This is a genomic window from Variovorax sp. PDC80 (genome assembly GCF_900115375.1).
Lineage (GTDB): Bacteria > Pseudomonadota > Gammaproteobacteria > Burkholderiales > Burkholderiaceae_C > Variovorax.
Window position 1 is genome coordinate 166,919 of record NZ_FOWG01000015.1, and the last position, 53,974, is coordinate 220,892.

Sequence of the window (53,974 nt, forward strand, 5' to 3'; positions counted from 1 at the left end):
GGCCGCGGCCCGGCTCGACGCCGAGCCCGCCGCGGGCCAGCCGCTCGAACTCGCGGCGCTGCTGGCGCCGCTGCCGCGCGCCTACCAGTGGGTCGATGCCAGCGGCTACCTGTCGCACATGGAGCGCGTGCGCCGCGCGCGCGGCGCCGAGATGCCGCCGTCGGCGCGCACCGAGCCCGTCATCTACCAGGGGCTGTCGGACCGCAACCTCGCCTGGTGCGAGGACATCCCCGCCGACCCGGCCTGGGGCACCGACCTCGAGGGCGAACTCGCCGTGATCGTCGGCGACCTGGGCCCCGCGCCCACGCCCGAGCAGGCGCTGGCCCAGGTGCGGCTGCTGGTGCTGGTCAACGACGTCTCGCTGCGCGCGCTGATCCCGGGCGAACTGGCCAAGGGCTTCGGCTTCTTCCACGGCAAGCCCGCGAGCGCCTTCGGCCCCTTCGCCGTCACGCCCGACGAACTGGGCGCCGACTGGCGCGAGGGCCGCGCCTTCGGCCGCCTGCGCGTCGAGGTCAACGGCCAGGTGCGCGGCGAGTTGCGCACCGGCGACGACCAGGACTTCAGCTTCGTCGACATCCTGCGCTATGCCACGCGTACGCGCGGACTCGGCGCGGGCAGCATCGTCGGCGCCGGCACGGTCTCCAACCGCGACGCATCGCGCGGCGTGGCCTGCATCGTCGAGCAGCGCACGCTGCAGCAGCTCGCGGGGCAGGGACCCGATGCGCTGGCGCCGTACCTGATGCCGGGCGACACCGTGGGCCTGTCGTTCCACACCGACGACGGGCGCGAGCTGTTCGGCCGCATCCGGCAGAAGGCGGTGGCCGCATGAACGATGCGACCCTGGCCTGCATCGACGACCTGCGTGGCTGGCTCGGCGAGCGGTTGTCCACGGCGCCGGCCGTGCGCGACCAGCATGGCCGCGACACCACCTTCCATCCGGTGATGCCGCCCGATGCGGTCGCGTTTCCGCAGAACGTGGCCGAGGTGCAGCGCATCGTCGCCACCTGCGCCGCGCGGCGCGTGCCGCTCGTGGCCTTCGGCACCGGCACCTCCTGCGAGGGCCACATCGCGGCGCTGCGTGGCGGCATCAGCCTGGACACGCGCGGACTCGACCGCATCCGCGACGTTCGCACGGCCGACATGGACGCGACCGTCGAGGCCGGCGTGACCCGCAAGAGCCTCAACGCGCACTTGCACGGCACCGGCCTGCAGTTCCCGGTCGATCCGGGCGCGGACGCATCGATCGGCGGCATGGTGTCGACGCGCGCCTCGGGCACCAACGCCATGCGCTACGGCACCATGCGCGAGAACGTGATGGCGCTCGAGGTGGTGCTGCCCGACGGCGAACTGATCCGCACCGGCACGCGCGCGCGCAAGTCCGCGGCCGGCTACGACCTCACGCGCCTGTTCGTCGGCGCCGAGGGCACGCTCGGCATCGTGACGGCGGCGACCGTGCGCCTGCATGCGCTGCCCGAGCACGTGGCGGCCGCCACCTGCGCCTTCGGCACCTTGCGCGCCGCGGTCGACACCGTGATCGAGACGCTGCAGGCCGGCGTGCAGCTCGGCCGCGTCGAACTGCTCGACGCGCTGCAGGTGGAGGCCGTGAACCGCTACTCGCGGCTCGGCATGGCGGTCGCGCCCACGCTGTTCTTCGAATTCCACGGCAGCGAGCCCGAGGTCGCGCACCAGGTGAAGGTGGTGCGCGAGATCGCGGCCTCGCACGGCGGCCAGGACTTCGCGTGGGCGCACCGGCCCGAGGACCGCAGCCGGCTGTGGCAGGCGCGGCACGACATCTGGTGGGCCAACAAGGGCCTGCGTCCCGGCGCCGAAGGCCTGCCCACCGACGTCTGCGTGCCGATCTCCGAGCTGGCCGACCAGATCGAGGCCGCGCAGCAGGACGTGCGGGCCGAAGGGCTGATCGCGCCGATCTGCGGCCATGTCGGCGACGGCAACTTCCACCTGTGCTTCATGGTGGATCCGTCGGACGCCGCCGAGATCGCGCGCGTGAAGGCCGCCTATGCGCGGATGATCCGGCGCGCGCTCGCGGTCGGCGGCACCTGCACCGGCGAGCACGGCATCGGCCACGGCAAGGTCGAGTTCCTGCGCGAGGAGGCCGGCGGTGGCTTTCGCGTCATGCAGGCGCTGCGCGCCGCGCTCGATCCGCTCGGCATCCTGAACCCCGGCAAGGTCACCGGGTTCCCTTGAGTTCGTCGACCCCTCAACTACCGGAGATCTCCCCATGATGAAACGCCCCTTCCGGGTGGCACTGCTCGCGCTCGTCCTCGCTCCTTTCGCCGCGCTGCCGGCGCACGCCGCCGATGCGCGCGTCAGCGTCACGGCCATCGTCGACCACCCCGCGCTCGATGCGGCGCGCCAGGGGATCGTCGAGGAACTCGCCGCGGCCGGCTACGTGGTCGGAAAGAACCTGAGGCTGGACTACCAGAGCGCGCAAGGCAACACCGCGACCGCGGCCCAGATCGCGCGCAAGTTCGTCGGCGACCGGCCCGACGTGATCGTCGCGATGTCCACGCCCTCGGCGCAGACCGTGGTCGCGGCGACGCGCGAGATCCCGATCGTGTTCAGCGCCGTGACCGATCCGGTCGCCGCGAAGCTGGTCAAGTCGTGGGAAGCCACGGGCGGCAACGTCACGGGCGTGTCGGACCTGCCGCTGCTCGACAAGCACCTGGCCCTCCTGCGCCAGGCGCTGCCGGCCGCCAAACGCATCGGCGTGGTCTACAACCCCGGCGAGGCCAACTCCGTCGCCGCGATCGCGCAGCTGAAGAAGCTCGCGCAGCCGGCCGGCCTGAGCGTGATCGAGGGCGCCGCGCCGCGCACCGTGGACGTGGCGAGCGCGGCCCAGAGCCTGGTCGGCAAGGTCGATGCGATCTACGCGCCGACCGACAACAACGTGACCTCGGCCTTCGAGGCCCTGGCCAAGGTGGCGGACCAGGGCCGGGTGCCGCTGATCGCGGCCGACCCCTCGCTCGCGGCGCGTGGCGCGGCGCTGGGCATCGGCACCAACTACCACGACCTCGGCCGCCAGTCGGGCAAGCTGGTGGTGCGCGTGCTCAAGGGCGAGGCACCCGGCAGCATCGCCTCGCAGGTGAGCCCGACGCTGGAGCTGCTCGTGAACCAGGCCGCGGCGCGGCGCCAGGGGCTGGCGCTGTCCGAGGCGCTGCTCAAGTCCGCGACCCGCGTGATCGACTGAGCGCCGGCCGGAGCATCGATGTCCCTCATCGCTTTCCAGGGCTCGCTCGAGGTGGGCCTGATCTTCGCGCTGGTCGCGCTCGGCGTCTTCATCTCGTTCAGGGTCGTGAACTTTCCCGACCTGACCGTCGACGGCAGCTTCCCGCTCGGCGGCGCGGTGGCCGCGACCCTGCTGGTGGGCGGCTGGCATCCGCTGGCCGCGACGGCGGCCGCCTTCGCCGCGGGCGCGCTCGCGGGCCTCACGACCGGCTGGCTGCACGTCAAGCTCAAGATCATGCAGCTGCTCGCGGGCATCCTCGTGATGATTGCGCTCTATTCGATCAACCTGCGCGTGATGGGCAAGCCCAACGAGCCCTTGCTGGGTGCGTCGACGGTGTTCAACACGCCGCCGCTCGAGGCGCTGCCCGGGCCGTGGACCACCGCGCTGGTGCTGCTGGCCATCACGCTGGCGGTCAAGTTCGCACTCGACCGCTACTTCGGATCGGAGGCCGGCCTGGCCATGCGCGCCACCGGCGGCAACGCGCGGATGGCGCGCGCGCTGGGCGTGTCGACCGACCGGCTGTCGCTGTTCGCGCTCGCGCTGTCCAACGGCATCGTGGCGCTGGCGGGCGCGCTGTTCGCGCAATCGCAAGGCGGGGCCGACGTGTCGATGGGCATCGGCACCATCGTGATCGGGCTGGCGGCCGTGATCATCGGCGAGACCCTGCTGCCCATGCGCAGCATCGCCTGGGCCACGCTCGGCTGCGTCGTCGGCGCGGTGCTCTACCGCATGCTGGTGGCGCTGGCGCTCAACAGCGACTTCATCGGCCTGAAGGCGCAGGACCTCAACCTCGTCACGGCCGTGCTGGTGACGCTCGCGCTCGTGATGCCGGCCTCGAAGCGCTTCCTGGCGCGGCGGCGCGGCGCCCTGGGCGCATCGAAGAAGAAGGAGGCCGGCGCATGCTGAAGGCACTGGACCTGCGCGTGACCTTCCACGCGGGCACGCCGATGGAGAACCGCGCGTTGCGCGGGCTCGACCTGAGCATTCCGCGCGGCGAGTTCGTCACCGTCATCGGCTCGAACGGCGCCGGCAAGTCGACCCTGCTCAATGCGCTGAGCGGCGACCTGCTGGTCGACAGCGGCCGCATCTTCATCGACGAGGTGGAGGTCACGCGCCTGAGCGCCTGGCAGCGCAGCGCTCTCGTGGCGCGCGTGTTCCAGGACCCGATGGCCGGCACCTGCGAGGCGCTGACCATCGAGGAGAACCTCGCGCTGGCCTGGCGGCGCGGCGAACGGCGCGGGCTGCGCGCGGCATTGCGGGGCGAACTGCGTGAGCTGTTCCGCGACCGGCTGCGCAGCCTCGACCTGGGGCTCGAGCAGCGGCTGAACGACCGCATGGGCTTGCTGTCGGGCGGCCAGCGGCAGGCCGTGAGCCTGCTGATGGCCTCGCTCAAGCCCTCGCGCATCCTGCTGCTCGACGAACACACGGCCGCGCTCGATCCGAAGACCGCGGCCTTCGTGCTCGCGCTCACGCAGCGGATCGTGGAGGAACAGAAGCTGACCGCGATGATGGTCACGCACAGCATGCGGCAGGCCCTGAGCCATGGCTCGCGCACGCTGATGCTGCACGAGGGCCGCGTCGTGCTCGACGTGAGCGGGTCGCAGCGCGCCGGCATGGACGTGCCCGACCTGCTGCAACTGTTCGAGCGCACGCGCGGCGAGGCGGTGGCCGACGACGCGCTGCTGCTCGGATGAACCCTGCGCGCATCGGGCTTTCGCGCGCCGCCGGCACGGCGCATGAAACATGCCGCGGCCTCCTCGCCGACGGCCAAAGCGCCATTAAATATGCCGGCTGGACGGCTTAATATTTTCGTTCGACCATGACCCACTACCTGCAAGCGCACTGCATCGACGACTTCCGCGAACTGGCCCGGCGCGCGCTGCCGCGCATGGTGTTCGATTACATCGATGGCGGCGCGGGCTCCGAGTCGAGCGTGCGCGGCAACCGCAGCGCCTTCGACCGCATCCGGCTGCTCGGTTCCGCGCCGGTCGACGTCTCGCAGCGCAGCACCGCGATGCAGCTGTTCGGCCGCTCATGGAACCTGCCGCTGATCATCGGGCCCACCGGGCTGGCGGGCGCGGCCTGGCCCGGCGCCGACCGCTGCCTGGCGCGGGCCGCCCGCGCCTTCGGCATTCCTTTCGTGATGAGCACGGCCGCCACCGCGACCATGGAAGCCGTGGCCGAGGCGGCGCAGGGCAACGCCTGGTTCCAGCTCTACGTGTTCCGCGACCGCGCGATGAGTGCGCGCCTGATCGACCGGGCGCGCGACCTCGACTTCGCGGCGCTCGAGGTGACCGTGGACAACCCCGTCGCGGGCCGGCGGCTGCGCGACGAGCGCAACGGCTTCAGCCTGCCGCTGCGCTGGACCCCGCGCAAGCTCGCGAGCGTGCTCGCGCGGCCCGGCTGGGCCTGGCGCTCGCTGCGCGCCGGCGCGCCACGGCTCGAGCTGATGGCCGGCGAGCTCGGCCTGCAGGCCACCCACACCATCGCGCAGACCATGCAGGCCCAGCTCGATCCCTCGCTGGGCTGGGACGACATCGCCTGGGTGCGCGAGCGCTGGCCCGGCAAGCTGATCGTCAAGGGCCTGCTCGATCCCGCGCAGGGCCGCCGCGCGCAGCAGCTCGGCGTCGATGCCATCGTGATCAGCAACCATGGCGGGCGGCAGCTCGACGGCGCCGTCGCGCCGATCGAGATCCTGCCCGAGTTCGCGAGCGAGACCGGTGGCCGCCTGCCGCTGCTGCTCGACAGCGGCGTGCGCACCGGCAGCGACATCGCACGCGCGCTCGCGCTCGGCGCCACTGCTGTGCAGATCGGGCGGCCCACGCTCTATGCGGTCGCCTCGGGCGGCGAGCCGGCCGTTGCCAGGGCGCTGGCCCTGCTCAAGGAGGAATTCGAGGTCTGCCAGTGCCTGATGGGCGCCGGCAGCGTGGCGTCGATCAGCGCCCACATGGTGCGCGGGGCCGCTCCCGTGGCGCCGCGACAGGAGACAGCATGAACATCGAGCGACTGCACACCGACGAACGCATGAGCCAGGCCGTGGTGCATGGCGGCATCGTCTATCTCTCCGGCCAAGTGGACCTGTTGCAGCCCGCGGCGACCGTGGGCGAACAGATGGCGCGCATCCTGCGGCGCATCGACGCGCTCTTGGCGCAGGCGGGCTCGAACAAGTCGAGGCTGCTGAGCGCGACCATCTGGCTCGCCGGCATCGACGACTTCGCCGAGATGAACCGCGTGTGGACCGACTGGCTGCCGCCCGGATGCGCACCGGCGCGCGCCACCGTGGGTGCGCGGCTCGCGCTGCCCGCGCTGCTGGTCGAGGTGGCCGTGATCGCCGCCACCGGCACCGACTGACTTTCCTTCCCTCCCTCGACGCCCATGAGCACCACCCCCGCGCACACCGCCATCAGCCGGCGCCAGACCATCGTCGCCACCACCATCGGCAACGGCCTCGAGATCTTCGACTTCACCGTCTACGGTTTCCTCGCGCTGGTGATCGGCAAGCTGTTCTTTCCCACCTTCAGCGGCTACGGTCAGCTGCTGCTCACGGTCGCGACCTTCGGCGTGGGCTTCATCATGCGGCCGCTGGGCGGCATCGTGATCGGCGCCTATGCCGACCGCGCGGGCCGCAAGAAGGCCATGACCTTGACCATCTTCCTGATGGCGCTGGGCTGCGCGGTGATCGCCTTCACGCCCACCTACGCGAGCATCGGCGTCGCGGCGCCGGTGCTGATCGTGCTGGCGCGGCTGATCCAGGGCTTCTCGGCCGGCGGCGAGGTCGGCGCCTCGACCACGCTGCTGGTGGAGCACGCCACGCCGCGCAACCGCGGCTACATGGCGAGCTGGCAGTTCGCGAGCCAGGGCCTGGGCGTGATGCTCGGCGCGGTGGTGGTGGGCACGCTGACCTTCACGCTGTCGCCGCAATCCATGGAAAGCTGGGGCTGGCGCGTGCCCTTCTTCATCGGCATGCTGATCGCCCCGGTGGGCATGTACATCCGCCGCCACCTTCACGAGTCGCTCGAGATCGCGCCCGACGCGAGCGCGAAGCCGCGCGAGAGCAGCCTGCGGATCGTCTGCACGCAGCATGGCGGCACGGTGCTCGCGGCCATTCTCACCATGGTGGGCGGCACCACGGCCGCCTACGTGATCACCTTCTACATGCCGACCTATGCGGTGCGCGAGCTGGGGCTCGCGCCCTCGGTGGCGCTGTTCGGCGCGGCGATCACGGGCCTGATCCTGTTCGTGGTGTCGCCGCTGGTCGGTGCGCTGTCCGACCGCGTGGGCCGCAAGCCGCTGATCCTCTGGAGCCGTGTCCTCCTCGTGCTGCTGATCTACCCGGGCTTCCTCTGGCTCAATGCCTCGCCCACGCCGACGGTGCTGTTCACCGTGCTCGGCGTGCTGAGCCTGGGCCTGGTGGGCCAGACCGCGCCGAGCATCACGATGCTGCCCGAGATGTTCCCGAAGGCGGTGCGCGCCAGCGGCATGTCGCTGGTCTACAGCGTGGGCGTGGCGCTGTTCGGCGGCTTCGCGCCCTTCATCAGCACCTGGCTGCTCAACGCCACCGGCAGCAAGCTCGCGCCGGCCTGGTACCTGGTCGCGATGACCGCCGTCTCCTTGCTGGGGCTGATCTGGCTGCGCGACCAGACGGGCCGCGACATCGACGCGGCCGGTGCGCACGCCTGAACGATCGTTTCTTCTTCGAAGCTTGCCATGACCCTCTCTCATCACAGCAGCGCCGCCACGCGGCATTTCTCGGGCACCTATGTCGAGGCCCGCGCCAAGTTCCTCGAGGCCGCGCGCGCCCGCGGCGCGGCTATCGAATCCTTCCTCCACGAAGCCTACCGCGGCGCGCTCGGCGAGGAACTCGCGACCGACGTCGCGCTGCTCGGCGCCATCGATGCGAAGAAGCTGCTGCTCGTGAGTTCGGGCACGCATGGCCCCGAGGGCTTCTGCGGCTCGGGCACGCAGGTCGCGACCCTGCATGACGAGGACCTGCTCGCGCGCCTGCGCCAGGCCGATGTCGCGCTGCTGCTGGTGCACGCGGTCAACCCGCACGGCTTCTCGCACCTGCACCGCACCAACGAGGACAACATCGACCTCAACCGCAACCACATCGACTTCGGCGCGCCGCTGCCGGTGAATGCCGAATACACCGATGTCGAACCGCTGGTGCTGCCCGCGAGCTGGCCGCCGACGCCGGCCGACGAGGCGGCCGTGGCCGCCTACATCGAGAAGCACGGCATGCGCGCTTTCCGCGCCGCCGTCACCAAGGGCCAGTACGTCTCGCCCGACGGCCTGTTCTACGGCGGCACCGCGCCCTCGTGGAGCAACAGGACCATCCGTTCGATCCTGCGCAAGTACGCGGCCTCGGCCACCCACATCGGCTGGATCGACATGCACACGGGCCTCGGCCCCTACGGCCACGGCGAGAAGGTCTACCCGGGCCGCAACGCGCCCGAGGACCTCGCGCTCGCGCGCGCCTGGTGGGGCGCCGATGTCTTCGCGCTGTTCGGCGAGGACTCCGTGTCCGCGCATGTGTCGGGGCCGGTGGTTTCCGCCGCCTACGACGAATGCCCGCGGGCGCGCATCGCGCCCATGGGCCTCGAGTTCGGCACCATCCCCGCCGACGACATGCTGCTGCGCCTGAGCGCCGACACCTGGCTGCGCCGCCATCCGGAAGCGCCCGAATCGCAGCGGCGCGAGATCCGCCAGCAGCTGCGCGATGCCTTCTACTGCGACAACGACGAGTGGAAGGGCATGGTGCTGGGGCAGACGCGCGTGGTGCTGCTGCAGACCTTGCAGGGCTTGCGCGAGGCCTGATCGCTCAAGCAGTCTGGAGCCGCTCCAGGTCGGCGATCAGCGCCGGCCCCGTCGGCTGCCATCCCAGGGTCTCGCGCGTCCACGCGCTCGACGCGGGCAGGTCCATCCCCGCGAACATCGCGAGCCAGCCGAAGAAGCCCGGTGCCTCATCGGGCGCGAGCGAGCGAACCGGCAGTTGCAGCCGCCGCCCGAGCGCCTCGGCGATCTCGCGCATCGCCACGCCTTCCTCGGCCACCGCGTGGTACTTCGCGCTCGGCGCGGCCTTCTCGAGCGCGAGCCTGAAGAGCCGCGCCACGTCGAGCACATGCGCCGCGGGCCAGCGGTTGAGGCCGTCGCCGACATAGGCGCAGGCGCCCTTGGCGCGGTACATCTCGATCAGCGGGCTGATCAGGCCCTGGCGCACCGTGTCGTGCACCTGCGGCAGCCGCACGATCGACACGTTCACGCCATGCGCCTTGGCGGCGGCATTGGCTGCTTCTTCCGAGGCCGCGCGCGGATGCGTGTCGGCGCCCACGGTCGGATGGTCTTCCTTCGCCGGCTGGCCCGCCACCGTGTTGGCGATGCCGGTGCCGGAGGTCACGACCAGCGGCAGATCGGAACCCGCGAGCGCCGAGGCCAGCGCATCGATGACCCGGCGGTCGTCCTCGCAGTTCTGCACGAAGCGCGAGAAGTCGTGGTTGAAGGCCAGGTGGATCACGCCATCGGCGCGCTCCGCGCCGGCGCGCAGGCTGCCGGCGTCCTCCAGGGTGCCGTGCAGCACCTCGGCGCCGGCGGCCTTCAAGGCGGCCGCCTTCTCCTGTGAACGGCTCAGGCCGATCACCTGGTGGCCGGCCGCCACCAGTTCCTTGACGACGGGCAGGCCGATGAAACCGGTCGCGCCGGTGACGAACACTCGCATGGGAAAGATCTCCAGGTTGGGTTGGAGGCCAGTCTCGGACCGCGAGCCATCCCGGTAAAGTAGTGACGTTATCGTGGTATGGCGGTTAACAGCATGAGCGCAATGGCAAACGGCAATCCGGCAGACGGCAATGCCCTGGGCAACTACCTGAAGGATCGCCGTGCCCGGCTCGATCCAACGGTCTTCGGCTATTCGACGGACCGTCGTCGCACGCCCGGCCTGCGCCGCGAGGAGGTCGCGCAGCGCGCCCACATCAGCGCCACCTGGTACACCTGGCTCGAGCAGGGCCGTGGCGGCGCGCCCTCGGCCGAGGTGCTCGAGCGCATCGCCCAGGCGCTGGTGCTCACCGAGATCGAGCGCGAGCACCTCTACCTGCTGGGCCTGGGCCGCCCGCCCGAGGTGCGCTATCGCCAGCCCGAGGGCGTCACGCCGCGGCTGCAGCGCGTGCTCGATGCCCTGCATCCCTGTCCCGCGCTGATGCGCACCGCGACCTGGGACGTGGTGGCGTGGAACCGAGCCTCGAGCGTGATGCTGGTGGACTACGGCCTGCTGCCGCCCGGGCAGCGCAACATCCTGCGCTTCATCTTCCTCGACCCGCGCGCCCGCGCCGCGCAGTACGACTGGCAGAGCGTGGCGCGCTTCGCGCTCGGTGCCTTCCGCGCCGACGCCACCCGCGCCGGCGCCGCGGCGCTGGTGCAGCCGCTGGTCGACGAGCTCTGCCGGCTGAGCCCCGAGTTCGACGCGATGTGGCGCGACAACGACGTGGTCGGCGTGCACGGCGAAACGGTCAAGCACATCCGCCATCCGGTGCTCGGGCCGCTGGCCTTCGAGTACTCGTCGTTCGCGGTCGATGGGCGGCCGGACCTCAGCCTGGTGGTCTACAACCCGACGACGCCGGGGGATGCGCAGAGGATCGGGGCGTTGGTCTGAAGGGGCGGCTTCATCTCGCGGCTGCCGCGCGAGCCTTCCTGCGCGGCGGCTGCGTGTCCTGCAAGGCCTGCTCGACGGCCTCGCGCACGAAGGCCGTGAAGCTGCGCACCAGGGGCCGGATCATGCTGCGGTGGGGCAGCACCGCGTAGATCGTCTTGGCGCGCAGCGGGTTCCTGGGCAGCACCTCCACGAGCGTGCCGCGCGCCAGGTGCTCGGCCACATGGAAGCGGTAGAAGTTTCCGATGCCCGCGCCCGCCACGCAGGCGCTGCGCAGCGCGTCTCCGTTGTCGGACAGCAGCACGGCCTGCGGCCGGATCGATTGCCACTGGCCCTTGACCTCCAGGTGCCAAGTCTCGGCGACCTCCGAGAAGCGCGGGCAGAGGCAGCGATGCCGCGCGAGATCGTCGACCGAGCGCGGCGTGCCGTGCGACTTCAGGTAGTGGGGCGATGCGCACAGGACCTGCGGGCTCTGGGCCAGCACCAGCTGCGCCTGCTTGGTCGGCAGCTCCTCGCCGATGAACAGCGCGAGGTCGACCCGTTCGCGCACGAGATCGGGCACGTTGCTGTTGACCACGAGGTCCACCGTGGCACCGGGATGGCTCTCGAGGAATTTGGGCAGGGCCGGCGCGACGACCGCGGAGGCGAAGGAGGGCGGCGCCGTCACGCGCAGGTGGCCGCCGGCGGCCTGCTCGCCCGCGATGCCGGCCACGGCGCCCTCGAGCTGTTCGAGGATGTCGACGCAGCGCGCGTAGAAGGCTTCGCCCGCATCGGTGACGCTGATGCGCCGCGTGGTGCGGTGAACCAGCGCGGCGCCGGTCGCGCGCTCGAGCAGTTGCAGGTGCTTGGTGACCGAGGACGGCGCCATGCGCAGCTGGCGTGCGGCGGTCGTGAAGCTGTTGGCGTTCACCACCGCCACGAAGCAGCGCAGCGACAGCACGCTGGCCTGGTTCAGGAAGTCGGGCATGCCCGATCATTGCATCGAATCTGGAAAAAGTATCTTCTTTCGTTTCCATATTGTGCGTAGCGATCCCGATGCCGATCATTGCGTCAGCTTCCCCGCGATACCGAAGGAGACAAGAGATTGAACCCCCACCGCGCATGCGCGTCCGGCCGATGAGCCGCTCGATCACGCTCACGTTCGACAACGGCCCGGCCTCGGCCGTGACGCCGCACGTGCTGGACGTGCTGGCGCGCCATGGCATCCGTGCGACCTTCTTCGTGCTCGGCCAGAACCTGGCCTCGAAGGAAGGCCGTGCGCTCGCCTGCCGGGCGAGGGACGAAGGCCACTGGATCGGCAACCACACCTACACGCACGATGTCCCGCTCGGCGCATCGTCCGACCCGTTCGCGCCGCAGCAGGAGATCGGCCGCACGCAGGCCCTGATCGGCGAGCTCTCGCATCCCGACAGGCTGTTCCGTCCCTTCGGTGGCGGCGGCGTCCTCGGTCCCCATCTGCTGAGCCGCGCGGCGCTCGCGTTCCTGCGCGAGGGGCGATTCACCTGCGTGCTCTGGAACTCGATCCCGCGCGACTGGGACGACCCCGAAGGCTGGCCGCGGACGGCGCTCGCGCAGGCACGCGGGCAGGACTGGACCCTCAGCGTGCTGCACGACTACGAGACGGGCGCGATGACGCAGCTGGAGCCGTACATCGAGCAGGCCCTGGCCGAAGGCTTCCGCTTCCGGCAGGAGTTTCCGCCGGACTGCGTGCCGCTGGTGCGGGGCATGCCCGTGCATCCCATGGAGGCCTTCGTGTCGAACGGCCAGCCCTCTTCATTTCCCCAGGAGACATGACATGCAGAACGAACCCTCGAAGACCGGCGCGGTCATCGTCACGCCCGAGGAGGCCGAGGCGATCCGGCCCTTTGGCCTCGACATGCAGGTGCTGCTCGGCAGCGAACAGACGGGCGGCAGGCTCTCGGTGATCATGGCCTGCCACCGGCCCGGCGAGGGCCCGCCCGACCATCTGCACTTCACGCAGGAAGAGTGCTTCTTCATCGTCGAAGGCACCTACGAAGTGACCGCCGGCGACACCACGCGCACGGTGGGCGCCGGCGCCATCGTCTATCTGCCGCGCGGCGTCGTCCATCGCTTCCGGAACGTCGGAACCACCACGGCGCGCATGCTCGACTGGAGCGTGCCGGGCGGGCAGGACCGCTACTTCAGGGAGATCTCCGCGCTGGCGGGCCCCGGCTTCTCGGGCGAGAAGGTCGCGCTGATCAGCGAGAAGCACGACACCAACTTCCCCGCGCCGCACTGACGCGACCCGCGTCGTCCCTGCAGCGATGCCAGGCCTCGCGCCGGCACCGCGGGGACACGCACGCCTCGAGAAAAGGACCACCGATGATCGTCGAACAACGCACCTACCGCGTGCGCGCGGGCACCGTGCGCGACTACCTCCACACCTACGAGCACGAGGGTGGACTGGCGCTGCAGCGCCAGCACCTGGGCCGCATGGTCGGCTACTTCCACACCGAGTTCGGACCGCTCAACGAGATCGTCCACCTGTGGGCCTACGACGACCTCGCGGACCGCGACCGGCGCCGCGCCGCCCTGTCGGCCGATCCGCAGTGGCAGGCGTACGCGCCGAAGATCTTCCGCTTCATCGAGACGCAGGAGTCGAAGCTCCTGAAACCCGCGGCATTCAGCCCGAGCTATTGAGCGGCCACCAGAGCCCAGGAGACAGACATGAGCCATTCCTATTCCCATCCTCTTTCCATTCGCAGGCTGCTGGCCGCGAGCGTGCTCGCGCTGGCGAGCGTCGCGGCCACCGCCCAGGCGAACTGGCCGATGCGGCCCATCCGCATCGTCATCGGCTTGCCCGCCGGCCTGGCCGCGGACGTCATCGCGCGCATGTACGGCGAGAAGCTGTCGAAGGCGCTCGGGCAGCCGGTGGTCGTCGACAACAAGCCCGGCGCCACCGGCAACATCGCGCAGGACACGGTGGCCAAGGCGCCGGCCGACGGCTACACGCTGCTCTACGCGGTCTCGAATTCCTTCGTGAGCAACCCCCACGCCTTCGCCCGGCTGCCCTTCGATGTCGACAAGGACTTCGCGCCCGTCGCGCAGACGGTGCGCAACGGCCTGTACCTCGTGACCGCCAAGGACTTCCCGGCCAGGACGCTGCAGGAAGCGATGGCGCTGGCACGCGCGGCGCCCGGCAGGTACAGCTATGCCTCGTACGGGCTCGGTGGCTTTCCGCATCTGGTCATGGAGCTGGTGCTTGCGCAGGAGAAGGTCGAGATGCTCCACGTGCCCTACAAGGGCGGCGCGCTCACAGACGTGGCGGCCGGCACCGTTCCGCTGGTCTGGGAGCCCGCCGCGAATGCCATCCCCTTCATGAAGGAGGGCCGTGTGCGGGCCCTCGCGGTCTGGGGCTACGGCCAGCGAAACCCCGCGACGCCCGAGGTGCCGAACATTGCCGAGCTCGTGCCCGGTGCCGACGTCGCGAGCTTCCAGGGCTTCTGGGCGCCCGCGAAGACACCGCGCGAGATCGTCGTCCGCCTGAACGAGGAGATCACCCGGGCGAGCCGCGATCCCGCGCTGATCGAGAAGCTCCGGCTCGCCTATGCCGAGTCCGTGGTCTCGACGCCCGAGCAGATGGCGGCGGAGGTCCGGCGCGAGTCGGTGCGCTGGCGCCAGCTGATCCGCGACAAGAACATCCGCCTCGATTGAGCGAACGGCCCGGTCGCTAGGTCTGCACGTACCCCACGCCCTTCGCGCTCGGCGCCGGCAGTGTCTCGCCCATCATCTCGCGCACGCTCGCCTCGATGGTGTGCGACATCGCATCGAGCGCGAGGTCGTTGGGCTCCATGCCGAAGGGTTCCTCGATCTCCGCGCCGAGCGCCTCGAGCGCGAAGAAGGTGTAGGCGATGAAGGCCACCACCACCGGTGTCATCGCGCCGATCGCATCGACCAGCCCGAAGGGCAGCAGCACGCAATAGAGGTAGATGGTGCGGTGGATGATGACCGCATAGGTGAACGGGATCGGCGTACCCGCGATGCGCTCACAGCCGCCGAGCGCCTCGGTGAGCCGGCCCAGCGGCAGCTCGATGGCCTGCGCGAGCTCGGGCGCGAGCCGGCCCTGCAGGCGCTGCGCCTGCAGCCATTCGCCGACCATCAGCAGCAGCACGGCGGGCTTGAAGCGCACCGTTCGCAGGCGTGCGCGGTCTTCTTCCGGCAGCAGGCGCGCGAGGTCGGCCGAGGCATCGGTGCCGCGCAGCTGATGCCGCAGCGCATGCACGAAGGCGATGAGCCGCGCGACCGGCAGCGCGATGCCGTCGCGCGAAGGCAGCAGCGTGATCAGCTGGCGCACCAGCGTGCGCGTTTCGTTGAGCAGCGTGCCCCAGAGCGTGCGTGCCTCCCAGTAGCGCGCATAGCTCGTGCCGTTGCGAAAGCCCAGGAAGATCGCGAGCGTGAGGCCGATCAGCGAGAAGGGCACGAAGTTCAGCGGCACCTTCCACTGGAACAGCCGGCCATGCAGCACGGTCACGAGGATCGCGAAGCCGGTGGTCCACAGCAGCTGCGGCACGATCGACGACAGCACCGAGCCGTGCCAGACGAACAGCATGCGCAGCCAGTGGGGACGGGGGCGGACGATCATGGGCGGCCATTATCGCCAGCGCTGCGGCCCGTGCGGCCCGTGCGTCGTCGGCCTACAGGCGGCCCGCGCGGTGTTTGCAAGAATGCACCCGGCGATCTGTTCGTCGACCGATGAATGAACCAGGAGGAAGATACGCATGCCACACCGTCTCTCATGGCCGGTTTCCGGCCTCGCCCTGCTCGGCGCTCTCGTGGCCTTCCAGGCCCGCGCGCAAAGCGATGCCCAGGTCTATGACAACGCGATCGAGCGGGCAGCGCTCGTGTGTCCGGGCCACTCCGCCGAGCGCACCCGGACCGGCATCCGCGCCGTGGGCGTCGGTGCCCTGCGCGTGCTCGCGCAACGCCGCATCACGATGTGCCCCGACCGCCGCCTCGATGCCGCCACGCCGGTGGTCTGGTATGGCCGCGCGGGCGTCTTCGCGTGGAATCCCGAGGTCAAGGAAGCCGTGGCGCTGGTCGCGTCCAGGGTCGATGCGATGACGCGCAAGGACGAGTTCCCGGCCGACACGCTGGTGTGGAAGGCCGACGGCAGCGAGGCCAAGGGCGTGACGGTGCCGATGTTCGAGCGCAGGGCGCGGCCGGCGGGGGGCTGAGGAACCGGTCGCTCTCGACTCGCTTCACTTCGTGCGGCGGCGGTCGAAGAAGGCCTGCCGCCAGGGCATGACGCGCACCGAGGCGAACAGGCCCCCCTGCGCGAAGGGGTCGTCGCCGATGAAGCGTTCCGCGTCCGCGCGGTCGTCGGCGTCCACGATGATCAGCGCGCCGATCGCGCGGCCGTCCTCGTCGAGCACCGCACCGCCGGCCAGCATGCGCTGCTGCCGCTCGCTCAGGTAGTCGAGGTGCGCCGGCTTGAGCGATTCGCGCAGCGCCTGCGCGTCGGGCTGGTCGAGTGCGAGGATGACGTAGGGCATGCGGCGCTCCGGTTCAGCTCGGCGTGATGCCGGCCTTGGCGATGATCTCGCCCCAGGTCTTCATCTCGCGCGCGATGAAGGCCTGGAACTCCGCGGGCGTGCTGCCCACCGGCTCGGCGCCGTTGACCGTCAGCGCCTCGCGCGTGGCACGGGTCTGCAGGGCCTTGCGCACCTCGGCGCTCAGGCGTTCCACGATGGCCGCGTCGGTGCCCGCGGGCGCGAGCACGCCGGTCCAGGCGCTGACGTCGAAGGGCTTGCCCGTGGCCTCGGCGACGGTACGCACCTCGGGCAGCGAGGGCGAGCGCCGCGCGGTCGACGCGGCCAGCGCGCGCAGCTTTCCCGACTTCACGAGCGGCGCCGCCGCGACCACGTTCGCGAACATCAGGTCGACGTGGCCGCCCATCAGGTCGGCCAGCGCCGGGCCGGTGCCCTTGTAGGGCACGTGCGTCATCGTCACGCCCGACTGCAGCGCCAGCAGCTCCATCGACAGGTGGTCGGCCGTGCCGCTGCCGGTGGATGCGAAGGACAGCCGCTTCGAGCGCGCCGCCGCGAGCGCGTCGTCGAAGGACTGGATCGACGAGGTGGACGAGGCCACCATGATGAACGGCGACTGCACCGCGAGGCCGATCGGCGCGAAGGCCTTCGCGGTGTCGAAGGGCATGCTCTTCATCATCCACGGGTTGGTGGCATGCGGCACGCTCGCGACCAGCAGCGTGTAGCCGTCGGGCGCTGCCTTGGCCACCAGCTCCGAGCCGATCAAGGTGCTGGCACCGGGCTTGTTGTCGACGAAGAAGGACTGGCCCATCGACTCCGACAGCCCCATCGCGATCGCGCGCGCCACCACGTCGGTGCCGCCACCCGCGGTGAATGGGACGACCACGCGCACCTGCCGGCTCGGATAGGGCGCCGCGGCGCGTGCCGGCGGCAGGGCGGCGGCGGCGCAGGCGCCGGCCAGGGTGGCGATGAATTCGCGGCGGATCATGGGAGTCTCCAGGGGTGTTCTAGTGCGCGTGCTCGGGGCTACGCGTTGAAATGCAGCCGCAGGCCCGGCTCGGGCCAGGGCAGCGAGGCGAGCTGCCCGGTGCCCGACAGCGTGACGTAGGCGGTCTGCATGGCCGGCCCGCCGAAGCAGAGGTTGGTGACGTAGCTGTCGGGAAAGACCAGCTGCCGCAGCAGCGCGCCGTCGGGCGCGATGACCGAGACCGCGCCGGTGATCAGCGTGGCGACGCAGATGTTGCCGCCGGCCTCGAGCGCGAGGCTGTCGAAGCGCTGGAAGCCCGGCAGTCCGCAGACGATGCGCCCGCCATGCGGCGAGGGAAAGGGATGCTTTCGCACCGTGCCGGGCTCGACGATGTCGAAGGCCCACAGCCGTGCCGTCTCGGTCTCGGCCACGTAGAGCACGCGCGCGTCGGGCGAGAGGCCGATGCCGTTCGCCGACAGCAGCGGATAGGCCACCTCGACGATGCGCGAGCCGTCGGGCAGCGCGTAGTAGACGCCGCCGTAGTCGCGCAGCCGCGCATGCTTCTTGCCGAAGTCGGTGAAGTAGAAGCCGCCGTGCGCATCGAACACGAGGTCGTTGGGCGACGACAGCCGATGGCCGTCGCAATGCGTGTAGAGCAGCGTGTGCTCGCCCGTGCGCAGGTCGAAGCGGCGGATGCTGCCGCCCTCGTAGTCGGCCGCGGGCCCGGTCGAGGTGAAGCGGCCCGGCACATAGGCGCTGCCGCCGTTGTCGCAGACGTAGAGCGCGCCGTCGGGCCCGATCGCCGCGCCGTTCGGACCGCCGCCGCAGTCGGCGACCACGTGGCGCTCGCCATCGGGCGAGATCCGCACGACGAGGCCCGCGCGCATCTCGACCAGCAGCACCGAGCCATCGGCCAGCGCCACCGGCCCTTCAGGAAATTGCAGACCCTCGGCCAGAATCCTCATGCGTTCCTTCATGCCGCTTTCGATGCCATGCGGCTCGAAAGGGGCTTGTCTCTCAATGATTCGAGCGCTGAAGATACGTGAGCGGCCGTGGCGGCTCAATCACAATTAACTCATGCGAGAAATGATCAAAAGTCATTGCTCGCGGGCGCGAGTCGGGGCGCTCGGACGGCGCGTTCAGGCGGCGCGGATCCAGCGGCCGGACGCGGGGTCCGGCGTCGCCGCTTCGCCATTCACCAGCACCTGCTCTTCCGTCAGCCGCGATGCGGTCGAGGGATCGACGTCGAAGCGGATCTGCATCGCGCGGACCAGCGCCTCGTCCTCGATCGGCAGCTCCCAGGTCAGGAACACCTGCAGGGTGTCGCGCTCCGCGCCGAAGTCCGCCGCATCGAAGCCCTTGCCATCGCGCCGGATCACGGCATGCGGCTGGCAGGTGTCGAACAGCATGACCGTGCCGCGTGCGAGCGGAAGGCGCACGCCGGCCGAGGGAAAGTGCACGTCGAGGCCGAGGTCCTCGCCGAGGAAGAGATTGCAGAAGGCCGCGCCGCCGTACTGCGCGCCGTCGTGGTGGTAGCGCGCGCCACGGCAAGCCATCAGTGCCACGTCGGCATTGCCCGGCAGGCCGGGCAGACCCTGCGTGCGCGCCCAGTCGGCCACCGCCTGCACGCACTGGCCGTACGCGGGCCAGCGCGTTCTCGCGCGTGCCAGCGACAGGGGCTCGACGTCGCCGGGCTCGAGCATCAGCTGCGTGCTCGCGTCGCGCCGCCAGTCGGCCACCAGCCGCGCCGGTGGCTCGGGAATCTCCAGCCTCGACGCGAGCACGACCGGGCTCACGCTGCGGCTGCGCAAGGCATCGCCGCGCCAGAAGTACGAGGTCAGGCGCTCAGGCATGGCGAGATGGGAAGGGACGGGAGCCATCGGCCGGCAGTGTAGGGCTCGATGGATTGAGGGGCCGCCGCCTTCAAGGTCGTTCGGCGCGCCACCAGGCCAGCACGGCGCCGAGCAACACCAACACGGCCAGCACCGCGGGCACGGCGGCGATCGCATCGCGGAACGCCTCGACCGCTGCCGCGCCGCCCGAGGCCAGCGCGCCGAACTGCCCGGCCGCCACGGCATTGAGCACCTCGCGCGGCACCGGCTCGCCGATGGCCGCCGCGAGCCGCGGCGCCAGGGCCTGCACCAGCACCGCGCCCGGCACGATGGCGCCGAGCGCGTCGCCGAGCAGCCGCAGCACGTTGAAGGCGGCGGATCCGGTGCCGGCCAGCGCGTTCGGCAGGCTGGCCATCGCGAGGTAGTCGAGCAGGCCGTAGAGACAGCCGGCGCCGCTGCCGCAGATGGCGAGCGCCAGCCACTCGAGCGCCGCGGGACGCGAGAGATCGGTCCACGCCAGATACAACAGGCCCAGGCCGGCCGCCATCGCGAGGCAGCCGCCGACCAGCACGGCCCGCGTGCCGATGCGCACGGCCAGGCGCGAGGCGAGGGCCGGCATCACCATCGCGGGCATCAGCAGCGCGAGCAGGGTGCGTCCCGCGCGGTCCGCGTCGTGGCCGCGCGCGGCCTGCTGGTGCAGCGGCACGTAGATGAACATCGCGACCCACACCGTGGTGAACAGCAAGGTCAGCAGGCAGGCGAACACGAAGCCGCGGTTGCGCAGCAGCGCGGGCGGCAGCAGCGGTGCCGGATGCCGGCGCTGCGAGCGCGCGAACAGCGATCCCGCGACCAGCGCGAGCGCCAGGCAGGCGAGCACGGCGCTCGCGCCCCAGCCGTGCTCGGCACCGAGGATGCCGAAGGCCATCGCGGCCGCGATGGCCGTGAAGCCCAGCACGGCGCCCACGAGATCGAAGCGCGCGCCCGCCGGCCGGGCCGCATGGCCGCGGAAATTCCACAGCGCCAACGCGAGCGCGGCCAGCACCAGCGGCAGATGGATCGCGAGCGCCGCGCGCCAGCCGCCCCGCGCGGCCGCAGCGCCCGACAGCAGCGCACCCAGCGTGAGTCCGACACCGCCGCAGCTGCCGAGCCAGCCGAAGGCGCGCTTGCGTTCGGCCTCGCCATGGAACACGGCCGTGAGCGCGGCCGGGCCGCTGGCCGCGAGCAGTGCGCCGCCGGCGCCCTGCAGGAAGCGCGCGACCAGCAGCCATTCGGTGCGCGCGGCCAGCACGGCCATCAGCGTGAAGGTGCTGAAGATCGCGCCGCCCGCGATGAAGCTGCGGCGCTGGCCGATGCGGTCGGCGAGCGCACCGGCCGGCAGCAGGAAGGCGGCGAAGCTCAGCACGAACAGGTTGAGCACCCATTGCAGCGCGCCGAAGCCGATGCCGAAGGCCGCGCCGATCGGCACCAGCGCCACGCCCGCGGCCGTGATCGACATCGCGATCGCGGCCATCGAGAGGCAGGCCGCAGCCAGGGTGGCGCCGCGCGTGGCGGCATCGGCCGGCGTCGGGGTGGTGAGAATGGAGGTCGGCATCGGCACGCGCATCGTCAAACCGCCCAGGCTACGCAATCGCGGCCGCGGCCGCGATACCGGCGCTGGCACGCCGCGTTGCAGCCGTGGAACGCGGCGGTGCGCCACGCTCGAGGGAAACGCAAGAAAGGCATCGACAGCATGGTGGAAGACCTCAACGACCTGCTCCTGTTCGCCCGCGTGGTCGAGGCGGGCGGCTTCTCGGCGGCCGAGCGCGAGACCGGCACGCCCAAGTCGCGCCTGAGCCGGCGCGTGGGCGCGCTCGAGAAGCAGCTCGGCGTGCGGCTGATCCAGCGCTCGGCGCACCGCTTCCAGGTCACCGACGTGGGCGAGCGCGTCTACCGCCACGCGCGCAGCATGGCCGACGAAGCGCAGGCGGTGCGCGCCACCGTCGACGAGACGCTCGGCGAACCCGCGGGGCCGGTGCGCATCAGCGCCTCGCCGGTGTCGGGCGAGCTGTTGCTCGGCGGCTGGCTCGGCGAGTTCAGCCTGCGGCATCCGAAGGTGCGCATCACGCTCGACCTGTCGAACCGCTTCGTCGACCTGCTGGGCGAGCGCATCGACCTCGCGATCCGTTATGCGAGCCAGCCGCTGGCCTCGGCCGACATCGTCGCGCGGCCGATCGGCGTGGGGCGCATGGAATTGGTGGGCGCGCCCTCGCTGCTGGCGGCGCACGGCGAGCCCACCGAGCCGGCCGACCTGCATCGCTTTCCCGCGCTGGGCCAGGGCGGCGGGCCCGACAGCGTGCGGCCCTGGGCGCTGGTCGATGGCGATGGCCGGACGCTGCTGCACCATCCGCAGCCGCTCTTGATCAGCGACAACTACCAGGCTCTGCGCGAGGCCGCGCTGCGCGGCGCGGGCCTGGTGCAGCTGCCGATCGAGGCCTGCCGCGATGCGCTGGCCGACGGCCGGCTGCGCCGCGTGCTGCCGGCCTGGCCTTCGCTGGCCACGCAGGCCTACGTGCTGTACCCGAGCCGCAAGGGCATGAGCTCCGCGGTGCGCGCCGTGCTGGCCCTGCTCGAGACCAAGTACCGCGAACTCGAGCCACCCGGCGCGGCTTGAGAGGGCGCGCGCCGCCGCTGGCGTTGCAGCGGCGGCAACGCCCCGTTGCGCCCGCACGGCTCGTGCAACGCGCCGCGCGGCCCTACCTTCGAAGCTTCCTTGTCATCCCTGTTCGCAGAGAAAGAAGCTTCCCATGAACACACCGAACCAGAAGATCGCCGTCGTTTCCGGCGGCTCGCGCGGCATCGGCGCCGCCGTGGCGCGCCGCCTCGCGCGCGACGGCATCACCGTCGCGCTGCTGCACCGGAGCAATGCCGCCGCGGCCGAGGCCGTGGTGCGCGGCATCGTCGCTGAGGGCGGGCGCGCGTCCGCGTTCCAGGCCGACGTCACCGACGAGGCCGCGGCGAACGCCGCCGTGGCCGCCATCGCCGAGGCCTACGGCCACATCGACATCCTCGTGCATGCGGCCGGCACCTTCGTCGCGGCGCCGGTGGGCGAGCTCACGCGCGCGATGTTCGTCGAGCAGATGGACACCCATGCCTGGAGCACCATCGTGCTGACGCAGGCCGTGCTGCCGCATATCCCGAAGGCGGGCGGCGCCATCGTCAACGTGTCGACCGACCTGGTCCACATCCCCGGCGGCGGCACCGCGCTGTACTCCGCGGCCAAGGGCGCGGTCGAGGTGCTGACCAAGGGCTTCGCGATGGAGCTCGGCGCGCGCAACATCCGCGTCAACGCGGTGGCGCCCGCGATCACGCGCACCGACATGACCTCGGGCATCCCGGCCGATCACCTGCGCGAGGAGACCGCGCTCACGCCGCTGGGCCGGCTGGCCGAGCCCGAGGACATCGCCGACGTGGTGGCGTTCCTCGCATCGAACGATGCGCGCTGGGTGACGGGGCGCACGGTGCTGACGGACGGCGGGCGGATCTAGGCTTCAGCGCTCCAGCAGCAATTGGTCGAGCCTCGGCGACTGCGTGCTGTCCAGCGAGGCCGACCAGGCCTCGAGCTGGTCGAGCACGCGCTTGAGGCGCTGTCCCGCCTCGCTGAGGCCGTACAGCGCATGCGCACCGCCCGCCTCGTCGTCATGCCGCTGCACCAGCCGCGCCGCCGCGAGTTCGGCGAGCCGCTCGCCGAGCACCTTGGCGGACACGCCCGGCAGCCGGCGCGCGAGCTCGCCATGCCGCAGCGGCGCCGCGGCGAGGTGCCAGAGGATCAGTGCGCTCCAGCGATGGCCCAGCAGCGCGAGCCAGTGCTCGACCGGGCATTCGGCGGGCAGGCGCGGCTGCGGTGGCGTCGGGGCGCGGGCGCCGTGGATCTCTTCGACGACGGGTGCGGTTTCCATTTGGTAAGTCTCGTCGGGCAATGCTCGAATGATGCCCGTCATCGAGGAGCATCGACATGCCTGCCGTCACCCATCCCGCCGAACTCAACCCGCGCTTCGCCGCGCTCTACAACGCACGCGACCTGGCGGGCCTGCTGTCGCTCTACGAGCAGGACGCCGCGCATCACAACGCGCAGACCGCCGCGACCGACCACGGCCTCGCGGCCATCGAGGCCTCGCTGCGGGCGCTGCTCGCGCTCGGCGGCACCATGACCTCGGTCAACAACTTCTGCGTGGTCAGCGGCGAGCTCGCGCTGCTGCGCGCGGACTGGACCCTTCGCGCGGCGGACGGCGGCGTGATCGCGCAGGGCAGCTCGGCCGAGATCGCGCGGCGGCAGGACGACGGGGGCTGGAAGAGCGTGATCGATCACGCGATCGGCGCGAGCCTGGCGCGCGTGGATTGAGCCGGCACCACCGCGCATCCTCGCATCGATGGCGCGGGCCGCGCATGCATGGCCCGTGCGCCGCAAGGATGTCATCCCCGCTTCATCCGAGCTTCACACGATCCCGTTTTTCACAAGAGGGGATCAGTCTTGAAACGCATTCTGAGCGCGTCCGCATTGGCGGCCGCGATGTTGCTCGCTGCCTGCGGCGGCGGTGGTGGTTCGTCGGTGGCCTTCATTCCGCCGCCCGCATCGGGTGGCGGTGGCGATACGCCCGGCACGCCCACGGCCCAGCCGATGGATCTGACGATCCTGCACATCAACGACCACCACTCGAACCTGGACAGCAAGACCAAGACCTTGCAGCTGCGCAGCGCCAGCGGCGGCGCGCCCGGCCCGGTGCAGGTCGATGCGGGCGGTTTCCCGCGCGTCACGGCCGCGATCGAGGCGCTGGCCGCGAAATCGACCAACGTGCTCAAGCTGCATGCGGGCGATGCGCAGACCGGCACGCTCTATTTCAACCGCGCGGGCGCCGACGGCGAGGCCGATGCCGCGCTGATGAACACCGTCTGCTTCGATGCCTTCACGCTCGGCAACCACGAGTTCGACAAGGGCGACAGCGGCCTGAAGAAGTTCATCGACTTCCTGCACAAGGGCGCGTGCAAGACGCCGGTGCTGAGCGCCAACGTCAACTTCGGCGCGAGCTCCGCGCTCCACCCCTCGCGCGCGCCGGGCTACGTCAACAAGTCCATCGTCGTGCAGCGCGGCGGCCAGTCGATCGGCCTCGTGGGCCTGACGATCGCGGCCAAGACCAAGGCCTCGTCGAGCCCCGACCCCGACACCACCTTCGAGGACGAGGCCGTTGCGGCCCAGCGCGAGATCGATGCGCTGAAGGCGCGCGGCGTGAACAAGATCATCGTGATGAGCCACATCGGCTACGAGTACGACAAGACCGTGATCGCCAAGCTCAGCGGCGTGGACGTGGTGGTCGGCGGCGACTCGCACACGCTGGTCGGCCCGGCCGGGCTGACGGCCTATGGCGTGGGCTCGCCCGCGGGTGCCTATCCCACGCGCGCGACTGACAAAGATGGCAAGCCCGTCTGCCTGGTGCAGGCCTGGGAATACAGCCAGGTGGTGGGTGAGCTCAAGGTGGCCTTCGATGCGCAGGGCAACGTGACGAACTGCGCCGGCACGCCGCACGTGCTGATCGGCGACGAGTTCAAGGTCGGCAGCGCTTCCAACGCGCCGGCCGCCACGCCCGAGCAGAAGACGGCGATCCTGGCCGATGTCGCGGCCAGCGGCTTCTTGCGCGTGACCACGCCCAGCGTGCCGGCGGCGGCGGTGCTCAAGCCCTTCAAGGACAAGGTGGACGCGTTCACGAAGAGCGAGGTGGCCCTGGTGCCGACCGAGCTGTGCTCGCGCCGCGTGCCCGGCGGCGTGGGAACGGTCGACTACAGCCGTTCGAGCGTGACCTGCAATGCGCTGGGCGAGGTCAGCCTGCGCGGCGGCGACATCCAGCAGCTCGTGGCCCAGGCCTACGTCGACGTGGCCAATGCCGAGTACGGCGGTGCCGACATCTCGCTGCAGAGCGGCGGTGGCGTGCGGGTGCCGCTCAACGGCCGCGTGACCGCGGCGAACGTCATCGAGGTGCTGCCCTTCGGCAACATGCTGTTCCGTCTCGACATCACCGGCCAGGAGGTCAAGCGCATGCTCGAGGACGGCATGCAGGCGGTCTACGGTCCCGGCGGCTCGACCGGCCCGTACCCCTACACCGGCAACCTGCGCTTCGACGTGGACGCGACCAAGGCCGAGGGCAGCCGCGTCGCCAACATCGAGGTGCGCAATGCCGCGGCCAACACCTGGGGACCGCTGGACCTGGCCAAGACCTACAAGCTGTTCGTGCTGAGCTTCAACGCCACCGGCGGCGACGGCTACAAGACCCTGGCCGCCGTGCCCGCCGCGCGCCGCCTCGACATCGGCGTGCTCGACGCGGACGTGTTCCAGACCTACATCGACGGGCAGGCCAAGGACGTGGGGACGGGACTGCCGCTGCTGCGCAAGCTCGATGGAGCGCTGTACAGCACGAAGTCGTATGTGAAGCCCTGAGCGGGCCGAACCAGCGGGCCGCGGGGTGCGGCTCATCTCCCCAGCTTCGCCGCCAGCGGATGTCCATCCGCTGGCGGCGAATTCGTTTTCAATCCAAGTTGGTGCTAATTCGAACCTTATCCCTACGATTCTCATTACTTTGGTGCATAACCTTGAACTGTTTGTGCATGAGAATGCACGATTTTGGTTAGAACGCACCTTTTTGGAGACAGAGGAATGAAGCACGCCAGCGCCCAAGACTTCCTGGCCCACGTGGCCCAGCGCAATCCCGGGCAGCCCGAATACCTGCAGGCCGTGACGGAGGTCATCCAGAGCCTGTGGCCCTTCATCGCACAGCATCCGCGCTACCAGACGCAGGCGCTGCTGGAGCGGCTGGTGGAGCCCGAGCGCGTGATCACCTTCCGTGTCTGCTGGACCGACGACCACGGCGACGTGCAGGTCAACCGCGGCTACCGCATCCAGCACAGCCTGGCCATCGGCCCGTACAAGGGCGGCCTGCGTTTCCATCCGTCCGTGAACCTGTCGATCCTGAAGTTCCTGGCCTTCGAGCAGACCTTCAAGAATGCGCTGACCACGCTGCCGATGGGCGGCGGCAAGGGTGGCTCCGATTTCGATCCCAAGGGCCGCAGCCAGGGCGAGGTCATGCGCTTCTGCCAGGCCTTCGCCACCGAGCTGTTCCGCCACGTGGGCGCCTACACCGACGTGCCGGCCGGCGACATCGGCGTGGGCGGCCGCGAAGTGGGCTACCTCACCGGCATGGTCAAGAAGCTCACCAACCGCGCCGATTGCGTGTTCACCGGCAAGGGCCTCTCGTTCGGCGGCTCGCTGATCCGGCCCGAGGCCACGGGCTACGGCAACGTCTATTTCGCGCAGGAGATGCTGCAGACGCGCGGGCGCAGCTTCGAGGGCCTGCGCGTGTCGGTCTCGGGCGCGGGCAACGTCGCCCAGTACACCATCGAGAAAGCCATGGCGCTCGGGGCCAAGGTGATCACGGTGTCCGACTCCAGCGGCACCGTGGTCGACGAGTCGGGCTTCACCGCCGAGAAGCTCGCGGTGCTGATGGACGTGAAGAACCACCACTACGGCCGCGTGAGCGACTACGCCGAGCGCGTCGGCGCGAAGTTCGTCGCCGGTGCCACGCCGTGGCATGTGCCGGTGGACGTGGCGCTGCCCAGCGCGACCCAGAACGAGCTCGACGTCGAGGACGCGAAGACGCTGGTGAAGAACGGCGTGGTCTGCGTGGCCGAGGGCGCGAACATGCCCTCCACCATCGAGGCGGTCAAGGTGTTCGAGGCGGCCGACGTGCTGTATGCGCCGGGCAAGGCCAGCAATGCCGGCGGCGTCGCCACCTCGGGCCTGGAGATGAGCCAGAACGCCGCGCGCCTCTCATGGCCGCGCGAGGAGGTCGACGCGCGCCTGCTGCAGATCATGCGCAGCATCCACGAGGCCTGCCTGGCCCACGGGCGCCGCGAGGACGGCCGCGTGAGCTATGTCGACGGCGCGAACGTGGCGGGCTTCGTCAAGGTGGCGGATGCGATGTTGGCGCAGGGTGTGGTTTGAGCGCGTGATCGCGCCCTTTCGTCGTCAGGTCTTCAGGGGCCCGGCGAACCTGTAGCTGCCGAGCACCAACCCCGACGGCGTCGTCTTGCTGCCGACGAGTTCGAAGGCCCGCGCCGGCAACCCCTGCGCGAAAAGGCGCTTGCCGGTGCCCAGCAGCACCGGATAGACGATCAGCATCATCTCGTCGACCAGCCCGTGCTCGAGCAGCGTCGATGTCAGCGTGGAGCTGCCCCAGAGCACGAGGTCCGGGCCGGCGCTCGACTTGAGGCGGCCAACGCTCTCGGCGATGTCCGGCCCGAGGCCTTCGAACGGACCCCAGGCCAGGCTGTCGGGGCGATGCGTCACGACGTACTTGGTCGCCGCATTCAGGCCGTCCGCCATCGGCCCGCCCGGTGCCTTGGGCCAGTAGTCCGACCACAGGTCGTAAGTGCGGCGGCCCAGCAACAGGTCAAAGCGTTCGCCGTGCGCGGCGAGGACCTCGTCGCGGCCCTCGGGCGTGCGGTAGGGCGCGGTCCAATCGCCGTGCGGGAAGCCGTCCTCGCTGGAGGACTGGATCACGCCGTCTAGCGATACGTGTTCCATGATCTTGAGCTTTCTCATGCGGGTCTCCGTCCTGTGTGTTGGAGGTTCAGATCTGCCGTGTCGCCTTGGATTCGCGCGTGTGGTGCGTGTTGTGGATGGTAGGTCACTCCGGCGGGCTGGTACCGATGCCGCCCTTGGCGCCGCGAGCGCGCATCGTTGGGGGCGGTACCTGCGAGACGAGAACAGGGGAAGTCGTCCGCACCATGGCGAGTGCGATGGGGCTCGGCGGTCGAATCGATCCGGTATCGACGCCTTCGCGTCCGTCACTGCGAGGCAGTGACGCCGGTGTCCTTGACGATCTGCTCGTATTTCTTCATCTCGGTGTCGATGAATGAACGAAACGCGCCGCCCTGCATGGGTGTCGGGGTCAGTCCCTGGTCTTCGAGGCCTTTCACCATGGCCGGGTCCGCCAACTCCTGCATCACATCCGCCGCGATGGAGTTCGCGAGTGCGGAGGGCATCGCCTTTGGGCCGAACACGCCGAACCAGTTGGTGAGCTGAAGATTCGGCATGCCCAGTTCGGTGGTGGTCGGTACATCCGGCAGCAGCTTTTCTCTTGCCGGCCCCGCGACCGCCAAGGGCTTGAGCCTGCCTGCACGGATTTGCTGCAGCAACGGTGGCGTTGTCGCCCAGAACAGATCGATCTGCCCGCCGATCAGGTCGGCGACGGCAAGCCCCGTTCCTCGATAGGGCACGTGAGTGAGCTGCATGCCGGTCTGGCGTGCAAGCAGTTCACCGGCAATGTGCTGTTGGCCACCGGTCCCCGGCGATCCGTACGAGATCGACTGGCCGCTCCCCTTGCGCGCAATCAGTTCCTTCATGCTGCCGATCGGCGATTTGGGGCCGGCGGCGAGCACGAGGGGAGCCGAGGCGATCAGCGCGATGGGCGTAAGGTCCGTGATGGGGTCGTAGCGCATGTTCTTGAACACGAGCTTGTTCATCGAGACCTCGGGCGTGTAGCCCAGCAGCAAGGTGTAGCCATCGGGCTTCGCACGCGAGACGGCCTCCGCGCCGATCATGCCGCTCGCACCGGTCCTGTTTTCCACCACCACCTGCTGACCCCATCTGGCGCTCAGCCGGGCGCCCAGCAGCCGCGCGATGATGTCTGTCGAACCCCCTGGTGCGTAGGCCACAACCAACTTGACAGGGTTGTCGGGGAACGCAGCCGTGGAAGCCGCAGAAAGCGTTGCGACGAACACGCCGCAGACAAGAGACTTGATGGACATGGCAGCGCTCCAGGCAGGATGGAAGAACTAGGACAGGCGGATCAGGAGGACTTGCGTTTCCTTCGGCAGGTCGCGGTCCGATAAACGGGCGCGCAACGCGGCGACAGGTTCCTGGCCGATACAGGTGGTGCCTTCGACCAGGTCGTATGCCACCTTCGGCGCATGGGCTTCGAGGTACTCCGCCGCGGCCCCAGGGTCTTCGCACAGCAGGACGTAGCGGTCGGGGCCGGCGCTGAACTGCAGCGAGCCCGGGCGGGCTGTTGCCGCATCCGTCAGCGCGAAGGATTCGAAATCTGAGAACAATGCCGCGAGCATCGCGAAGGCCTGCGCGGCAGGGCGCGGATTGAAGCGCCTGTCGATGAACGCGTGGCGCGGAAAGTAGCCCCGGTCCACGTCCATGAAGGTGTCGAAGACATAGCGGATGGACGGCGAAAGCTTCGAGAGAATCATCGACTGCGCTACCTTTGCCACATTGCCACGGTCGTCGGTGCGCGCGATCGCCAGGCTCCTTCCAGACAGCTTGAGCGATACCAGCACCTGACATCGCGTGCGCTCGACGAACCGGTTCAAGGCACGGACGTTCGCGGCAAGATCCTGCTCGGCCTCGAGTCGCACGGTGATGCCGTCGAACTCTCCGGCCAGGCGACCCGCTGCCAGCCGCTCGGCATGCGCGTCGAGTTCGTCGAGCGAAAAGCCGGCGTGGACGAAATGACTGAAGTGCTTGCCGTCGTAGTGCGAGCCGTCGTAGGTCAGGATCTTGGACAGATAGAGCTTTCGTCCGGTGGCCTCGCGAAATGCGCGCCACTCGTCCTTGCGGCGCGAGAAGTTGTCGAGCGTGATGTTGACTTCGAAGGCGTCGACGCCGCAGCCTTCGACATCGGCTTCGGCCAGCGCATCGGTTTTCGGGAGCTTCAACGTGGAAACGATGTAGCGGTGGCCCAGCTTCGCCATGAGCCGCATGCGTTCCCGCGATTCCGGCTCCGCCAGGTCGAGATCCGGCACCTTTGCCAGGCGTGCGCCCATTTCCCAGAGCGCGAGCAGGGGATAGTCATTGCGCGCCCATTTGCGGCCGAACTCCTGCACCCCGCCGGTGGCCGTGATCTGCATCGATTCGGCCCATGGATGTCGCAGCTCGACGCCCACGCCATCGAAGGTCGAAGTCTTTGGATGTGCCAGGTAGCGCATGGGCATCCGTGCGGCGGGTGCGCCGAGGGCCGACTGCCGGCCCATGGTGCGGACCGAGTAAGCCACGTGGCCCGTCTCGAAGACATCGACGACAAAGTAGCCGAACTTTTCCACATCGCCCCGGCCGAACTCGTAACCCGGCGACACCTTGTAGAACTCGGTGAAATCGTGCCGCAGGAATGCGGTCGAGGGCAGCATGTAGAACTCGGCGTTACCGGTCCTGTCGTACCAGAAGTTGTGGACGTGCCCGGCGAACACGCCTTCGACATGCGGCCGCTTCATCTGCGCCAACAGCCAGCTCCGGGCCGGTTCGTCCACGTTGTCGTAGTTGCCGCGTTCGTCCTCCTTGTAGATGAACGGGGGGTAGTGCATGAACAGGAACACCCGCTTGTCGTCCGCACCATCCATCTGCGCCTCGAACCACTGCTTCTGCGCCTGCTCCTGAGGCAGGCCCGAATTGAGCAACAGCGAGTTCAAGAAGACGAAGCGAAGGTTCTCGCGGTCGAAGGCGTGGTAGTCGGCTCCGAAGGCGCCACGGTAGATGTCGAGATAGTCGCCGCACACCTGGTCGGCGGGCATCCAGTCGACGCGCTTGTCGCCAACGTCGTGATTGCCCGGTACCAGATGCAAGGGCACCTTGAGGGGGGAGGCGATGGCCTTGAATTGCGCGACCGCATCGCCGAACGTCGGCAGCGAGGGCACGGGATGGACGATGTCGCCCAAGTGGACGACGAAGGCTGGTGCCGGCGACATGGCCGCGATGTCCTGAAACACGTGGCGCGCGCGCTCGTTGGCCAGTTGGTTCGTGTGATACGGGGAACTGGAAGCGTCGTCGCGTTCGTTCACATGGGTATCCGCAACGACGGCGAAGGAGAACAGCAGCGAGCCGTGGTCCTTGAGCGCTGGCCGTGTGATCATTTTTCCTGCCTTTCGTGTGAATTCCACATAGTTGAACGATATGTGTTTTACGACCGTTTAATGGAACAAAATTATGAAAACGTGTCGATAAAATGTCAACATGGCTTCTCAACAACCCGCCAGGCGGGATCTCCCCGGTCCGGAATTCCTCGGCGACGAAGCGTTGGCCAACCATCCGCAGTTCGCTTCGACGCTGGCTTCGGGGTTGGCGGTGCTTGGCTGCTTTGCGGGGGGGGCGCTGACCCTCGGCAACAAGGACATCGCTGACAAGTTGGGACTGACGCGCCCCACCGTCTCGCGGCTCGCCTTCACGCTCATGGGGTTGGGGTACCTGCGAAAGGACTCGCAGACAGGCAAGTACTCGCTCGGGCCTGCGGTGCTGTCGCTGGGCTATCCGCTGCTGTCGCAGTTGATGATCCGGCGGGTGGCCGCGCCCGAGATGCTGGAGCTCGCGCGCTATGTGCGAGGTCCTGTGTCCGTGGGGACACGGGATCGACTACAGGTCGTCTACGTCGAAACGGTTCAAGGGTTGGACACCAACTCGACCCGTCCCGATATCGGCTCCACGCGTCCGATCTTGCGCACGGCGATGGGCAGGGCGCTGCTCTTCGCGCTCGATCCGCAAGAACGCGCCTTGGTACTGAAGCGGCTCGAGGAATCGCAGCCTGAAGACTGGACTGCGTTCTCGCAAGCGGCGGCGCAGGCCCAGGAGCAAATCGCCGCGCGAGACTTCTGCGTGGTGTCGGGCGACTGGCAACCCACGCTCGCTGCGGTGGGAGTCCCGATGCGCATGCCCGTCAATGGAATGGCACTGGCCTTCAACCTGACCGTGCCGTCCTACTCCACGGATATCGACCAGCTCGAAAGGAGCTTGGGCCCCCGCCTGGTGGATCTGGTCCGCAGCGTCGAGTCCAAGCTCGGATCGCTCGAGGCGCGGTAGCCCGCTTGTCCGGTTGCGAGCCGTCAGAAGCGCTACGAAATCCGAAGAGGAATTCCCGGAGGCCATGCTCTCATGGCGATGGGTCCGGTGAAATGTCAGGGTCGAGCGTGGCGATGCGCCGCCTTCCAGAACGCCTCGACCGCCGTGCCCATCGGCGCGCGCCCGCGGTACAGCCGCACCTGCAGCGGCACGACCCATTCCTCGCCACCGGCCTGCACCAGCGTTCCCGCCGCGATGTCCTCGTCGATCAATGTCCTCGGCAGCCACGCAATCCCCCGCCCATCGAGCGCCATGGTCCGCAGCACCGAGGCCAGGTGCGCGGTGAACACCACCTTCGGCGCCAGCGCATCGAGCCGGCGGCCCAGCACGGCCTGCGCGATCCGTCCCAGTCCCGATTCCTGGCTGTAGGCAAGCAGTGGCACGGGCGCGGCGGCGCTCTTGCCCAGCACGTGCCGCGCGCGACCCCTGGCACCGCGCGCGCTGATCGGCACCAGCGCGTCGGCGCCGATCTGCGTCGACAGCGCGTCCGAGCCATCGAGCGAGTTCGCGGCCTCGGGATGCGCATGGCTCAGCACGAACTGCACCTTGCCCTGCGACAGCAGCAGTTCGCAGCGTGGCAGCAGGTCGGACATGAGCTGCACCGGGCCCAGCGCCACGCGCGACTCGAGCGTGCGCAGCCAGCGCGGCAGGAAGGTGAACGAAAGCGCGTGCGTGGCGGCGAGTCGCAGGGTGGCGGCATCGGCTTCGTTGACGGCGCGCGCATCGGCGGGAATGCGGTCGACGCGCGCACGCAGCTCGTGCGCGACCGTGCCGAACCATTCGCCCGCGGGCGTGAGCGTGGCCGGCTGGCCGCTGCGGTCGAACAGCTCGGTGCCCAGCCACTCCTCGAGCGCGCGCACGCGGCGGCTGAAGGCCGGCTGGGTCAGGTGGCGCTCCTCGGCCGCGCGCGAGAAGTTGCCCGTTTCGGCCAGCACCAGGAAGTCGTCGAGCCAGAGGAAATTCATGGCGGTGCTTTCAAGGCATCGAAGTCTAGAAAAAGGGCATTGGCCGGATCGGCGCCGCGCGGCCACCATCGGGTCTTCCTCAGCTCCTGGAGACCTCCCGTGAAGATCGTCGAGATCCGCGAACAGACCATCCCGATCAGTTCGCCCATCCGCAATGCGTACATCGACTTTAGCAAGATGACCCTGAGCCTCGTGGCGGTGATCACCGACGTGGTCCGCGACGGCAAGCCGGTGGTCGGCTACGGCTTCAATTCGAACGGCCGCTACGGCCAGGGCACGCTGATGCGCGAGCGCTTCATTCCGCGCATTCTCGAAGCGCAGCCCGACACGCTGCTCGACGCGAGCGGCCGCAACCTCGATCCGCACAAGGTGTGGGACACGATGTTCAAGAACGAGAAGCCCGGCGGCCACGGCGAGCGCTCGGTGGCCATCGGCACCATCGACATGGCGGTGTGGGACGCGGTGGCGAAGATCGAGGGCAAGCCGCTGTTCCAGTTGCTGGCCGAGCGCTACGGCAACGGCACGCCGAACCCGAAGGTCTTCGTCTATGCGGCCGGCGGCTACTACTACCCGGGCCAGGACCACGGCAAGCTCAAGGACGAGATGCGCAGCTACATCGACCGCGGCTACACGGTGGTCAAGAAGAAGATCGGCGGCGACTCGCTCGACGAGGACCTGCGCCGCATCGACTCGATCCTCAGCGTGCTGCAGGACGGCCAGAAGCTGTGCGTGGATGCGAACGGCCGCTTCGACCTCGACACGGCGATCGCCTATGCCAAGGCGCTGTCGCAGTACGACCTGTTCTGGTACGAGGAAGCCGGCGATCCGCTCGACTTCGAACTGCAGGCCACGCTGCGCAACTACTACGCCAACCCGATGGCCACGGGCGAGAACCTGTTCTCGATGCAGGACGCGCGCAACCTGATCCGCCACGGCGGCATGCGGCCCGACCGCGACTGGCTGCAGTTCGATTGCGCGCTCAGCTACGGCCTCGTCGAGTACCTGCGCACGCTCGACATGCTCAAGCAGCACGGCTGGTCCGCGAGCCGCTGCATCCCGCATGGCGGCCACCAGATGTCGCTCAACATCGCGGCCGGGCTGGGGCTCGGCGGCAACGAGTCCTACCCCGACCTGTTCCAGCCCTTCGGCGGCTTCCCCGACGGCGTGAAGGTGGAGAACGGCCACGTCACGCTGCCGCCGCTGCCGGGCATCGGCTTCGAGGGCAAGGCCGACCTGTACGCGCGGATGCGGGCGCTGTCGGATTGAGTGTCGGACTGAGGGGGCGATCGAGCGCGCGGCCCGTGCGTCCGCTATATTCCGCCGGCCCCATCGCGGCTGGCGGGAGCGCAAGCCGTTGCGTCTCGCAACCCCTCAGGAGATCGAAGTGCATCCAAAGTTTTGCGGCCTCGTGGCCATCGTCGTGGCGCTGTCGGGCTGCAGCCTGTGGCCGAAGTCCGGCCCGTCCAAGGATGCGCCGAAGGCCGCGGCACCGAGCGAGACCTACCACTCGGACCGGCCCAAGTCCTTCACCAACACCGCGGGCGTGTCGGTGCCCGAGAACCTGATGCTGCTGTGCCAGTACCGCGTGGGCAAGACGCTGGCGGAACAGGACGAGAAGAACCGGCAGTCGACCACGCCGCAGCGGCTCGAGTACGGCACGGGCGCGAGCGCGCCGCTGAAGGCCTGCCTGTCGGCTTACGGCTACCTCGAGCGCTGAGCGCGGGACTCATCCCGCGCCGGGGCGCAGTTCGGCTGGTGCATCCGACAGCTCGCCGACCAGGAAGTCCCTGAAGCTTTCGGCCGCCGGCGACAGTGCGCGGGCCCGCGCGCAGAACAGCGACAGGTGGCGATCCACCGTCGGTGAGGTCAGCGGCCGCGACACCAGGCCGAAGGATTCGAGCATCGGCAGCACGCGGCTGGGCTGGGCCGTGATGCCGAAGCCGCCGCGCACCATGCCGAGCGCGGTGGTGATGAACGACACCTCGTGCGCCGGATGCAGCGCCAGCGCATCCGAGTGCTTGAACAGATCGGCCTGCAGCCGGTTCGTGAAGTCGGGCGTGAGGCTCACGAACGGATGCTGCAGCGCCTGCGCCCAGCTCACGCGGGCGCGCGCGGCCAGCGCATGGTCGCCCGGGCACACCAGCCGGATGCGATCGCGCATCAGGCTTTGCTGCAGCAATTCGGGCGGCGTCGGGCGCTGCGGCGCGATGCAGAGGTCGGCCTCGCCGCTCACGACCCGCGCGGTCGCCTGCTGGTTCAGCGAATCGAGCACGTAGACCGCGATCGCCGGATACCGACGGCGGTAGCGATGGATCATTTCGGGCAGCGTCGTCGCGGCATAGAGCGGCGTGCAGGCGATGCGCACCGTGCCGCGCTTCTTCTGCTCGAGGTCCTGCGTGCTCTCGAGCGCGCGCGAGAGATCGTCGAGCACCTGCCGCGCGAGCGGATAGAACTCGCTGCCCGCCAGCGCGAGGGCGGTCGACCGCGTCGTGCGGTCGAACAGTCGCACCCCCACGTTGCGTTCGAGATCGCGGATCAAGAGGCTCAGCGCCGAAGGCGTGAGATGGAGCCGGCGCGCCGCCGCGGCAAAGCTGCCGGCATCGGCGATGGCGACGAAGGCGCGCAACTGGCGCAGGGACACGTTTCCGATATTCATAAGACAAGCTCAACAGGGCCTAAAAAAGTCTAGCTTGTCTTAGCAATACCCGCTACCTACGATGCCCTTCATCCGAGACAAAAACGAAGCGATTCCACGATGCTGCGATTCGATCCCAACCTGCGGTGGCTGTTCACCGAATACCCGATGCTCGAGCGTTACGAGGCGGCCGCCAGGGCCGGCTTCCGCGGCGTCGAGGTGGCTTTTCCCTACGAGCATCCGGCGCGCGAGATCGCGGCCCGGCTCGAGGCCAACGGGCTTGCGCTGGTGCAGATCCTCTCGCCCTTCGACTGGGACGCCGGCGAGCGCGGCTACGCGGCGCTGCCGGGACTCGAGGCGCGCTTCCGGCAGAGCATCCACACCGCGATCGACTACGCGGCGCAGGTGGGCGGTCCGATGATCCACGTGATGCCCGGCAACATCGGGCCGGACATGGACCGCGCCCGCTGCATGGACCTGTTCCAGGAGAACATCGCCTGGGCCGCCGACCAGGCCCGCGCCAGTGGGCTCACGCTGATCCTCGAGCCCTGCTGCCGCGCGCGCTTTCCCGACTTCCTCTATCACCGCATCGAGGAGGGCGTGGCGGTGGTCGAGGCGCTGGGCCGCGGCAACGTGAAGCTGTGCTTCGACACCTTCCACATCCAGACCGAGCAAGGTGCCATCGCCGAACGCCTGAAGGCCGCATGGCCTCACATCGGGCACATCCAGGTCGGCAGCGTGCCGGGCCGCAACGAACCGGGCACCGGCGAGATCCGTTTCCCCTACCTGTTCGAACTGATCGAGCAGATGGGCTGGGAGGGATGGATCGGCTGCGAGTACGCGCCTTCGGGCCACACGCTAGACACCCTGCAATGGGCCGCCGATCACGGCATCCGCGATCCGCGCACGGCAGCGGCCGCGCACTGAACACAACCACGAGGAGACGACCGCGATGCTCAGCGCCGCCGACAACGACATGCTCACCCGCACCGGGGCCCAGACCCCGATGGGCCAGTTCTTCCGCCGCTTCTGGCAGCCCGTGGCGCTGTCGCGCGAACTGCCGGAGCGCGATGGCGCGCCGATGCGCGTGAACATCATGGGCGAGAGGCTGGTGGCCTTCCGCAACAGCGAGGGCGTGGTCGGACTGGTCGACGCGCGCTGCCCGCACCGCGGCGCGGACCTGTACTTCGGGCGCAACGAGAACTGCGCGATCCGCTGCGTGTTCCATGGCTGGCAGTTCGACCTGCAGGGGCGCCCGGTGGAGCTGCCCAACGTGCCGCCCGGCGCGAGCTACCACCAGACGCTGCGGCTCAAGGCCTACCCGACGCGCGAGCACGGCGGCGTGGTCTGGGCCTACATGGGACCCGATCCCTGGGAGCGCGAATTGCCCGAGCTGCCGCAGCTCGAGTTCGCGGCCTTGCCGGAGTCGCACCGCTACGTCACCAAGAAGCTGCAGGAATGCAATTGGGCGCAATCGATCGAGGGCGCGCTCGACACCTCGCACTTCTCGTTCCTGCACATGCCGGCACCGGGCGTGCCCTCGAACGCGAACCCCGATGCGCCGGCCGACGAGAAGCGCCTGCGCTGGATCCGCGAGGACCCGCTGCCGCTGTTCTCGATCCTCGAGCACGAGGTCGGCTTCGTCGTGGGCGGCGCGCGCCGTGCCGACGATGGCGTGCGCTACTGGCGCAGCGCGCAGTTCGCGCTGCCCTCGCACAGCACTACGCCCTCCACGCTGCCCGGCGAGACCCACTTCGGCTACACCTGGGTGCCGATCGACGACGAGAACTGCTGGATCTACACCTATGCGTGGAACCCGGATCGCCCGCTCGGCGAGGAGGAGCTCGCGAAGTTCAAGGAAGGCCACGGCGTGATCGCGGAGGTGGATGCGGACTTCATCCCGATCCGCAACCGCTCCAACGAATACCTGATCGACCGCGTCCACCAGAAGCACATCAGCTTCACCGGCGTGCGCGGCGTGGCCGAGCAGGACGCGATGATCCAGGACAGCCAGGGTCGCATCGCGGATCGCACGCAGGAGCACCTCTCGGCCTCCGATGCCGCCGTGGTGCGCTTTCGCCGCACCGTGCTCACGGGCGCGACGGCACTGGCGCGCGGCATTGAGCCCGAGGCGCCGCTGCGGCACGAGGCCTACCGTCTGCGCTCGGGAAGCTGGTTCGCTTCCGAGGGCGTGTCCTTCGAGCAGGTGATGCTCGAGCGCTTCGGCGACACCGTCGGCCGCATCGCGGCGGCGCCGGGCGCACCGAGCGCCGAGGAGGCCACCAGCGCGCGCTAGCTTTTTCCGCTTCCCCGTTCCCGACAAGAAATCCTGGAGACAAGACACGATGAACCCGATGAAGAAGTTCCGCTGGCCCGCCGCGCTGGCGCTCGCGGCCTGTGCGCTGCTCGGTGCCGCCACCGTCCATGCGAGCACCTACCCGTCCAGACCCATCAAGCTGATCATTCCCTACGCGGTCGGGGGCTCGACCGACCAGACGGGGCGGCTCATGGCCAAGTCGCTGTCCGAACGGCTCGGGCAGGCCGTGGTGGTCGAGAACCGCGCGGGCGCCGGCGGCACCCTGGGCCAGGACTTCGTGGCCAAGGCATCGGCCGATGGCTACACGCTGCTGTTCAGCGCCGCGGGTCCGCTCACGGTGACGCCGCACACCTATGCGAAGCTGAGCTACGACCCGGTCAAGTCCTTCGAGCCGATCGCGCTGGTGGCCACGCAACCGCTGCTGCTGGCCGTGAAGCCGGGCCTCAAGGCCGACAGCGTGGCCGAGTTGATCGCGCAGGCCAAGGCCAACCCCGGCAAGCTGTCGTATGGATCCTTCGGCAACGGCAGTGCCGCGCACCTGGCCGGGGAGTACTTCAAGACGCTGACCGGCGTGGACATGGTGCACGTGCCCTACAAGGGCAGCGGGCCCGCGCTGGTCGACCTGGTGGCGGGGCAGATCGACCTGATGTTCGACGTCTTCAGCACCTCGGCGCCGCTGGTCAAGGCCGGCAAGCTGCGCGCGCTCGCGATCACCTCCACCGAGCGCTCGCCGCAGTTCCCGCAGGTGCCGACCATGCAGCAGGCCGGCGTCGCGGGCTTCGAGGCCGGCACCTGGTTCGGGCTGCTGGCGCCGGCCGGAACGCCGCGGCCCGTCATCGACAAGCTCTCGGCCGCGGTCAACGCGGCGCTCGGCGAGAAGGAACTGCAGGAGACGCTGGCCTCGCAGGGCGCGAGCGTGCGCGGCGGCACGCCCGAGCAGTTCAGGAGCTACTTCCTGGCCGAGTACGACAAGTGGGGGCGCATCGTGAAGTCGGCCGGCGTCACGGCCGACTGAGCGCGGCCCTTCTTCCGTTTTTCTTCCACCCGCCCCTCGTCAGGGGGCCGCTTTCCGTCATGAAACTTCTGAGCTATTCCCACCAGGGACGGGCGCGCTGGGGCGCGCTCGTCGATGAACGCATCGTCGACCTGCAGGCCGCGTCGCAGGGGCGCTGCCCCACGCTGCGCAGCGCGCTCGCCCAACTGGACCTGCCCGCGATCGAGGCCTTGGCCGGGAGCGCCGTCCCCGACGTCGCGCTCGGCGAGGTGACGCTGCTGCCGGTCGTGCCCGACGCGCCGCGCATCTTCTGCATCGGCCTCAACTACGAGGAGCACCGCGTCGAGGCGCGGCGCGAGAAGACCGGCCAGCCGACCGTGTTCCTGCGCGTGGCGTCCTCCCAGGTCGGCCACGGCCAGCCGATCGTGCTGCCGCGCGAGTCCACCTGCCTCGACTACGAGGGCGAGATCGCGATCGTCATCGGCCGCGGCGGCCGGCGCATCCGCGAGCAGGATGCCTGGGCGCACGTGGCCGGCTATGCGCCCTACAACGATGCCTCGGTGCGCGACTGGCAGGCCCACACCACGCAGTGGACGCCGGGCAAGAACTTTCCCGCCACGGGCGGCTTCGGGCCCTGGATGGTCACGCGCGGCGAGATCGCCGATGGCCAGGAACTGGGTCTGGCCACGCGGCTCAACGGCGAGGTGGTGCAGCAGGCGACGACCGCTCAGCTGATCTTCCCGATGCCCACCCTGATTGCCTACATCTCGACCTTCACCGCGCTCGAGCCGGGCGACGTGATCGTGACCGGCACGCCCGGCGGCGTGGGCTTCAAGCGCCAGCCGCCGCTGTACCTGCGCGCGGGCGACGTGGTGGAGATCGAAGTGGACGGCGTGGGCATCCTGTCGAACGCCGTGCAAGCCGAATGACCGACACGCGGCCGATCGAGGCGCGCATCGCCGCGCGCGCGAGCGTGGCGCCGGACATCTGCGCCCTCGAGATCGAGGCGCGCGACGGCACGCTGCTGCCGGCCTTCGATGCCGGCGCGCACATCGACGTGCATGTCGATGGCTTCGTGCGGCAGTACTCGCTGCTCGGCGCACCGTGCGCGGCGCCCGCGCGCTATCGCATCGCGGTGCTGAAGACCGCCGCCTCGCGCGGCGGTTCCGAAGCAGTGCACGCCCGGCTGCACGCGGGCAGCGCGCTGCGGATCTCGGGACCGAGAAATCTGTTCCCGCTGCGGCCGCAAAGCCCATGGTCGCTGCTCGTCGCGGGCGGCATCGGCATCACGCCGCTGCTGAGCATGGCGGCGGCACTGCAGGCGGCCGGCGCGCCATTTGAACTGCATTACTGCGCGCGCTCGCGCGGCGCCATGGCCTTCGTCGACGAGCTGCTGCGCTCGCCGTTCGCGCACGCAGTGCACTTGCATCCGGACGACGAGGCGGCGTTCGATGCCGCGCGGGTGCTGGCCGGCAGGCCCGGCGACGCGCGGCTCTATGTCTGCGGCCCGCAGGGCTTCATGGACCATGTGCTGCGTACCGCGAAGGCCGCGGGTTGGGACGAGCGCAGGTTGCACCACGAGTCCTTCCAACCGGCGGCAGCGGCGCAAGGCGATCGCGGCTTCGAACTGGTCGCGGCGCGCAGCGGCAGGCGCATCGCCGTCGCGGCCAACGAGACGGCGCTGCAGGCGCTGCGGCGCGAAGGCATCGAGATCGCCTCGTCCTGCGAGCAAGGAGTCTGCGGAAGCTGCCTCACACCGGTGCTCGAGGGCCGGGTCGAGCACCGCGATGCCTTTCTCACGGCGCAGGAACAGGCGCTGCACGACCAGTTCCTGCCGTGCTGTTCACGCGCGCTCGGCGAGGTGTTGACGCTCGATCTCTGAGGCCGTTGCGGGGCCCGGCTTCGAGGGGCGGCGCGTCGGCACGCCATCCTAGAATCGCCGCATGGCATCTCCAGCGGCTTCTTCATGATCGGTTCCGGCGGCAAGCCCACCAGCAGGGACGTCGCGCGGCTCGCGGGGGTGTCGCAGGCGACGGTGTCGCGCGTGCTGCAGAACTCGCCGCTGGTGCAGCCGGCCACGCGCCAGGCGGTGCTCGATGCGATCGCGCAATCGGGCTACGCGCCCAACGCGGCCGCGCGCTGGATGCGCACCAAGCGCACCGGCATCATCGCGCTGGTGGTCGCCAACCTCGCGGTCAATCCGCTCTATCCGGCGATGCTGCAGTTGCTCTCGGCCGCGCTGCGCAAGCGCGGCCTCTCGGCCTCGGTCTACGAGGAAGAGGACTTCAGCGACGCGACCATGCGCGTGATGGTCGAGAGCGGCGTGGACGGCGTCATCACCACCACGGCCACCGAGGCCTCGCTGCCGCTGCTCGAGCGCATCGCCCAGAAGGTGCCGCTGGTGCTGCTGCACCGCACGGTGGGCTCCGATGCCTTCGACCAGTTCTCGAGCGACAACCGCGCGAGCGGTGCCTCGACCGCGGGCTTCTTCGTGGACCACGGGCGCACGCGGATCGGCCTGATCTCGGGCCACGACCTGCCGAGCACCTTGCGCGAGCGCGAGCAGGGCTTCGTCGAGGAGCTCGCGCGGCGCGGCGTCGCGCTGAGCCCGGGCGCGGTGGCGCGGGTGCCGAAGTTCTCCTATGCCGCGGGCCAGGACGCGGCGCGCGCGATCCTGCAGTCGGGCCGCGTCGATGCGATCTTCGGCGTCAACGACATCGTGGCGATCGGCGCGCTCGACGGCGTGCGCTCGCAGGGGCTCGCAGTGCCGCGCGATGTCTGGGTCGTGGGCCACGACGACGTGCCGATGGCCGCCTGGGACAGCATCGCGCTCACGACGGTCTCGCAGTCGCGCGAGGCGATGGTGGAGGCCGCCGTCGCGCGGCTGTGCGCGCGGCTCGACAACCAGCAGATGGAGCCGGCACGCGTGGTGCTCCCGCACGCGTTCATCGTGCGGGGCACGGCCGGCTGATCAACGCCTCGCGGCTCAGTCCAACGTGATGTTGTTCTCGTGGGCCACCTTGCCCCACTTCGCGACTTCGTTCTTCAGGTAGCTCGCGAACTCCTCGGGCGTCGAGCCGACGATGTCCGCGCCCATCGAGGTGAGCTTGGCGGCCGTCTCCGGCTGCTTGAGGATCTTCACGATCTCGGTGTTGAGCCGCGCGACGATCTCGGGCGGCAGGTTGGCCGGTCCCATCACGCCGCCCCAGGAGTTGGCCTCGAAGTTCGGGATGCCGCCTTCGGCCACCGTGGGCACGGAGGCCAGCGCCGAGGAGCGCTTGGCACCGGTCACCGCGATCGGCTTGAGCAGCCCGCTCTTGATCTGCGACATGCCACCGATCACGGTCGGGAAGATCACGCTCACGTTGCCCGCGATGGTGTCCTGGAGGCCGGGCGCATCGCCCTTGTAGGGCACGTGGACCATCTTGAAGCTCGCCATCGACTTCATCATCTCGCCCGCGAGATGGTTGGCCGATCCGTTGCCGGCCGAGGCATAGGTCAGCTTGTCGGGATGCGCCTTGGCATAGGCGATCAGCTCCTTCATCGAGTTCACCGGCATCGTCGGCTGCACCAGCACCACCAGCGGCACCACCGAGGTCAGCGTGATCGGCGTGAAGTCCTTGATCGCGTCGTAGGGCAGCTTGCGGTAGACGGCCGGATTGATCGCGTTGGGTCCGAGGTTCGCCATCAGCAGCGTGTAGCCGTCGGGCGCCGCCTTGGCCACGTATTCGAGCGCGATCAGGCCGTTGGCACCGGGCCGGTTCTCGACCACGAAGGCCTGGCCCAGCGCCTCGGTGAGCTTCACGCTAAGCAGGCGCGCGGTCACGTCGGAGGCGCCGCCGGGCGGGTAGGGCACGACGAAGCGCACGGGCTGCTTCGATGGCCAGGCCTGGGCCATTGCGGCGGCCGACACCACGAGCGAGGCCACGCACAGGCCCGCGGCGCGCAACAGGGAACGCGCCTTCATGCGGCCACCGTCGCGGTCGAGGCCGCGGGCAGCGGCAGGTCCAGCGTCGTGGTGCGCCGCAGCTCGCGCCGGTACTTCTTGTCGTCGAAGGGCCGCGCGCGGTGCATGGTGGTGCGGTTGTCCCAGATCACGAAGTCGTGCACCCGCCATTCGTGGCGGTAGATGAACTGCGGCTGCGTCGCGTGCTCGCTGAGGTCGCGCAGGATCAGCCGGCCCTCGGGCACGGCCATGTCGACGATGTGCGAGGCATGCGAGGCGAGGTAGAGCGAGCGCCGCCCGGTGCGCGGCAGGGTGCGCGCCAGCGGATGCACCGCGCCCTTGAGCCGCTGCTTCTCTTCCTCGGAGAACTCGAAGCCCATGATCTGGCGCGAGTAGGCGATCGAATGGAAGACCTGCAGCCCTTCGATGGCGGCCTTGGTCGCGTCGTCGAGCGCGTCGTAGGCGGCGCGCATGTCGGCGAACTCGGTGTCGGCCCGCACCGGCGGCACCACGCGCGCCGACAGCATCGAGTAGCGGCCGGGCGGGTTCTCGAACGAGGCGTCGGTGTGCCACAGCCGGTTGCTGATGGTGCTCATGCGCAGGCGGTGGTCGGCCGGCAGGATCTGGCCGTCGGCGCCGACGTTGGAGATGTCGGTCAGGGCCTCGTTGCCGAAGCGGTTCTTCGCGAGCACGGCGACCGAGGTCTTGCTGTGCAGCGTGCCGTCGAATCGCTCGGCGAAGGCGAGCTGCTCCTCGTTCTCGAGCGGCTGGTCGCGAAAGACCAGCACCGCGTGCTCGTCCATGCCGGCGCGCAGCTGCGCGAGCGTGTCGGGGTCGGTCAGGGTGCGCAGGCTGATGCCGGTCACCTCGGCGCCCAGCACCGAAGGGAGTTTCTGGATGTGCAGTGTCATGGTGGAGTCGTCTTTGGGTACGTATTCATGAATACGTAGTCATTTTTGGCCTCATGGCCGCGACGGCGCATCGGGGAAAGCCCGCGGCCCGGTCGAAACCCCGGGTTCAGCCTTCGGCGGCCGCCACTTCCTCGGCCATCCAGTGCTCGAAGTCGCGCACCCGCTGCGGCACCGGCCGGTCGGCGCGCCAGGCCATGAAGTAGCCGCCCTCGGTCGGCAGCCGCAGCGCGAGCGGCGCCACCAGCCGGCCGCTCGCGAGGTCGTCGCGCACGAAGGCCAGCAGGCCCATCATCACGCCCAGCCCTTCGGCCGCGGCCTGGTAGGCCATGGCGGCGTTCTCGAACTTGAGGCCGCGATGGATGTCGAGACCGCTCAGCCCCGCGGCCTCGAGCCAGGCCGGCCAGTCCTGCGGCCGGTTCAGCGAGCTCAGCAGCGCGTGCTGCGCGAGGTCGGCCGGCTGCGCGAGCGGCGGATCGCGTTGCAGCAGCGCCGGCGCGCACACCGGCAGCAGCGTCTCGCGGAACAGCAGCCGGTAGCCCGGGCCCTCGGGCGGGCTGGGCTCGGAATGGATGCTCACGTCCACGTCGTCGCGCTCGAAATCGGTCGGCTTGTGCGAGGTGGTGATCTGCACGTCGATGCGCGGATGCTTGGCATGGAAGCGCGCCAGCCGCGGAATCAGCCAGCGGATCGCGAAGGTGGGCGGCAGCTTGATGCGCAGCAGCCACTCGTCGGGGCTCTGCTGCAGCTGCCGCGTGCCGAGCTCGATCTGGTCGAAGGCCACCCGCATGCTCGCGTGGTAGCTCTGGCCCGCGGGCGTGAGCCGGATGCCATGGCGGCCGCGCTCGAACAGCTGCACCTCGAGCCAGGCCTCGAGCGTGGCGATGTGGCGGCTCACCGCGCCCTGGGTCACGCAGAGCTCGTGCGCGGCGCGCGTGAAGTTGCCGCAGCGCGCGGCGGCCTCGAAGGCGCGCAGGGCATTGAGCGGCGGCAGGCGGCGTGTCATGGGGTCTGACTTTAGCTCATGCCTGCATGCGTTAATTGTGATTGCGGCGCCTTCCTCTGCAGGCCTAGGATTCGGCCACTACAAGACAGGAGACGCGCAATGATGAAGAAACTGCATGCCTGCACGATGGCCGCGGTGCTGTTCGCGGGCTTCGGCCCCGCGCTGGCGCCGGCCCAGGACGCGGCCGCCAACTACCCCAGCCAGCCGATCAAGCTCATGGTGCCCTGGCCCGCGGGCGGCGGCGTCGACACCACGGCACGCATCGTGTCCGACATGCTCGGCCACCGGCTCGGCCATCCCTTCGTGATCGACAACCGCGCGGGCGCCGGCGGCAACATCGGCACCGAGCTCGCGGCGCGGCAGAAACCCGATGGCTACAACCTGCTGATGTCCTCGATCAGCCCGAACGCGGTCAACGCCAGCCTCTACAGCAAGCTCGGTTTCGATCCGGTCAAGGACTTCGAGCCGGTGATCTACGTGTCGGCGGTGCCGAACATCCTGGTGGTGCCCGGCGACTCGCCGTTCAAGACCGCGAAGGACGTGATCGACGCCGCGCGCGCCAATCCCGGCAAGCTCAACTACGCCTCGGGTGGCATCGGTTCCTCGCAGCACCTGGCTGCGGTGCAGTTCGCCAGCGCGGCCAAGATCGACATCGTGCACGTGCCCTACAAGGGCACGGCGCCGGCCGAGGCCGACCTCGCGGCGGGCCATGTCTCGCTGATGCTCGACACCACCACCTGCCTGCCCTTCGTCGCCAGCGGCAAGATGCGCGCGCTGGCGGTGGCCTCGAAGAAGCGCAACCCCGCGCTGCCCGACGTGCCCACCTTCGACGAGGTGGGGCTGTCGGGCGTCTATGCCTCCTCGTGGTACGGCCTGTCGGCGCCGGCCGGCACGCCCAAGGCCATCATCGCCAAGCTCAATGCAGAGGCCAACGCGGTGCTCAAGTCGCCCGAGTTCCAGAAGCGCATGCTGGCCTTCGGCGCCGAGGTCGGCGGCGGCACGCCGGAGGAGTACGGCCGCTTCATGGCCAGCGAGACCAGGCGCTATGCCGAGATCGTGCGCATCTCGGGCGTGAAGCTCGATTGAACGCCGGCCCTTTCCCTTCTTCCCACGCTCCCGACGATTCCATGTCCGCTTCCCCCGCTCCCCGCACCCTGTTCGACAAGATCTGGGAGCCGCATGTCGTGATGCAGCGCGACGACGGCCAGAGCCTGCTGTACGTCGACCGCCACCTGGTGCAGGACGGCTCCGCGCCGGCCTTCGAGATGCTGCGCCAGCGGCAACTGCCGGTGCGCCGGCCCGAGCGCGCCTTCGCCACGCCCGACCACTACGTGCCCACCGGCTCGCGCGTGCTGGCCGACATCGCCGATGCCGAGAAGCGCGCGATGGCGCAGGCGCTGCACGACGACAGCGCGGCCGCGGGCATCCGCTTCTTCGGCCTCGACGACATCCGCCAGGGCATCGTGCACGTGGTCGGTCCCGAGCAAGGCCTGAGCCTGCCGGGCAGCGTGATCGTCTGCGGCGACAGCCACACGGCCACGCACGGCGCGCTCGGCGCGCTGGCCTTCGGCATCGGCGCCTCGGAAGTGGCGCACGTGCTGGCCACGCAGACGCTGTGGCAGCGCAAGCCGCGCACGCTGCGCGTGACCATCGATGGCCGGCTCGGCGCAGGCGTGTCGGCCAAGGACATCATCCTGGCCGTGATCGCGCGCATCGGCGCCGCCGGCGGCACCGGCCACGTGATCGAGTACGCGGGCGAGGCGATCCGCGCGCTCTCGATGGCGGGCCGCATGACGGTGTGCAACATGTCGATCGAGGCCGGCGCGCGCGCGGGCATGGTGGCGCCCGACGACACCACCTTCGAATGGCTGGCCGGCCGGCCCGAGGCGCCGCGCGGCGCGGCCTGGGACGCGGCATTGGCCACCTGGCGCCGGCTGCCGAGCGACGAGGGCGCGGCCTTCGACAGCGAAGTACGGCTTTCGGCCGCCGACATCGCCCCCATGGTCACCTGGGGCAACAGCCCCGAGGACGCGCTGCCGATCACCGGCCGCGTGCCCGATCCCGCGCAGGCGACCAGCGCCGAACGCCGCGAGGCGATGCGGCGCACCTTGGACTACATGGGCCTGGCACCGGGCCAGGCGCTGACCGACCTCGCGGTCGACCGCGTCTTCATCGGCTCGTGCACCAACGGCCGCATCGAGGACATGCGCAGCGCCGCCGAGGTGGTGCGCGGCCGGCGCGTGGCCGCGGGCGTGGAAGCCTGGGTCGTGCCCGGCTCGGGGCTCGTGAAGCAGCAGGCCGAGGCCGAGGGTCTCGATGCGGTGTTCCGCGACGCCGGCCTGCAATGGCGCCATGCCGGTTGCTCGATGTGCCTGGGCACCAATGGCGACCAGGTGGCCGCGGGCCAGCGCTGCGCCTCGACCTCGAACCGCAACTTCGTCGGCCGCCAGGGGCCGGGCTCGCGCACCCACCTGATGAGCCCGGCGATGGCCGCGGCCGCCGCCATCACCGGCCGGCTGACCGACGTGCGCGCCATCCCGCCGGCGCGCTGAAGCGCCGCCGCCACGAAACCACGCCCCGAACCCATGGAAGCCTTCATCTCCCTCGACGCGGTCGCCGCGCCGCTCGCGCGCATCAATGTCGACACCGACCAGATCGTGCCCGCGCTCTACCTGCAGAAGCCGCGCTCGGACGACTTCGGCGACTACCTGTTCCACGACGTGCGCCACGATGCCGCGGGCGCGCGCCGCGGCGACTTCGTGCTCAACGACCCCGTGTATGCGCAGGCGCGCATCCTCGTGGCGGGCCGCAACTTCGGTTGCGGTTCCTCGCGCGAGCATGCGGTGTGGGCGCTGCACGACGGCGGCTTTCGCACCGTGATCGCCCCGAGCTTCGGCGATATCTTCTTCTCGAACGCGCTCAAGAACGGCCTCTTGCCCGTGCGCCTGCCCGAGGACACGGTGCAGTCGATGCTGGCCGAACTCGCCGCCGCGCCCGGCGCGCGCATGCGCGTGGACCTGCGCGCGCAGACCGTCACGCGGCCCGGCGGCGAGGTCGAGTCCTTCGCCATCGATCCCTTCGCGCGGCACTGCCTGCTCGAAGGCCTCGACGAGATCGATTACACGCTGACCCAGCGCGCGCGCATCGAGGACTTCGAGCGGCGCCGCGCCGCCGATGCCGCGCTGTCCCATTCCACCCTCTGAACAGCTAGAAAAGGTTCCCAGACATGAAGATCGCAGTGATGCCGGGCGACGGCATTGGCCCCGAGGTGACCGCCCAGGCATTGAAGGTGCTGAAGGCCGTGGTGGGCACGGCCCAGCCGCTGGAACTCGCGCATGCCGCGATCGGCCAGGCCGGCATCGACAGCGCGGGCGACCCGCTGCCCGCGGCCACCAGCGAGATCGCGCGCAAGGCCGACGCCATCCTGTTCGGCTCGGCCGGCATGCCTGGCGACGAAGCCATTCCGTTCATGATGCGGCCCGGCGCGAGCCTGCTGCGCCTGCGCAAGGAGCTGGGCCTGTTCGCGAACTTCAGGCCGGCCTTCCTGTTCCCCGAGCTGATCGGCGCCTCCACGCTCAAGCCCGAGGTGGTCGAGGGGCTCGACCTGCTGATCCTGCGCGAGCTCACGGGCGACGTCTATTTCGGCGAGCCGCGCGGCAGCGGCGTCAATGCCGCGGGCGAACGCGAGGCCTTCAACACCATGCGCTATTCCGAGCCCGAGGTCGAGCGCATCGCGCACGTGGCCTTCCGCGCGGCGCGCGCGCGCAAGGGCCGGCTGTGCTCGGTCGACAAGGCCAACGTGCTCGAGGTGATGCAGCTGTGGCGCGAGGTGGTCACGCGCGTGGGTGCCGAGTATCCCGACGTGGAGCTCACGCACTTGTTCGTCGATGCGGCGGCGATGCAGCTGATGCGCGCACCCAAGCAGTTCGACGTGATCGTCACCGGCAACATCTTCGGCGACATCCTGTCCGACGCGGCCGCGATGCTCACGGGCTCGATCGGCATGCTGCCCTCGGCCTCGATGGCGGCCGGCAGCTTCGGCCTCTATGAGCCGGTGCACGGCACCGCGCCCGACATCGCGGGGCGCAACCTCGCTAATCCGCTGGCCGCGATCCTGTCGATGGCGATGATGCTGCGTTTCTCTTTCGGGCAAGCGGCCAATGCCGATCGCGTGGAGCAGGCGGTGCGCCGCGTGCTGGCCGATGGTTTGCGCACCGGCGACATCTACCAGGCCGGCAGCACGCGCGTGGGCACCGAGGAAATGGGCGACGCGGTGGTCGCGGCCCTGGGAAAGAACTGAAGGAACCCGATGGAGGGCGGGGCGAAAGCCCTGCCTACCAGAGCTTCCACCAGCGCGGTGGCGGCTTGCGGAGTTCGAGCGGCCGGGTGTCGAGCTCCAGCCCCGCCACCGGCATCGAGGGCAGGCGCCGGCGCAGCGTGCGCTCCAGCTCATGCGCCATGCCGCGTGCCCGCGCGTCGCCGCGCAGGGCGCGACGGCGCCATTCCGCGGCCTCTGCGGCCAGTGCATCCATGTCCATGTTGCTGATCTCCACCATGGCGCGATTGTCCCGCGCCGGCGCGCCGCGCATGTAGGCGCAAGCAGTACGTCGGCGTACGAATGGATACGCAGCGCGGCCTACATCCCACATCCAGGCAACAAGAAATCCGCCGCTATGTCAAAAGACATTGCGCGCCGCCGCGAATCCGGGCCCAGTCGAAGTTCCGGTCCACCGATCCCGAGCGTGGGACACGGCCTACGCCAAGACGCGGCATCGCTTGACCGACGCCGCGTCTCTCGCGCGCTGGGCCGGGGGATACGATCCCGAATGCGAAACCAAATACTCAAAGAGGGACGGGAGTCACCGCGTGCATGATCGATGCACGCGGCGATCGGTGGTGGGACCGGGAACCGTACGAATACCGAGAGGAATCCATGAAGAACGACCATGAAGCGCTGCGCGCGACGCTGCGCGAGGAAGAGAACGACGTCATCGAGGGCTGGCTGAACGAAGCCGGGGTGAACGAGCCGGGCGCGCGCCGCGCGGCCAGGGCCGAGGGCGCCGAACTGCTGCGTCAGCTCGACGGCGTGCTGGCCGCGGGCGGCGATGCCGAGCGCTTCGAGGCCGCCGAATGGACGCCGCTGCGCGACACGCTGGCCAACCTTTCGCGCACGCGCGCGGCCAAGGGCGAATCGGCCGGCGACACCAGCCTGTTCGTGCTGGCGCTCAAGAAGCCGCTGTTCGCCGCGCTGCAGCGCCGGCTGGCGAAGGATTCCGCCGGCATGGCCTCGGCGCTGTGGGCGCTGTCGGCCGCGGTCGACAAGCTGGCGCAGCACACGGTCACCACCTTCCAGCAGGCGCGTGAGGACATCATCCGCCGCCAGCAGGAAGAGCTGCTCGAGCTCTCGACCCCGGTCGTGAAACTGTGGGAAGGCGTGCTGGCCGTGCCGATGATCGGCGTGCTCGACAGCAGCCGCACGCAGATGGTGATGGAGGCGCTGCTGCAGCGCATCGTCGAGACCGGCTCCGGCATCGCGATCATCGACATCACGGGCGTGCCCACGGTCGACACCCTGGTGGCCCAGCATCTGCTCAAGACCGTGACCGCGATCCGCCTGATGGGCGCCGACTGCATCATCAGCGGCATCCGGCCGCAGATCGCCCAGACCATCGTGCACCTGGGCATCGACCTGCAGGGCGTGCAGACCAAGGCCACGCTGGCCGATGCGCTCTCGCTGGCGCTGAAGCAGGCGGGCTGGCGCATCGAGCGCGCGGCCTGAGCGGAGTCGCCATGGACCGCATTCCCATCCTGCGCATGGGCGACATCCTGCTGGTGACCATCCAGGTCGACATGCAGGACCAGACCGCGCTGCAGCTGCAGGACGACCTGGCCGGCCAGATCGCCAAGACCGGTGCCTCGGGCGTGATGATCGACATCTCCGCGCTCGAGATCGTCGACTCCTTCGTCGGCCGCATGCTGACCAGCATCTCGGGCATCGCCCGCATCCTGTCGGCCACCACGGTGGTGGTCGGCATGCAGCCGGCGGTGGCGATCACGCTGGTGGAACTCGGGCTGTCGCTCGATGGCGTGAAGACGGCGCTCAACGTCGAGCGCGGCATGGAGATGCTGCGCCGCGCGCGCCTGGAGAACGCTCTTGGCCGCTGACCCCACGGGCACGCTGCCGCTGCTGTCCGAGCAGAACATCGTGGCCAGCCGCCAGATGGTGCGCGCGCTGTGCCAGGAGCTCAAGCTCTCGCTGGTCGATCAGACCAAGATGATCACGGCCGCCAGCGAGCTGTCGCGCAACGCGCTGATCCACGGCGGCGGTGGGCGCATGCGCTGGGAGTTCGTCGAGCGCAACGGCCGGCGCGGCCTGCTGCTGCACTTCGAGGACGAGGGCCGCGGCATCGAGGACATCGCGCTGGCGCTGACCGACGGCTGGACCAGCGGCACCGGCATGGGCCTGGGGCTGCCCGGCAGCAAGCGGCTGGTGAACGACTTCGAGATCGAATCGGCGCCCGGCGTCGGCACGCGCGTGAGCATCACCAAGTGGAAGTGATCGCGGGCTGGATCCACAAGGCGTTTCCGATCGACGATGCCAGCCGCATCGGCGAGGCGCGGCGGCATGCGGCGCAGGCCGTGGCCGAGATGGCCTGGAACGAGGTCGACGCGGGCCGGGTCGCGCTGGTGGTCACCGAGCTCGGCACCAACCTGCTGCGGCATGCGAACAAGGGCCGGCTGCTGATCGCCGCGCGGCCGCAGATGCATGAGCTCGAGATCGTTTCGATCGACGAGGGACCGGGCATCGAGAACCTCGCGCTGTCGATGCAGGACGGCCACTCCTCGGGCAACACGCCCGGCACCGGCCTCGGCGCGGTGCGGCGGCTGGCCGACGAGTTCGACATCCACTCCGCCGTGCCCGAGGGCACGGTCTGCGTGGCGCGCGTGCGCGAGGCGCGTGGCCGCGGCGCGGGCGAGACGCCGGGTGCGCAGCGGCTGCAGATCGGTGCGCTGTGCCTGCCGGCACCGTACGAATCCGTCAGCGGTGATGCCTGGGCCGCCACGGTCTCGGACCAGGACGACGCGTTCTGGGTGCTGCTCGCCGACGGCCTGGGCCATGGACCCGAGGCGGCCAAGGCGGGGCAGGCCGCGGCCGAGGTTTTCGCCGAGACGCCGCAGCGCGACCTGCGCGACACGCTGCAGCAGATCCACCAACGGCTGCAGACCACGCGCGGCGCGGCCGTGTGCGTGCTGAGCCTCGATACGGAGAGCGGGCGCATCGCCTGGTCCGGCGCCGGCAACGTCGTCGGGCGCGTGCTTTCGGGCACCTTCGACAAGTCCATCGTGACCCAGCACGGCACCGCCGGCATGCAGATCCGCAAGCCCGAGACCGCCACGCTGGAGCTGCCGCCGCATGCGCTGGTGGTGCTGCACAGCGACGGCATCGAGATGCGCTGGCAGGCCGAACGCATCCGGCCATTGCTGCAAAAGGACCCCACGCTGGTCGCGGCCGTGCTTTTGCGCGACCATACGCGTCACCGCGACGATGCGACGGTCGTGGTTCTGCGGCGAAAGGAATGGCAATGAGCAGCAGCGAACCCGGAACCGCGCACGACACCGATGCCTCGGCACTGACGCGTCAGCTGGCCGAGAGCCGCCAGGAGAGCGACGACCTGCGCGCCGAACTCGAGGAAACCAACCGCGGCGTGGTGGCGCTCTACGCCGAGCTCGATGCGCAGGCCGAGCAGCTCAAGAAGGCCACCGAGCTCAAGAGCCGCTTCCTGGCCTACATGAGCCATGAGTTCCGCACGCCGATCAATGCGATCCGCAGCATCACGCGCATCCTCAATGACCGCATGGACGGCCCGCTCACGGCCGAGCAGGAAAAGCAGGTCGGTTTCGTCGAGACCATGGCCTCGGAACTCGCCGAGATGGTCGACGACCTGCTCGACCTGGCCAAGATCGAGGCCGGCCGCGTGGAGATCTCGCCGGCCTGGTTCGAGATGGTCGACCTGTTCTCGGCGCTGCGCGGCATGTTCCGCCCGGTACTGGGCAACCCGGCCACCGCGCTGATCTTCGAGGAGCCCGAGGGGCTGCCCAAGCTCTATACCGACGACCGCAAGCTGTCGCAGATCCTTCGCAACTTCATCTCGAACGCGCTCAAGTTCACGCCCGAGGGCGAGGTGCGCGTGACCGCGATGCGCGTGGGCGACGACCGCGTGCGCTTCTCGGTGGCCGACACCGGCATCGGCATCGCGCCCGAGCACCATGCGGCCGTGTTCGACGACTACTCGCAGGTCGATTCGCCGGTGCAGAAGCGGCTGCGCGGCACCGGCCTCGGGCTGTCGCTGAGCAAGCAGCTCGCCACGCTGCTCGGCGGCCACGTCGAGCTCGAGAGCGCGCTCGGCGAGGGCTCGACCTTCTCGGTCACTCTGCCGGTGCAGCTGCGGCGCCGGCCCGGCACCGAGGCGCAGGGCGGCGAGGACGGTTGGGGCTGGAACGGACAGGGCGGCCCCGGTAACGAACAACACGCGGGGCAGGCATGAACATCGACCCCGTCATCAACATCACCATCGACCGTTCGCAGCACACGGTGCTGGTGGTCGACGACAACCCCACCACCCGCTACGCCACCGCGCGTGTGGTGCGCGCGGCCGGCTTCCATACCCAGGAGGCCGGCACCGGTGGCGAGGCCGTGCGGCTGGCGCCGAAGAACATCTCGGCCGTGGTGCTCGACGTGCACCTGCCCGACTTCAGCGGCTTCGAGGTCTGCCAGCAGCTGCGCCAGCGGCCCGAGACCTCGACCCTGCCAGTGGTGCACCTGTCGGCGACCTTCGTGCGCAACGAGCACAAGGTGGCCGGGCTCAATGCGGGCGCCGATGCCTACCTGGTGCACCCGGTCGAACCTCCGGTGCTGATCGCCACGCTGCAGGCGCTGATCCGCGCGCGGCTGGCCGAAGAGAAGCAGCGCGCGAGCGAGGCGCGCTTTCGCGCCATCTACGACCAGGCGCCGCTGGGCATCGCGCTGGTCGACGCCCAGGGGCGTTTCGCCGACGTCAATCCCGCGATGGTCGGCATGCTGGGCCGGCCGCGCG

General features: G+C 69.8%; 57 protein-coding genes (2 of these 57 cut by a window edge). 39 read left to right on the top strand and 18 right to left on the bottom strand.

What is annotated here, in order from left to right:
* The 9 genes from BM109_RS33995 to BM109_RS34035 form a co-directional block, all read left to right on the top strand.
* A protein-coding gene (locus BM109_RS33995; RefSeq protein WP_093353062.1) for a fumarylacetoacetate hydrolase family protein crosses the window boundary here: on the top strand, nt 1-829 show its 3' portion. The gene continues 152 nt to the left of window position 1, outside the view; the window shows 829 of its 981 coding nt (coding positions 153-981); its start codon lies off the left edge, out of view; the stop codon is at nt 827-829.
* On the top strand, nt 826-2,205 hold the full coding sequence (locus BM109_RS34000; protein ID WP_093353065.1) for an FAD-binding oxidoreductase: 1,380 nt from the start codon (nt 826-828) through the stop codon (nt 2,203-2,205). Before BM109_RS33995 ends, BM109_RS34000 begins: the two co-directional genes overlap by 4 nt.
* 37 nt (nt 2,206-2,242) lie before the next feature.
* Entirely contained in the window at nt 2,243-3,208 is a 966-nt protein-coding gene (locus BM109_RS34005) for an ABC transporter substrate-binding protein (RefSeq protein ID WP_093353254.1), read from the top strand.
* A gap of 18 nt (nt 3,209-3,226) precedes the next feature.
* Nucleotides 3,227-4,153: an ABC transporter permease gene (locus BM109_RS34010; protein WP_093353068.1), complete on the top strand. Its 927-nt coding sequence runs from the start codon at nt 3,227-3,229 to the stop codon at nt 4,151-4,153.
* Nucleotides 4,147-4,941, top strand: coding sequence for an ABC transporter ATP-binding protein (locus BM109_RS34015; protein ID WP_093353071.1), 795 nt, complete (start codon nt 4,147-4,149; stop codon nt 4,939-4,941). The genes BM109_RS34010 and BM109_RS34015 overlap by 7 nt, the downstream gene beginning before the upstream one ends.
* A 125-nt stretch (nt 4,942-5,066) precedes the next feature.
* Complete coding sequence (locus BM109_RS34020) at nt 5,067-6,242, top strand: alpha-hydroxy acid oxidase (protein ID WP_093353074.1); 1,176 nt, start codon at nt 5,067-5,069, stop codon at nt 6,240-6,242.
* Nucleotides 6,239-6,598 (top strand): RidA family protein, encoded by a 360-nt coding sequence (locus BM109_RS34025; RefSeq protein WP_093353077.1) that lies wholly within the window; start codon nt 6,239-6,241, stop codon nt 6,596-6,598. Before BM109_RS34020 ends, BM109_RS34025 begins: the two co-directional genes overlap by 4 nt.
* A 24-nt stretch (nt 6,599-6,622) precedes the next feature.
* Nucleotides 6,623-7,927, top strand: a complete 1,305-nt coding sequence (locus BM109_RS34030) for an MFS transporter (RefSeq protein ID WP_093353080.1) — start codon at nt 6,623-6,625, stop codon at nt 7,925-7,927.
* A gap of 27 nt (nt 7,928-7,954) precedes the next feature.
* Nucleotides 7,955-9,064 carry a M14 family metallopeptidase gene (locus BM109_RS34035; RefSeq protein WP_093353082.1) on the top strand — a complete coding sequence of 370 codons (1,110 nt, stop codon included), beginning with the start codon at nt 7,955-7,957 and terminating at the stop codon, nt 9,062-9,064.
* 4 nt (nt 9,065-9,068) lie between these two features.
* Here BM109_RS34035 and BM109_RS34040 read toward each other — a convergent pair whose 3' ends face one another.
* Complete coding sequence (locus tag BM109_RS34040; protein WP_093353085.1) at nt 9,069-9,962, bottom strand: SDR family oxidoreductase; 894 nt, start codon at nt 9,960-9,962, stop codon at nt 9,069-9,071.
* 93 nt (nt 9,963-10,055) lie between these two features.
* On the opposite strand from BM109_RS34040, the gene BM109_RS34045 reads away from it, so the two are divergent.
* Nucleotides 10,056-10,892 carry a helix-turn-helix transcriptional regulator gene (locus BM109_RS34045; protein WP_256222951.1) on the top strand — a complete coding sequence of 279 codons (837 nt, stop codon included), beginning with the start codon at nt 10,056-10,058 and terminating at the stop codon, nt 10,890-10,892.
* A 10-nt stretch (nt 10,893-10,902) separates the two neighbouring features.
* Here the strand turns inward: BM109_RS34045 and BM109_RS34050 are convergent, their stop codons facing one another.
* The gene (locus BM109_RS34050) at nt 10,903-11,856 is read right to left on the bottom strand and encodes a LysR family transcriptional regulator (RefSeq protein WP_093353091.1); all 954 of its coding nucleotides are present in this window, start codon (nt 11,854-11,856) and stop codon (nt 10,903-10,905) included.
* A gap of 134 nt (nt 11,857-11,990) precedes the next feature.
* Between BM109_RS34050 and BM109_RS34055 the strand changes: the two genes are divergently transcribed.
* From BM109_RS34055 to BM109_RS34070, 4 genes are all read left to right on the top strand, one after another.
* Nucleotides 11,991-12,683: a polysaccharide deacetylase family protein gene (locus tag BM109_RS34055; protein WP_218159437.1), complete on the top strand. Its 693-nt coding sequence runs from the start codon at nt 11,991-11,993 to the stop codon at nt 12,681-12,683.
* Nucleotide 12,684: 1 nt separating this feature from the next.
* Nucleotides 12,685-13,149, top strand: coding sequence for a cupin domain-containing protein (locus BM109_RS34060; protein WP_093353097.1), 465 nt, complete (start codon nt 12,685-12,687; stop codon nt 13,147-13,149).
* An 83-nt stretch (nt 13,150-13,232) separates the two neighbouring features.
* Nucleotides 13,233-13,550, top strand: a complete 318-nt coding sequence (locus BM109_RS34065; protein ID WP_093353100.1) for an NIPSNAP family protein — start codon at nt 13,233-13,235, stop codon at nt 13,548-13,550.
* 27 nt (nt 13,551-13,577) lie between these two features.
* Complete coding sequence (locus BM109_RS34070) at nt 13,578-14,564, top strand: Bug family tripartite tricarboxylate transporter substrate binding protein (protein WP_256222956.1); 987 nt, start codon at nt 13,578-13,580, stop codon at nt 14,562-14,564.
* A 16-nt stretch (nt 14,565-14,580) separates the two neighbouring features.
* Here BM109_RS34070 and BM109_RS34075 read toward each other — a convergent pair whose 3' ends face one another.
* Entirely contained in the window at nt 14,581-15,492 is a 912-nt protein-coding gene (locus tag BM109_RS34075) for a bestrophin family protein (protein WP_093353103.1), read from the bottom strand.
* Nucleotides 15,493-15,628: 136 nt separating this feature from the next.
* On the opposite strand from BM109_RS34075, the gene BM109_RS34080 reads away from it, so the two are divergent.
* Complete coding sequence (locus BM109_RS34080; RefSeq protein ID WP_218159438.1) at nt 15,629-16,084, top strand: hypothetical protein; 456 nt, start codon at nt 15,629-15,631, stop codon at nt 16,082-16,084.
* A gap of 24 nt (nt 16,085-16,108) precedes the next feature.
* Here BM109_RS34080 and BM109_RS34085 read toward each other — a convergent pair whose 3' ends face one another.
* From BM109_RS34085 to BM109_RS34105, 5 genes are all read right to left on the bottom strand, one after another.
* Nucleotides 16,109-16,402, bottom strand: coding sequence for a YciI family protein (locus BM109_RS34085; protein WP_093353106.1), 294 nt, complete (start codon nt 16,400-16,402; stop codon nt 16,109-16,111).
* Between the two features lie 13 nt (nt 16,403-16,415).
* Nucleotides 16,416-17,384 (bottom strand): tripartite tricarboxylate transporter substrate binding protein, encoded by a 969-nt coding sequence (locus BM109_RS34090; RefSeq protein ID WP_093353109.1) that lies wholly within the window; start codon nt 17,382-17,384, stop codon nt 16,416-16,418.
* A 38-nt stretch (nt 17,385-17,422) separates the two neighbouring features.
* On the bottom strand, nt 17,423-18,340 hold the full coding sequence (locus BM109_RS34095) for an SMP-30/gluconolactonase/LRE family protein (protein ID WP_093353112.1): 918 nt from the start codon (nt 18,338-18,340) through the stop codon (nt 17,423-17,425).
* Nucleotides 18,341-18,502: 162 nt separating this feature from the next.
* Complete coding sequence (locus BM109_RS34100; RefSeq protein WP_093353115.1) at nt 18,503-19,216, bottom strand: hypothetical protein; 714 nt, start codon at nt 19,214-19,216, stop codon at nt 18,503-18,505.
* A gap of 70 nt (nt 19,217-19,286) precedes the next feature.
* The gene (locus BM109_RS34105; RefSeq protein ID WP_177239540.1) at nt 19,287-20,786 is read right to left on the bottom strand and encodes an MFS transporter; all 1,500 of its coding nucleotides are present in this window, start codon (nt 20,784-20,786) and stop codon (nt 19,287-19,289) included.
* Nucleotides 20,787-20,924: 138 nt separating this feature from the next.
* On the opposite strand from BM109_RS34105, the gene BM109_RS34110 reads away from it, so the two are divergent.
* Both BM109_RS34110 and BM109_RS34115 read left to right on the top strand, forming a co-directional pair.
* The gene (locus BM109_RS34110; protein WP_371269158.1) at nt 20,925-21,845 is read left to right on the top strand and encodes a LysR substrate-binding domain-containing protein; all 921 of its coding nucleotides are present in this window, start codon (nt 20,925-20,927) and stop codon (nt 21,843-21,845) included.
* Between the two features lie 133 nt (nt 21,846-21,978).
* Nucleotides 21,979-22,719 (top strand): SDR family NAD(P)-dependent oxidoreductase, encoded by a 741-nt coding sequence (locus tag BM109_RS34115; protein WP_093353122.1) that lies wholly within the window; start codon nt 21,979-21,981, stop codon nt 22,717-22,719.
* 3 nt (nt 22,720-22,722) lie between these two features.
* On the opposite strand, the gene BM109_RS34120 is transcribed toward BM109_RS34115, so the two are convergent.
* Nucleotides 22,723-23,130: a winged helix-turn-helix transcriptional regulator gene (locus BM109_RS34120; protein ID WP_093353125.1), complete on the bottom strand. Its 408-nt coding sequence runs from the start codon at nt 23,128-23,130 to the stop codon at nt 22,723-22,725.
* A gap of 56 nt (nt 23,131-23,186) precedes the next feature.
* On the opposite strand from BM109_RS34120, the gene BM109_RS34125 reads away from it, so the two are divergent.
* From BM109_RS34125 to gdhA, 3 genes are all read left to right on the top strand, one after another.
* A complete protein-coding gene (locus tag BM109_RS34125) occupies nt 23,187-23,573 on the top strand; it encodes a YybH family protein (protein ID WP_093353127.1) in 387 nt (128 codons plus the stop codon).
* A gap of 168 nt (nt 23,574-23,741) precedes the next feature.
* Nucleotides 23,742-25,658 carry a bifunctional metallophosphatase/5'-nucleotidase gene (locus BM109_RS34130; protein WP_256222964.1) on the top strand — a complete coding sequence of 639 codons (1,917 nt, stop codon included), beginning with the start codon at nt 23,742-23,744 and terminating at the stop codon, nt 25,656-25,658.
* Between the two features lie 216 nt (nt 25,659-25,874).
* Complete coding sequence (gene gdhA, locus BM109_RS34135) at nt 25,875-27,218, top strand: NADP-specific glutamate dehydrogenase (protein WP_093353132.1); 1,344 nt, start codon at nt 25,875-25,877, stop codon at nt 27,216-27,218.
* A gap of 24 nt (nt 27,219-27,242) precedes the next feature.
* Here the strand turns inward: gdhA and BM109_RS34140 are convergent, their stop codons facing one another.
* The 3 genes from BM109_RS34140 to BM109_RS34150 form a co-directional block, all read right to left on the bottom strand.
* Nucleotides 27,243-27,818, bottom strand: a complete 576-nt coding sequence (locus BM109_RS34140; protein WP_093353135.1) for a dihydrofolate reductase family protein — start codon at nt 27,816-27,818, stop codon at nt 27,243-27,245.
* Between the two features lie 245 nt (nt 27,819-28,063).
* Complete coding sequence (locus tag BM109_RS34145; protein ID WP_093353138.1) at nt 28,064-29,026, bottom strand: Bug family tripartite tricarboxylate transporter substrate binding protein; 963 nt, start codon at nt 29,024-29,026, stop codon at nt 28,064-28,066.
* Between the two features lie 27 nt (nt 29,027-29,053).
* Nucleotides 29,054-31,129 carry a metallophosphoesterase gene (locus BM109_RS34150; protein ID WP_093353141.1) on the bottom strand — a complete coding sequence of 692 codons (2,076 nt, stop codon included), beginning with the start codon at nt 31,127-31,129 and terminating at the stop codon, nt 29,054-29,056.
* 100 nt (nt 31,130-31,229) lie between these two features.
* On the opposite strand from BM109_RS34150, the gene BM109_RS34155 reads away from it, so the two are divergent.
* Entirely contained in the window at nt 31,230-32,069 is an 840-nt protein-coding gene (locus BM109_RS34155) for an IclR family transcriptional regulator (protein WP_093353144.1), read from the top strand.
* 95 nt (nt 32,070-32,164) lie between these two features.
* Here BM109_RS34155 and BM109_RS34160 read toward each other — a convergent pair whose 3' ends face one another.
* Complete coding sequence (locus BM109_RS34160; protein ID WP_093353147.1) at nt 32,165-33,073, bottom strand: LysR family transcriptional regulator; 909 nt, start codon at nt 33,071-33,073, stop codon at nt 32,165-32,167.
* Between the two features lie 99 nt (nt 33,074-33,172).
* On the opposite strand from BM109_RS34160, the gene BM109_RS34165 reads away from it, so the two are divergent.
* Together BM109_RS34165 and BM109_RS34170 are read left to right on the top strand one after the other, a co-directional pair.
* The gene (locus BM109_RS34165; RefSeq protein WP_093353149.1) at nt 33,173-34,339 is read left to right on the top strand and encodes a mandelate racemase/muconate lactonizing enzyme family protein; all 1,167 of its coding nucleotides are present in this window, start codon (nt 33,173-33,175) and stop codon (nt 34,337-34,339) included.
* Between the two features lie 118 nt (nt 34,340-34,457).
* A complete protein-coding gene (locus BM109_RS34170) occupies nt 34,458-34,790 on the top strand; it encodes a hypothetical protein (RefSeq protein WP_143129319.1) in 333 nt (110 codons plus the stop codon).
* 9 nt (nt 34,791-34,799) lie between these two features.
* Here the strand turns inward: BM109_RS34170 and BM109_RS34175 are convergent, their stop codons facing one another.
* Nucleotides 34,800-35,729 carry a LysR family transcriptional regulator gene (locus tag BM109_RS34175; RefSeq protein WP_093353152.1) on the bottom strand — a complete coding sequence of 310 codons (930 nt, stop codon included), beginning with the start codon at nt 35,727-35,729 and terminating at the stop codon, nt 34,800-34,802.
* A gap of 99 nt (nt 35,730-35,828) precedes the next feature.
* Between BM109_RS34175 and BM109_RS34180 the strand changes: the two genes are divergently transcribed.
* The 6 genes from BM109_RS34180 to BM109_RS34205 all read left to right on the top strand — a co-directional run bounded on the left by BM109_RS34180 (nt 35,829) and on the right by BM109_RS34205 (nt 41,990).
* Nucleotides 35,829-36,635, top strand: a complete 807-nt coding sequence (locus BM109_RS34180) for a hydroxypyruvate isomerase family protein (protein ID WP_093353154.1) — start codon at nt 35,829-35,831, stop codon at nt 36,633-36,635.
* Between the two features lie 25 nt (nt 36,636-36,660).
* The gene (locus BM109_RS34185; protein ID WP_093353157.1) at nt 36,661-38,004 is read left to right on the top strand and encodes a Rieske 2Fe-2S domain-containing protein; all 1,344 of its coding nucleotides are present in this window, start codon (nt 36,661-36,663) and stop codon (nt 38,002-38,004) included.
* 49 nt (nt 38,005-38,053) lie between these two features.
* Nucleotides 38,054-39,040, top strand: a complete 987-nt coding sequence (locus tag BM109_RS34190; RefSeq protein WP_256222957.1) for a Bug family tripartite tricarboxylate transporter substrate binding protein — start codon at nt 38,054-38,056, stop codon at nt 39,038-39,040.
* Nucleotides 39,041-39,099: 59 nt separating this feature from the next.
* Nucleotides 39,100-39,948: a fumarylacetoacetate hydrolase family protein gene (locus tag BM109_RS34195; protein ID WP_093353159.1), complete on the top strand. Its 849-nt coding sequence runs from the start codon at nt 39,100-39,102 to the stop codon at nt 39,946-39,948.
* Complete coding sequence (locus tag BM109_RS34200) at nt 39,945-40,901, top strand: PDR/VanB family oxidoreductase (protein ID WP_093353162.1); 957 nt, start codon at nt 39,945-39,947, stop codon at nt 40,899-40,901. The genes BM109_RS34195 and BM109_RS34200 overlap by 4 nt, the downstream gene beginning before the upstream one ends.
* Nucleotides 40,902-40,985: 84 nt before the next feature.
* Entirely contained in the window at nt 40,986-41,990 is a 1,005-nt protein-coding gene (locus BM109_RS34205) for a LacI family DNA-binding transcriptional regulator (protein WP_093353164.1), read from the top strand.
* Between the two features lie 15 nt (nt 41,991-42,005).
* On the opposite strand, the gene BM109_RS34210 is transcribed toward BM109_RS34205, so the two are convergent.
* The 3 genes from BM109_RS34210 to gcvA all read right to left on the bottom strand — a co-directional run bounded on the left by BM109_RS34210 (nt 42,006) and on the right by gcvA (nt 44,879).
* Nucleotides 42,006-42,986 (bottom strand): Bug family tripartite tricarboxylate transporter substrate binding protein, encoded by a 981-nt coding sequence (locus tag BM109_RS34210; RefSeq protein WP_093353167.1) that lies wholly within the window; start codon nt 42,984-42,986, stop codon nt 42,006-42,008.
* Nucleotides 42,983-43,876 (bottom strand): TauD/TfdA dioxygenase family protein, encoded by an 894-nt coding sequence (locus BM109_RS34215; RefSeq protein WP_093353170.1) that lies wholly within the window; start codon nt 43,874-43,876, stop codon nt 42,983-42,985. The genes BM109_RS34210 and BM109_RS34215 overlap by 4 nt, the downstream gene beginning before the upstream one ends.
* A gap of 106 nt (nt 43,877-43,982) precedes the next feature.
* A complete protein-coding gene (gene gcvA, locus BM109_RS34220; RefSeq protein WP_093353172.1) occupies nt 43,983-44,879 on the bottom strand; it encodes a transcriptional regulator GcvA in 897 nt (298 codons plus the stop codon).
* A gap of 99 nt (nt 44,880-44,978) precedes the next feature.
* On the opposite strand from gcvA, the gene BM109_RS34225 reads away from it, so the two are divergent.
* Genes BM109_RS34225 through leuB form a run of 4 tightly spaced genes read left to right on the top strand, consistent with a single transcriptional unit; the run spans nt 44,979 to nt 49,179 of the window.
* Nucleotides 44,979-45,965 (top strand): Bug family tripartite tricarboxylate transporter substrate binding protein, encoded by a 987-nt coding sequence (locus BM109_RS34225; protein ID WP_093353175.1) that lies wholly within the window; start codon nt 44,979-44,981, stop codon nt 45,963-45,965.
* Nucleotides 45,966-46,006: 41 nt separating this feature from the next.
* Entirely contained in the window at nt 46,007-47,431 is a 1,425-nt protein-coding gene (leuC, locus tag BM109_RS34230; RefSeq protein WP_093353177.1) for a 3-isopropylmalate dehydratase large subunit, read from the top strand.
* Nucleotides 47,432-47,464: 33 nt separating this feature from the next.
* Entirely contained in the window at nt 47,465-48,082 is a 618-nt protein-coding gene (gene leuD / locus BM109_RS34235) for a 3-isopropylmalate dehydratase small subunit (protein WP_093353179.1), read from the top strand.
* A 23-nt stretch (nt 48,083-48,105) separates the two neighbouring features.
* Entirely contained in the window at nt 48,106-49,179 is a 1,074-nt protein-coding gene (gene leuB, locus BM109_RS34240) for a 3-isopropylmalate dehydrogenase (RefSeq protein WP_093353182.1), read from the top strand.
* Between the two features lie 34 nt (nt 49,180-49,213).
* Here leuB and BM109_RS34245 read toward each other — a convergent pair whose 3' ends face one another.
* The gene (locus BM109_RS34245) at nt 49,214-49,435 is read right to left on the bottom strand and encodes a hypothetical protein (protein ID WP_143129320.1); all 222 of its coding nucleotides are present in this window, start codon (nt 49,433-49,435) and stop codon (nt 49,214-49,216) included.
* Between the two features lie 377 nt (nt 49,436-49,812).
* Between BM109_RS34245 and BM109_RS34250 the strand changes: the two genes are divergently transcribed.
* The 6 genes in view from BM109_RS34250 to BM109_RS34275 are tightly spaced (at most 11 nt apart) and all read left to right on the top strand, a layout consistent with a single transcriptional unit that may run on beyond the window.
* Nucleotides 49,813-50,658, top strand: coding sequence for an STAS domain-containing protein (locus BM109_RS34250; RefSeq protein ID WP_093353186.1), 846 nt, complete (start codon nt 49,813-49,815; stop codon nt 50,656-50,658).
* A gap of 11 nt (nt 50,659-50,669) precedes the next feature.
* A complete protein-coding gene (locus tag BM109_RS34255) occupies nt 50,670-51,044 on the top strand; it encodes an STAS domain-containing protein (RefSeq protein ID WP_093353189.1) in 375 nt (124 codons plus the stop codon).
* A complete protein-coding gene (locus BM109_RS34260) occupies nt 51,034-51,438 on the top strand; it encodes an anti-sigma regulatory factor (RefSeq protein WP_093353192.1) in 405 nt (134 codons plus the stop codon). Before BM109_RS34255 ends, BM109_RS34260 begins: the two co-directional genes overlap by 11 nt.
* On the top strand, nt 51,429-52,466 hold the full coding sequence (locus tag BM109_RS34265) for an ATP-binding SpoIIE family protein phosphatase (RefSeq protein WP_093353194.1): 1,038 nt from the start codon (nt 51,429-51,431) through the stop codon (nt 52,464-52,466). The genes BM109_RS34260 and BM109_RS34265 overlap by 10 nt, the downstream gene beginning before the upstream one ends.
* A complete protein-coding gene (locus BM109_RS34270; protein ID WP_093353196.1) occupies nt 52,463-53,425 on the top strand; it encodes a sensor histidine kinase in 963 nt (320 codons plus the stop codon). The genes BM109_RS34265 and BM109_RS34270 overlap by 4 nt, the downstream gene beginning before the upstream one ends.
* Nucleotides 53,422-53,974 carry the start of a hybrid sensor histidine kinase/response regulator gene (locus BM109_RS34275; protein WP_093353199.1) on the top strand. Its footprint extends 1,430 nt past the window's final position, so 553 of the gene's 1,983 nt are visible here — the first part of the coding sequence; it begins with the start codon at nt 53,422-53,424; its stop codon lies beyond the right edge, outside the window. Before BM109_RS34270 ends, BM109_RS34275 begins: the two co-directional genes overlap by 4 nt.

What these genes read in the sequence shown, in the direction of transcription:
- BM109_RS34180 (WP_093353154.1), top strand. Translation starts at nt 35,829, where the DNA reads ATGCTGCGATTCGATCCCAACCTGCGGTGGCTGTTCACCGAATACCCG.
- BM109_RS34115 (WP_093353122.1), top strand. Translation starts at nt 21,979, where the DNA reads ATGAACACACCGAACCAGAAGATCGCCGTCGTTTCCGGCGGCTCGCGC.
- BM109_RS34110 (WP_371269158.1), top strand. Translation starts at nt 20,925, where the DNA reads ATGGTGGAAGACCTCAACGACCTGCTCCTGTTCGCCCGCGTGGTCGAG.
- BM109_RS34145 (WP_093353138.1), bottom strand. Translation starts at nt 29,026, where the DNA reads ATGTCCATCAAGTCTCTTGTCTGCGGCGTGTTCGTCGCAACGCTTTCT.
- BM109_RS34080 (WP_218159438.1), top strand. Translation starts at nt 15,629, where the DNA reads ATGCCACACCGTCTCTCATGGCCGGTTTCCGGCCTCGCCCTGCTCGGC.
- BM109_RS34195 (WP_093353159.1), top strand. Translation starts at nt 39,100, where the DNA reads ATGAAACTTCTGAGCTATTCCCACCAGGGACGGGCGCGCTGGGGCGCG.
- BM109_RS34010 (WP_093353068.1), top strand. Translation starts at nt 3,227, where the DNA reads ATGTCCCTCATCGCTTTCCAGGGCTCGCTCGAGGTGGGCCTGATCTTC.
- BM109_RS34065 (WP_093353100.1), top strand. Translation starts at nt 13,233, where the DNA reads ATGATCGTCGAACAACGCACCTACCGCGTGCGCGCGGGCACCGTGCGC.
- BM109_RS34050 (WP_093353091.1), bottom strand. Translation starts at nt 11,856, where the DNA reads ATGCCCGACTTCCTGAACCAGGCCAGCGTGCTGTCGCTGCGCTGCTTC.
- BM109_RS34270 (WP_093353196.1), top strand. Translation starts at nt 52,463, where the DNA reads ATGAGCAGCAGCGAACCCGGAACCGCGCACGACACCGATGCCTCGGCA.
- gdhA (WP_093353132.1), top strand. Translation starts at nt 25,875, where the DNA reads ATGAAGCACGCCAGCGCCCAAGACTTCCTGGCCCACGTGGCCCAGCGC.
- BM109_RS34250 (WP_093353186.1), top strand. Translation starts at nt 49,813, where the DNA reads ATGAAGAACGACCATGAAGCGCTGCGCGCGACGCTGCGCGAGGAAGAG.
- gcvA (WP_093353172.1), bottom strand. Translation starts at nt 44,879, where the DNA reads ATGACACGCCGCCTGCCGCCGCTCAATGCCCTGCGCGCCTTCGAGGCC.
- BM109_RS34255 (WP_093353189.1), top strand. Translation starts at nt 50,670, where the DNA reads ATGGACCGCATTCCCATCCTGCGCATGGGCGACATCCTGCTGGTGACC.
- BM109_RS34200 (WP_093353162.1), top strand. Translation starts at nt 39,945, where the DNA reads ATGACCGACACGCGGCCGATCGAGGCGCGCATCGCCGCGCGCGCGAGC.
- BM109_RS34025 (WP_093353077.1), top strand. Translation starts at nt 6,239, where the DNA reads ATGAACATCGAGCGACTGCACACCGACGAACGCATGAGCCAGGCCGTG.
- leuC (WP_093353177.1), top strand. Translation starts at nt 46,007, where the DNA reads ATGTCCGCTTCCCCCGCTCCCCGCACCCTGTTCGACAAGATCTGGGAG.
- BM109_RS34085 (WP_093353106.1), bottom strand. Translation starts at nt 16,402, where the DNA reads ATGCCCTACGTCATCCTCGCACTCGACCAGCCCGACGCGCAGGCGCTG.
- BM109_RS34030 (WP_093353080.1), top strand. Translation starts at nt 6,623, where the DNA reads ATGAGCACCACCCCCGCGCACACCGCCATCAGCCGGCGCCAGACCATC.
- leuD (WP_093353179.1), top strand. Translation starts at nt 47,465, where the DNA reads ATGGAAGCCTTCATCTCCCTCGACGCGGTCGCCGCGCCGCTCGCGCGC.
- BM109_RS34190 (WP_256222957.1), top strand. Translation starts at nt 38,054, where the DNA reads ATGAACCCGATGAAGAAGTTCCGCTGGCCCGCCGCGCTGGCGCTCGCG.
- BM109_RS34090 (WP_093353109.1), bottom strand. Translation starts at nt 17,384, where the DNA reads ATGATCCGCCGCGAATTCATCGCCACCCTGGCCGGCGCCTGCGCCGCC.
- BM109_RS34020 (WP_093353074.1), top strand. Translation starts at nt 5,067, where the DNA reads ATGACCCACTACCTGCAAGCGCACTGCATCGACGACTTCCGCGAACTG.
- BM109_RS34055 (WP_218159437.1), top strand. Translation starts at nt 11,991, where the DNA reads ATGCGCGTCCGGCCGATGAGCCGCTCGATCACGCTCACGTTCGACAAC.
- BM109_RS34125 (WP_093353127.1), top strand. Translation starts at nt 23,187, where the DNA reads ATGCCTGCCGTCACCCATCCCGCCGAACTCAACCCGCGCTTCGCCGCG.
- BM109_RS34095 (WP_093353112.1), bottom strand. Translation starts at nt 18,340, where the DNA reads ATGAAGGAACGCATGAGGATTCTGGCCGAGGGTCTGCAATTTCCTGAA.
- BM109_RS34060 (WP_093353097.1), top strand. Translation starts at nt 12,685, where the DNA reads ATGCAGAACGAACCCTCGAAGACCGGCGCGGTCATCGTCACGCCCGAG.
- BM109_RS34155 (WP_093353144.1), top strand. Translation starts at nt 31,230, where the DNA reads ATGGCTTCTCAACAACCCGCCAGGCGGGATCTCCCCGGTCCGGAATTC.
- BM109_RS34185 (WP_093353157.1), top strand. Translation starts at nt 36,661, where the DNA reads ATGCTCAGCGCCGCCGACAACGACATGCTCACCCGCACCGGGGCCCAG.
- BM109_RS34070 (WP_256222956.1), top strand. Translation starts at nt 13,578, where the DNA reads ATGAGCCATTCCTATTCCCATCCTCTTTCCATTCGCAGGCTGCTGGCC.
- BM109_RS34140 (WP_093353135.1), bottom strand. Translation starts at nt 27,818, where the DNA reads ATGAGAAAGCTCAAGATCATGGAACACGTATCGCTAGACGGCGTGATC.
- BM109_RS34160 (WP_093353147.1), bottom strand. Translation starts at nt 33,073, where the DNA reads ATGAATTTCCTCTGGCTCGACGACTTCCTGGTGCTGGCCGAAACGGGC.
- BM109_RS34225 (WP_093353175.1), top strand. Translation starts at nt 44,979, where the DNA reads ATGATGAAGAAACTGCATGCCTGCACGATGGCCGCGGTGCTGTTCGCG.
- BM109_RS34035 (WP_093353082.1), top strand. Translation starts at nt 7,955, where the DNA reads ATGACCCTCTCTCATCACAGCAGCGCCGCCACGCGGCATTTCTCGGGC.
- BM109_RS34150 (WP_093353141.1), bottom strand. Translation starts at nt 31,129, where the DNA reads ATGATCACACGGCCAGCGCTCAAGGACCACGGCTCGCTGCTGTTCTCC.
- BM109_RS34100 (WP_093353115.1), bottom strand. Translation starts at nt 19,216, where the DNA reads ATGCCTGAGCGCCTGACCTCGTACTTCTGGCGCGGCGATGCCTTGCGC.
- BM109_RS34040 (WP_093353085.1), bottom strand. Translation starts at nt 9,962, where the DNA reads ATGCGAGTGTTCGTCACCGGCGCGACCGGTTTCATCGGCCTGCCCGTC.
- BM109_RS34000 (WP_093353065.1), top strand. Translation starts at nt 826, where the DNA reads ATGAACGATGCGACCCTGGCCTGCATCGACGACCTGCGTGGCTGGCTC.
- BM109_RS34105 (WP_177239540.1), bottom strand. Translation starts at nt 20,786, where the DNA reads ATGCCGACCTCCATTCTCACCACCCCGACGCCGGCCGATGCCGCCACG.
- BM109_RS34130 (WP_256222964.1), top strand. Translation starts at nt 23,742, where the DNA reads ATGTTGCTCGCTGCCTGCGGCGGCGGTGGTGGTTCGTCGGTGGCCTTC.
- BM109_RS34015 (WP_093353071.1), top strand. Translation starts at nt 4,147, where the DNA reads ATGCTGAAGGCACTGGACCTGCGCGTGACCTTCCACGCGGGCACGCCG.
- BM109_RS34120 (WP_093353125.1), bottom strand. Translation starts at nt 23,130, where the DNA reads ATGGAAACCGCACCCGTCGTCGAAGAGATCCACGGCGCCCGCGCCCCG.
- BM109_RS34210 (WP_093353167.1), bottom strand. Translation starts at nt 42,986, where the DNA reads ATGAAGGCGCGTTCCCTGTTGCGCGCCGCGGGCCTGTGCGTGGCCTCG.
- BM109_RS34045 (WP_256222951.1), top strand. Translation starts at nt 10,056, where the DNA reads ATGAGCGCAATGGCAAACGGCAATCCGGCAGACGGCAATGCCCTGGGC.
- BM109_RS34205 (WP_093353164.1), top strand. Translation starts at nt 40,986, where the DNA reads ATGATCGGTTCCGGCGGCAAGCCCACCAGCAGGGACGTCGCGCGGCTC.
- leuB (WP_093353182.1), top strand. Translation starts at nt 48,106, where the DNA reads ATGAAGATCGCAGTGATGCCGGGCGACGGCATTGGCCCCGAGGTGACC.
- BM109_RS34245 (WP_143129320.1), bottom strand. Translation starts at nt 49,435, where the DNA reads ATGGTGGAGATCAGCAACATGGACATGGATGCACTGGCCGCAGAGGCC.
- BM109_RS34175 (WP_093353152.1), bottom strand. Translation starts at nt 35,729, where the DNA reads ATGAATATCGGAAACGTGTCCCTGCGCCAGTTGCGCGCCTTCGTCGCC.
- BM109_RS34075 (WP_093353103.1), bottom strand. Translation starts at nt 15,492, where the DNA reads ATGATCGTCCGCCCCCGTCCCCACTGGCTGCGCATGCTGTTCGTCTGG.
- BM109_RS34215 (WP_093353170.1), bottom strand. Translation starts at nt 43,876, where the DNA reads ATGACACTGCACATCCAGAAACTCCCTTCGGTGCTGGGCGCCGAGGTG.
- BM109_RS34005 (WP_093353254.1), top strand. Translation starts at nt 2,243, where the DNA reads ATGAAACGCCCCTTCCGGGTGGCACTGCTCGCGCTCGTCCTCGCTCCT.